We start from the raw sequence: 57,671 nt of genomic DNA on the forward strand, positions 1-57,671 counted from the left end.
GAATCCACCCTAAGCGGCGCTTATGCGCCGTTTACTTTTTCTGTCACACCTTATTTACATCCCCATAGATTATTTGCGTCAGCTCACAAATACGCTTTTTCCCTGGTAAAAAATGATTTCCTGCGTGACTAAAACCCTTGTGCTCAATTGACAGTTTATTTTCTGCGGAGTAGTCTCTCGTTTCATGGGACCGCTACCACGGAAAGGCAACATGAAACAGAAAATTACGGATTACCTGGACGAAATCTACGGTGGAACATTTACCGCGACTCATTTACAGAAACTTGTAACGCGTCTTGAGAGTGCGAAAAGATTAATTACACAGCGACGTAAAAAACACTGGGATGAAAGTGATGTCGTGTTAATTACCTATGCCGATCAATTTCACAGTAATGATTTAAAACCACTACCCACATTTAATCAGTTTTACCATCACTGGCTGCAAAGCATTTTTTCACATGTCCATTTGTTGCCATTTTACCCATGGTCATCTGATGATGGATTTTCGGTAATTGATTATCATCAGGTCGCCAGTGAAGCAGGGGAGTGGCAGGATATTCAGCAACTCGGTGAATGCAGTCATTTAATGTTTGATTTTGTCTGCAACCATATGTCGGCAAAAAGTGAATGGTTTAAAAACTATTTACAACAGCAGCCAGGTTTTGAAGATTTTTTTATTGCCGTTGACCCGCAAACCGATCTTAGCGCCGTCACTCGCCCGCGCGCGTTACCGTTATTAACGCCATTCCAGATGCGCGATCATTCAACGCGCCATTTATGGACCACCTTTAGCGACGATCAAATTGACCTGAATTACCGTAGCCCTGAAGTGTTACTGGCGATGGTGGATGTTTTACTGTGTTACCTTGAGAAAGGTGCTGAGTATGTCCGTCTGGATGCCGTTGGCTTTATGTGGAAAGAGCCGGGAACGAGTTGCATCCACCTGGATAAAACACATCAAATTATCAAACTGTTACGCGCCATTACTGATAGCGTCGCGCCGGGGACGGTCATCATTACTGAGACCAATGTCCCGCATAAAGACAACATTGCTTACTTTGGCAACGGCGATGACGAAGCGCATATGGTGTACCAGTTCTCACTGCCGCCGCTGGTGTTACATGCGGTGCAAAAACAGAACGTCGAGGCGCTGTGCCAGTGGGCGCAAAGTCTGACGTTGCCTTCCAGCAAAACCACCTGGTTTAACTTCCTCGCGTCTCATGATGGTATTGGACTTAACCCACTGCGAGGCTTGTTGCCTGAAAGCGAGATATTAGCGCTAGTCGAGGCGTTACAGCAGGAAGGGGCATTAGTAAACTGGAAAAATAATCCCGATGGTACGCGCAGTCCCTATGAAATAAATGTCACCTATATGGATGCGTTAAGCCGCCGCGAGAGTAGCGATGAAGAACGTTGCGCCAGGTTTATCCTTGCCCATGCGATTTTGTTAATTTTCCCCGGTGTGCCAGCGATATATATTCAAAGTATTCTGGGCTCGCGTAATGATTACGCAGGTGTCGAAAAACTGGGATATAACCGTGCGATTAACCGTAAAAAATACACCAGCGAAGAGATCACGACCGAACTGAACAATAAAGCGACGTTAAGGCACGCGGTATATCATGAATTGTCGCGACTAATTAAAATTCGTCGCAGTCATAACGAGTTTCATCCAGATAATGATTTTACCATCGATACGGTTAATTCATCCGTAATGCGTATTCAAAGAAGCAACGCGGATGGTAATTGTCTGACAGGATTGTTTAATGTCAGTGAAAATATTCAGCATATAAATATTACTGACCTGCACGGTCGGGATCTGATTAGTGAAGTTGATATAGTGGGTAATGAAATAACGCTGCGCCCCTGGCAGGTTATGTGGATTAAATAAAAAGGAACATCTCATGATTAAATCAAAAATCGTGCTGTTATCAGCACTGGTTTCCTGCGCCCTGATTTCAGGTTGTAAAGAAGAAAATAAAACGAATGTTTCCATCGAGTTTATGCATTCTTCGGTGGAACAGGAACGCCAGGCGGTAATTAGTCAGTTAATTGCGCGTTTTGAAAAAGAAAACCCAGGCATCACTGTTAAACAAGTGCCGGTGGAAGAAGATGCCTATAACACCAAAGTCATCACCCTTTCCCGTAGCGGCTCGCTGCCGGAAGTGATCGAAACCAGCCATGACTACGCGAAAGTGATGGACAAAGAACAGCTTATCGATCGCAAAGCGGTTGCTACGGTCATCAGTAATGTCGGTGAAGGCGCGTTTTATGACGGCGTTCTGCGGATTGTGCGCACCGAAGATGGTAGCGCCTGGACCGGTGTTCCTGTCAGCGCATGGATTGGCGGTATCTGGTATCGCAAAGATGTGCTGGCAAAAGCCGGGCTGGATGAGCCGAAAAACTGGCAACAGTTGCTGGATGTCGCACAGAAACTGAACGATCCGGCGAATAAAAAATACGGTATTGCACTGCCGACGGCAGAAAGCGTACTGACGGAACAATCGTTCTCCCAGTTTGCGTTATCCAATCAGGCCAACGTTTTTAACGCCGAAGGCAAAATCACCCTTGATACGCCGGAGATGATGCAGGCGCTGACCTATTACCGCGACCTTGCTGCCAACACCATGCCGGGTTCTAACGACATTATGGAAGTGAAAGACGCCTTTATGAACGGCACCGCGCCGATGGCGATTTACTCCACCTACATCCTTCCGGCTGTGATTAAAGAAGGCGACCCGAAAAATGTCGGTTTCGTGGTGCCAACCGAGAAAAACTCGGCGGTCTACGGCATGTTGACATCGCTGACCATTACCGCCGGGCAAAAAAGCGAAGAGACGGAAGCGGCGGAAAAATTTGTCACCTTTATGGAGCAGGCGGACAACATTGCCGACTGGGTGATGATGTCGCCAGGCGCGGCGCTGCCGGTGAACAAAGCGGTTGTGACGACTGCCACCTGGAAAGATAACGACGTGATTAAGGCGCTGGGAGACTTGCCGAATCAGTTGATTAGCGAACTGCCAAACATTCAGGTCTTTGGTGCGGTAGGGGACAAAAACTTTACCCGCATGGGCGATGTCACGGGGTCTGGTGTGGTGAGTTCAATGGTGCATAACGTCACCGTGGGGAAAGCCGATCTCTCAACCACGCTGCAAGCGAGCCAGAAAAAGCTGGATGAACTGATCGAACAGCACTAATCCCAGGACAGGAATCCGCAATGAACAGGCTTTTTTCAGGTCGTTCCGATATGCCCTTTGCGCTGCTGCTTCTCGCGCCCAGCTTATTACTGCTGGGCGGTCTGGTGGCGTGGCCAATGGTGTCGAATATCGAAATCAGTTTTTTACGTCTGCCGCTTAATCCCAACATCGAGTCAACGTTTGTTGGGGTGAGCAACTATGTGCGTATTCTCTCCGATCCCGGCTTCTGGCACTCGCTGTGGATGACGGTCTGGTATACCGCGCTGGTGGTGGCAGGTAGCACCGTGCTCGGCCTGGCGGTGGCGATGTTTTTCAACCGCGAGTTTCGCCTGCGCAAAACCGCGCGTTCGTTGGTGATCCTCTCCTACGTAACGCCGTCCATTTCGCTGGTGTTCGCCTGGAAATACATGTTCAACAACGGCTACGGCATTGTGAACTACCTCGGCGTCGATCTTCTGCATCTCTATGAGCAGGCGCCGCTGTGGTTCGATAACCCGGGCAGTAGTTTTGTACTGGTGGTGCTGTTCGCCATCTGGCGCTACTTCCCGTATGCCTTTATTTCGTTTCTGGCGATTTTGCAGACCATCGACAAATCGCTGTACGAAGCGGCAGAGATGGATGGCGCGAATGCCTGGCAGCGGTTTCGCATCGTCACGCTGCCCGCGATTATGCCGGTCCTGGCGACGGTGGTGACTCTGCGTACCATCTGGATGTTCTACATGTTCGCTGACGTTTATTTGCTGACGACCAAGGTCGATATTCTCGGCGTCTATCTCTACAAAACCGCCTTTGCCTTTAATGACTTAGGGAAAGCGGCGGCGATCTCAGTGGTGCTCTTCATCATTATTTTCGCTGTCATTCTGCTGACCAGAAAACGGGTGAACCTCAATGGCAACAAATAAACGCACACTCAGTCGCATCGGTTTTTACTGCGGGCTGGCGCTGTTTCTCATCATCACGCTGTTTCCGTTTTTTGTGATGTTGATGACCTCGTTCAAAAGCGCGAAAGAGGCGATCTCGCTGCATCCTACGCTGCTGCCACAGCAGTGGACGCTGGAGCATTACGTCGACATTTTTAATCCGGTGATTTTCCCGTTTGTCGATTATTTCCGTAACAGCCTGGTGGTGTCGGTAGTTTCATCCGTGATAGCAGTATTTCTCGGCATTCTCGGGGCTTACGCGCTTTCCCGCCTGCGCTTTAAAGGGCGAATGACCATCAACGCCAGCTTTTACACGGTGTACATGTTCTCCGGCATTTTGCTGGTGGTGCCGCTGTTCAAAATCATCACTGCGCTTGGCATTTACGACACCGAGATGGCGCTGATCATCACCATGGTGACGCAAACCCTGCCTACCGCCGTGTTTATGCTGAAAAGCTACTTCGACACCATCCCCGATGAAATCGAAGAAGCGGCGATGATGGATGGCCTCAACCGGCTGCAAATTATCTTCCGCATCACGGTACCGCTGGCGATGTCCGGGCTGATATCCGTGTTCGTCTACTGCTTTATGGTGGCGTGGAACGACTATCTGTTTGCCTCGATTTTCCTCTCCAGCGCCAGCAATTTCACTTTACCGGTAGGCCTGAACGCGCTGTTCAGTACCCCTGATTACATCTGGGGCCGAATGATGGCAGCCTCGCTGGTGACCGCATTGCCGGTGGTGATTATGTATGCACTTTCGGAACGTTTTATTAAGAGTGGTTTGACCGCCGGTGGCGTGAAGGGCTAAAGCGGCCAGTTTCTTGACAAGGAGTTTTACATGAAAAAGTTAGTAGCCACAGCACCGCGCGTTGCCGCGTTGGTGGAGTATGAAGACAGGGCGATTTCAGCCAATGAAGTGAAGATCCGCGTGCGGTTCGGCGCGCCGAAACACGGGACGGAAGTGGTCGATTTCCGCGCCGCCAGCCCGTTTATCGATGAAGACTTTAATGGCGAATGGCAGATGTTCACCCCCCGTCCGGCAGATGCGCCGCGCGGCATTGAGTTTGGCAAGTTCCAGCTTGGCAACATGGTGGTTGGCGACATTATCGAGTGCGGCAGCGACGTTACCGACTACGCGGTGGGTGACAGCGTATGCGGCTACGGCCCGCTTTCCGAAACGGTCATCATTAACGCGGTGAATAACTACAAACTGCGCAAGATGCCGCAAGGTAGCTCGTGGAAAAACGCCGTCTGTTACGACCCGGCGCAGTTTGCCATGAGCGGCGTGCGCGATGCCAACGTGCGCGTGGGCGATTTTGTGGTGGTAGTAGGGCTTGGCGCGATTGGTCAAATTGCCATTCAACTGGCAAAACGCGCTGGCGCGTCGGTGGTGATTGGTGTCGATCCTATCGCTCATCGCTGTGATATTGCCCGTCGCCACGGGGCGGATTTCTGCCTTAACCCCATTGGCACGGATGTAGGCAAAGAGATTAAAACGCTGACCGGCAAGCAGGGTGCCGATGTGATTATCGAAACCAGCGGCTACGCCGACGCGCTGCAATCGGCACTGCGCGGCCTGGCTTATGGCGGCACCATCTCGTATGTCGCATTTGCCAAACCATTTGCCGAAGGTTTTAACCTCGGACGCGAAGCGCATTTCAACAACGCCAAAATTGTCTTCTCTCGTGCGTGCAGTGAACCGAACCCGGATTATCCGCGCTGGAGCCGAAAGCGTATTGAAGAAACCTGCTGGGAACTGCTGATGAACGGTTATCTCAATTGTGAAGATTTAATAGACCCGGTGGTGACCTTTGCTAACAGCCCGGAAAGCTACATGCAGTATGTCGACCAGCATCCGGAACAAAGCATCAAAATGGGCGTAACTTTTTAATTCTAAGGACGGAAAAATGAAAATCGGCACACAGAATCAGGCCTTCTTTCCGGAAAATATTCTGGAGAAATTTCGTTATATCAAAGAGATGGGTTTTGATGGTTTTGAAATTGACGGCAAACTGCTGGTCAACAATCTCGAAGAAGTCAAATCAGCGATCAAAGAAACCGGTTTACCGGTGACCACTGCCTGCGGCGGTTATGACGGCTGGATTGGGGACTTTATCGAAGAACGTCGTCTTAATGGTTTAAAGCAGATCGAGCGCATTCTTGAGGCGCTGGCGGAAGTGGGCGGCAAAGGTATTGTCGTTCCAGCAGCGTGGGGCATGTTTACCTTTCGCTTACCGCCGATGACCTCGCCGCGCAGCCTGGATGGCGATCGTCAAATGGTGAGCGATTCCCTGCGTTTCCTGGAGAAGGTAGCCGCGCGTACCGGAACGGTGGTGTATCTCGAACCGCTAAACCGCTATCAGGACCACATGATCAACACGCTCGCCGATGCTCGTCGTTACATCGTCGAAAACAACCTTAAACATGTGCAGATTATCGGCGATTTCTATCACATGAACATCGAAGAGGATAACCTGGCGCAGGCGCTGCATGACAACCGTGACCTGCTTGGTCATGTGCATATTGCCGATAACCATCGCTATCAGCCGGGCAGCGGCACCCTCGATTTCCACGCGCTGTTTGAACAGCTGCGCGCCGATAACTATCAGGGCTATGTGGTGTATGAAGGGCGCATTCGGGCAGAAGATCCTGCTCAGGCGTACCGTGATTCTTTGGCCTGGTTGCGCACCTGCTAAGAGGTCTTTGTGAAAAGTGCAATGACAAGCTCTCCGCTGCGGGTCGCGATAATAGGCGCGGGCCAGGTGGCGGATAAGGTTCATGCTTCGTACTACTGCACCCGCAACGATCTGGAACTGGTGGCTGTCTGTGACAGCCGCCTTTCCCAGGCGCAGGCGTTGGCAGAGAAATACGGGAACGCATCCGTGTGGGACGATCCGCAGGCCATGCTGCTGGCGGTAAAACCTGACGTGGTAAGCGTCTGTTCACCTAACCGTTTTCATTACGAGCATACCCTGATGGCGCTGGAGGCAGGCTGCCATGTGATGTGCGAGAAACCACCCGCCATGACGCCAGAACAGGCGCGGGAGATGTGTGATACCGCGCGTAAACAGGGTAAGGTGCTGGCCTACGACTTTCACCATCGTTTTGCCCTTGATACGCAACAACTGCGTGAACAGGTGACCAACGGCGTTCTGGGTGAGATTTACGTCACGACCGCCCGAGCCCTGCGTCGCTGCGGTGTTCCCGGTTGGGGTGTGTTTACCAATAAAGAACTTCAGGGTGGCGGCCCGCTGATCGACATCGGCATTCATATGCTGGATGCCGCGATGTATGTGCTGGGCTTTCCGGCGGTGAAAAGCGTGAATGCGCACAGCTTTCAAAAGATCGGCCCTCAAAAGAGCTGTGGTCAATTTGGCGAGTGGGACCCTGCAACCTACAGCGTCGAAGATTCACTGTTTGGCACCATTGAATTTCTTAACGGCGGCATTCTTTGGCTCGAGACATCATTTGCACTCAACATCCGCGAACAGTCGATTATGAACGTCAGCTTTTGCGGCGATAAAGCGGGAGCCACGCTGTTTCCGGCGCATATCTATACCGATAACAACGGTGAATTAATGACGCTGATGCAACGGGAACTGGCCGACGACAACCGTCATTTGCGCAGCATGGAAGCCTTTATCAATCACGTACAGGGCAAGCCAGTGATGATTGCCGACGCCGAACAAGGGTACATCATCCAGCAACTGGTGGCGGCGCTGTATCAATCCGCAGAAACAGGGACGCGTGTGGAATTATGACCAGGCCAGTAACATTAACGGAACCCCATTTCAGCCAGCATACCCTGAATAAATATGCCTCATTAATGGCGCAGGGAAACGGCTATCTTGGGCTTCGTGCCAGCCATGAAGAAGATTACACGCGGCAGACGCGCGGCATGTATCTGGCAGGGCTTTATCATCGAGCCGGGAAAGGTGAAATCAACGAACTGGTGAATCTGCCAGACGTGGTGGGAATGGAAATTACCCTAAACGGGGAGATTTTTTCGTTATCCCGCGAAGCGTGGCAGCGTGAGCTTGACTTTGCCAGTGGAGAATTACGCCGCAGTGTTATCTGGCGCACCAGCGACGGCGCAGGGTTCACCATTGAAAGCCGTCGTTTTGTTTCGACAGATCAACTGCCGCTGATCGCGCTGGAAATCAGTATTACCCCGCTGGACGCCGAGGCATCAGTGCTGATCTCAACAGGCATTGACGCCACGCAAACTAACCATGGTCGCCAGCATCTTGATGAAACCCAGGTGCGCGTGTTTGGCCAGCACCTGATGCAGGGGATCTACACCACCCAGGATGGGCGCAGTGATGTGGCCATCAGCTGTCACTGTCAGGCGAGTGGTGACGTTCAGCAGTGCTATACCGCAAAAGAGCGCCGTTTGCTGCAACATACCAGCGCGCAACTTCGCACAGGTGAAACACTGACCCTGCAAAAGCGGGTGTGGATTGACTGGCGGGACGACCGACAAGCCGCTTTAGACGAGTGGGGCAGTGCGTCGCTTCGCCAGCTCGAAAGGTGCACGCAACAGAGTTATGACCAACTTCTTGCAGCATCCACAGAAAACTGGCAGCAATGGTGGCAGAAACGTCGTATCACGGTAAACAGTAGCGATGCGCACGATCAGCGGGCGTTAGACTATGCGCTTTATCATTTGCGTATTATGACGCCCGCCCATGACGAGCGTAGCAGCATTGCGGCGAAAGCCTTAACCGGCGAAGGCTACAAAGGCCACGTTTTCTGGGATACGGAAGTGTTCCTGCTGCCGTTCCATCTGTTTAGCGAACCGACGATTGCCCGAAGTTTACTGCGCTATCGCTGGCACAACTTGCCTGGCGCGCAGGAGAAAGCGCGACGCAATGGCTGGCAGGGCGCGCTGTTTCCGTGGGAGAGCGCACGTAGCGGCGAAGAAGAAACGCCGGAATTTGCCGCCATTAACATTCGTACCGGACTGCGGCAAAAAGTGGCCTCAGCGCAGGCGGAACATCATCTGGTCGCCGATATCGCCTGGGCGGTTATTCAATACTGGCAGGTAACGGGGGATGAAAGCTTCATTGCTCACGAAGGCATGGCGCTACTGCTGGAGACCGCAAAGTTCTGGATTAGCCGCGCGGTAAGGGTTAACGATCGTCTGGAAATTCATGATGTTATTGGGCCAGACGAATATACCGAACACGTTAACAATAACGCATACACAAGTTATATGGCCTGCTACAACGTCCAACAGGCACTGAATATTGCTCGCCAGTTTGGCTGTAGCGACGATGCGTTTATTCATCGTGCCGACATGTTCCTCAAAGAGCTGTGGATGCCAGAAATTCAGCCCGACGGCGTTTTGCCGCAGGATGATTCGTTTATGGCGAAACCGGCGATAGATCTGGCGAAATACAAAGCGGCGGCAGGCAAACAAACCATTCTGCTGGATTATTCACGCGCAGAAGTGAACGAGATGCAGATCCTCAAGCAGGCCGATGTGGTGATGCTCAATTACATGCTACCAGAACAATTTTCAGCGGCCTCTTGTCTCGCCAATCTGCAATTTTATGAACCGCGCACCATTCACGACTCGTCATTGAGTAAAGCGATCCACGGCATTGTTGCCGCGCGTTGTGGCTTGCTTGCGCAGAGTTACCCGTTCTGGCGCGAGGGGAGTGAAATCGATCTTGGTGCTGATCCGCATAGCTGCGATGACGGTATCCATGCCGCCGCAACTGGCGCTATCTGGCTGGGGGCGATTCAGGGTTTTGCCGGAGTCAGCGTGCGCGACGGCGAATTACATCTGAACCCAGCGTTACCTGAGCAGTGGCAACAGTTATCTTTCCCTTTGTTCTGGCAGGGCTGCGAATTACAGGTCACTCTCGACGCGCAGCGTATTGCGATTCGAACTTCTGCGCCCGTTTCACTGCGGTTGAACGGTCAGCTTATTTCCGTGACTGAAGAATCTGTTTTCTGTTTGGGTGATTTTATTTTGCCCTTCAATGGGACCGCTACCACGCATCAGGAGGATGAATGAAACTACAAGGGGTAATTTTCGATCTGGATGGCGTGATCACCGACACCGCACATCTGCACTTCCAGGCATGGCAGCAGATTGCCGCCGAAATCGGCATCAGCATCGATGCGCAATTTAACGAGACGTTAAAAGGGATCAGCCGCGATGAGTCCCTGCGACGCATTCTGCAACACGGGGGCAAAGAGGGCGACTTTAACGTGCAAGAGCGGGCGCAACTGGCGTATCGCAAAAATCTGCTCTACGTCCACTCACTGCGCGAACTGACGGTTAACGCTGTTCTGCCGGGAATTCGGCCTTTGCTGGCAGATCTTCGGGCGCAAGGCATCCCGGTAGGGCTGGCCTCCGTCTCTCTGAATGCCCCAACAATTTTAGCGGCGCTGGAGCTGCGCGAGTTTTTCACCTTCTGCGCGGACGCTTCCCAACTTAAACACTCGAAACCGGACCCGGAAATCTTTCTCGCCGCCTGTGCCGGGCTGGGCGTGCCGCCGCAGGCATGTATCGGCATTGAAGATGCGCAGGCGGGCATTGACGCCATTAACGCCAGCGGTATGCGCTCGGTGGGGATCGGCGCGGGCTTAACTGGGGCGCAATTACTGTTGCCCTCAACGGAGTCCCTGACCTGGCCGCGGTTATCGGCCTTCTGGCAAAACGTATAGCAAAGGAATCAACATGGCACAGCTTTCGTTACAACATATTCAAAAGATCTACGATAACCAGGTGCATGTGGTGAAGGACTTCAACCTGGAGATTGCCGATAAAGAGTTCATCGTGTTTGTCGGTCCGTCGGGCTGCGGTAAATCGACCACCCTGCGTATGATTGCCGGGCTTGAGGAGATCAGCGGCGGCGATCTGTTGATCGACGGTAAACGAATGAATGACGTTCCGGCCAAAGCGCGCAATATCGCGATGGTGTTCCAGAACTACGCGCTGTATCCGCATATGACGGTCTACGACAACATGGCGTTTGGCCTGAAGATGCAAAAAATCGCCAAAGAGGTGATTGATGAGCGGGTTAACTGGGCGGCGCAAATCCTTGGCCTGCGTGAGTACCTGAAACGCAAGCCGGGTGCGCTTTCCGGCGGGCAACGCCAGCGTGTGGCGCTCGGACGGGCGATTGTGCGCGAAGCGGGCGTGTTTTTGATGGATGAACCGCTCTCTAACCTGGATGCCAAGCTGCGCGTACAAATGCGCGCGGAAATCAGCAAGCTGCATCAGAAACTGAACACCACCATGATCTACGTGACCCACGATCAGACCGAAGCGATGACCATGGCGACGCGGATTGTCATTATGAAGGATGGGATTGTTCAGCAGGTCGGTGCGCCGAAAACGGTCTATAACCAACCGGCGAATATGTTTGTTGCCGGATTTATTGGGTCACCAGCAATGAATTTTATTCGCGGCACGATCGATGGTGATAAATTCGTTACGGAAACGCTTAAATTAACCATTCCCGAAGATAAATTAGCGGTTCTAAAAACGCAGGAAAGTTTGCATAAGCCCATCGTGATGGGAATACGCCCGGAGGATATTCATCCGGATGCGCAAGAGGAAAATAACATTTCTGCCAAAATTAGCGTGGCGGAATTAACCGGTGCGGAATTTATGCTCTACACCACGGTTGGGGGGCACGAGCTGGTGGTCCGTGCCGGTGCGTTAAATGATTATCATGCAGGAGAAAACGTCACTATTCATTTCGATATGACCAAATGTCATTTCTTTGATGCAGAAACGGAAATAGCAATTCGCTAAATACAGGGGGAAGGCATTCCCCCAGGATAATACAAGGAACAATAATGAAAAAGTTATTACCCTGTACCGCACTGGTGATGTGTGCGGGAATGGCCTGCGCACAGGCTGAGGAAAAAAACGACTGGCACTTTAATATCGGCGCGATGTACGAAATAGAAAACGTCGAGGGTTATGGCGAAGATATGGACGGGCTGGCGGAGCCTTCCGTCTATTTTAATGCTGCCAACGGGCCGTGGAGAATATCGCTGGCTTATTACCAGGAAGGGCCGGTAGATTATAGCGCGGGTAAACGTGGAACCTGGTTTGATCGCCCGGAACTGGAAGTGCATTATCAGTTTCTCGAAAGCGATGATTTCAGTTTCGGCCTGACCGGTGGTTTCCGTAACTATGGTTATCACTATGTTGATGAACCGGGCAAAGACACGGCAAATATGCAGCGCTGGAAAATCGCGCCAGACTGGGATGTGAAACTGACTGACGATTTACGTTTCAACGGTTGGCTGTCGATGTATAAATTTGCCAACGATCTGAATACAACCGGTTATGCTGATACCCGTGTCGAAACGGAAACGGGTCTGCAATATACCTTCAACGAAACGGTTGCCTTGCGAGTGAACTATTATCTCGAGCGCGGCTTTAATATGGACGACAGCCGCAATAACGGTGAATTCTCCACGCAAGAAATTCGCGCCTATTTACCGCTGACGCTCGGCAATCACTCGGTAACACCGTATACGCGCATTGGGTTGGATCGCTGGAGTAACTGGGACTGGCAGGATGATATCGAACGTGAAGGCCATGATTTTAACCGTCTTGGTTTGTTTTACGGTTATGATTTCCAGAATGGTCTTTCCGTTTCGCTGGAATACGCGTTTGAGTGGCAGGATCACGATGAAGGCGACAGCGATAAATTCCATTATGCAGGTGTCGGTGTGAATTACGCGTTCTGATAATGTGCTAAATTTCCGGATGCAGCGCGAGTACTTTATCCGGTTTATAAATGTAGGCCGGATAAGATGCGCCAGCATCGCATCCGGCATTCAGGCAACGTAGCTGGCATTTATTTCAACGACATATGCGTGGCAACGGTAATATTTTGTGGTGACGGTTTTCCGGCAATTAAGCGGAATAATAACTCACAGCTTTGTTGACCTAACTCCTGCGTCGGGATATCGATACCACCCGGTGCAGGCGTTAAAATAAATGACAGCGTTTCATTGCTATAACCCACTACCGCTAACTGCTGCGGAATAGCAATGTTTTTCTCTGCCGCCGCACGATAAATGCTCATTAATTTCAGGCTGTCTGTGGCAAACACCGCCTCAGGCAACGGTGACTGACTTAATAATTGCCGTGCTGCTTTTAATGCTGTTTCATGGGTGTAACCGCCATCAACAATCCATTCATCGCGCACTGCAATATTATGCTCAGACAGACTTTGCTTATAACCATTAACGCGGTCAACCGAAACATGGACATCAAGCGGAGCATGTAGGCAGGCAATATTTTTATGTCCACTTTCAATTAATGCATCGGTCAGCGCAATACTGTCGCCAAAATTATCGGTATCGACAGAATAAACATGGGCATATTCACCTTCAACTTTGCCAATTACTACCACCGGAATATCGTATTTATCGAGTTGGGCGAAAAAAGACTCATCTGCTGGCGAACTTAGCATAATAATGCCTTTAATCATTTTCTGCTTAATTTTGCTTTCACATTTTTGTAAGTCTTCAGCTGGGTTGTGCGACGTCTGCAATATCACGTCGAAACCCTCATCTTCCGCTTTGGCGGTAATGGCATGCAAAACTTCGGAGAAAAACGGGTTACCCGCCGTAGTTTTGGTCGAGCGGGTAGAAATCACCATAATGGCATCAAAGCCCGAAGAGGTCAGCGCGCGGGCCAGTTTATTTGGCTGATACTGTAATTCTTCAATGGCCCGTAACACTTTTTCGCGCGCTTCCGGGGAGATATTGGTTTGCTTATTCAGCACGCGTGATACGGTGGATTTTGATACGCCGGCAACCCTGGCAATATCATAAATAGTAGGGGACATAGGTCAGGAACTCCGTCCGAACGTGAATGCTGCACATCTTATGGAGTTCGCCTCAAGATGACAACACGGGCAGTTGATAATCAAGGGCATGGCCCCCACATTCATATCCTTACGAATGATTTTTTTCTGGTCCACAGGACAGCAATGAAGCGACTTAAAAATGAACTTAATGCGCTGGTGAATCGGGGTGTCGACAGACATCTGCGCCTCGCTGTAACCGGACTTAGCCGCAGCGGCAAAACCGCGTTTATCACTGCGATGGTCAATCAGTTGCTCAATATTCATGCCGGAGCACGCTTGCCGCTATTAAGTGCGGTGCGTGAAGAGCGCCTGCTGGGCGTAAAACGCATTCCCCAGCGTGACTTTGGCATTCCGCGCTTCACCTACGATGAAGGGCTGGCGCAGTTATATGGCGATCCTCCCGCCTGGCCGACCCCAACACGCGGCGTCAGTGAGATTCGCCTGGCGCTACGCTATAAATCGAACGATTCGCTGTTGCGTCACTTCAAAGACACTTCCACGTTGTATCTGGAGATAGTGGATTATCCCGGCGAATGGTTACTCGACTTGCCGATGTTGGCGCAGGACTATTTAAGCTGGTCGCGCCAGATGACGGGCTTACTCAATGGTCAGCGCGGCGAATGGTCGGCAAAATGGCGAATGATGTGTGAAGGGCTGGATCCGTTAGCACCTGCCGACGAAAACCGTCTTGCAGACATTGCTGCCGCATGGACCGATTATCTCCACCACTGCAAACAGCAGGGGCTGCACTTTATTCAGCCTGGACGTTTTGTCTTGCCGGGCGATATGGCAGGTGCGCCCGCGCTGCAATTCTTCCCGTGGCCAGATGTCGATGCCTGGGGCGAATCAAAACTTGCACAGGCCGATAAGCACACCAATGCCGGAATGCTGCGCGAACGGTTTAATTATTACTGCGAGAAAGTGGTGAAGGGGTTCTATAAAAATCATTTTCTGCGCTTTGATCGGCAGATTGTGCTGGTGGACTGCCTGCAACCGCTCAACAGTGGGCCACAGGCATTTAATGATATGCGTCTGGCGCTGACGCAGCTGATGCAAAGCTTCCACTACGGGCAGCGTACCTTGTTCCGGCGCTTGTTTTCGCCGGTTATCGATAAGCTATTGTTTGCTGCCACTAAAGCGGATCATGTGACCATCGATCAGCACGCCAATATGGTTTCATTACTGCAACAACTGATTCAGGATGCCTGGCAAAATGCGGCGTTCGAAGGGATCAGCATGGACTGCCTGGGGCTGGCGTCAGTTCAGGCGACCACCAGCGGCATTATTGATGTTAACGGTGAGAAAATCCCGGCGCTGCGCGGTAATCGACTCAGCGATGGCGCACCGCTCACTGTGTATCCTGGCGAAGTCCCCGCACGTTTGCCTGGTCAGGCGTTCTGGGATAAACAAGGCTTCCAGTTTGAGGCGTTTCGCCCGCAGGTAATGGATGTCGACAAACCGTTGCCGCATATTCGTCTTGATGCTGCGCTGGAATTTTTAATAGGAGATAAATTGCGATGACCGAACCGTTAAAACCACGTATTGATTTCGACGGTCCGCTGGAGGTCGATCAGAATCCAAAATTCAGGGCGCAGCAGACCTTTGACGAAAATCAGGCGCAAAATTTTGCCCCGGCCACACTCGACGAAGTGCCGGAAGAAGAGGGGCAAGTTGAAGCGGTGATGGATGCAGCGTTACGTCCGAAACGCAGTCTGTGGCGCAAAATGGTGATGGGGGGGCTAGCTCTGTTTGGCGCAAGCGTTGTCGGGCAGGGCGTGCAGTGGACGATGAATGCCTGGCAAACTCAGGATTGGGTAGCGCTGGGTGGATGTGCCGCTGGGGCATTGATTATCGGCGCTGGCGTAGGTTCTGTGGTAACAGAGTGGCGGCGCTTATGGCGCTTGCGACAGCGCGCCCATGAACGCGACGAAGCGCGCGATTTGTTGCACAGTCACGGCACGGGTAAAGGCCGTGCATTCTGCGAAAAACTGGCGCAGCAGGCGGGCATCGACCAGTCGCATCCGGCACTGCAACGCTGGTATGCCTCAATCCATGAAACGCAGAACGATCGTGAAGTGGTCAGCCTGTATGCTCATCTGGTCCAGCCGGTTTTAGATGCCCAGGCGCGGCGCGAAATCAGTCGCTCAGCGGCGGAATCAACGTTAATGATCGCCGTTAGCCCGCTGGCGCTGGTGGATATGGCATTTATCGCCTGGCGCAATCTGCGTTTGATCAATCGCATCGCCACGCTGTATGGCATTGAACTGGGATATTACAGCCGTTTGCGCCTGTTTAAGCTGGTATTGCTGAATATCGCTTTCGCCGGAGCCAGCGAACTGGTGCGCGAAGTGGGGATGGACTGGATGTCGCAAGATCTCGCTGCGCGTTTGTCTACCCGGGCAGCTCAGGGGATTGGTGCTGGACTTCTGACGGCACGACTGGGGATTAAAGCTATGGAGCTTTGCCGCCCGCTGCCGTGGATTGACGATGACAAACCTCGCCTCGGGGATTTCCGTCGTCAGCTTATCGGTCAGGTGAAAGAGACGCTGCAAAAAGGCAAAACGCCCAGCGAAAAATAATGCAATATCGGGTGCTGACCGGATATCTTTACGCCGAAGTGCCCGTTTTTCCGTCTTTGTGTCAATGATTGTTGACAGAAACCTTCCTGCTATCCAAATAGTGTCATATCATCATATTAATTGTTCTTTTTTCAGGTGAAGGTTCCCATGCGTCTGGAAGTCTTTTGTGAAGACCGACTCGGTCTGACCCGCGAATTACTCGATCTACTCGTGCTAAGAGGCATTGATTTACGCGGTATTGAGATTGACCCCATTGGGCGAATCTACCTCAATTTTGCCGAACTGGAATTTGAAAGTTTCAGCAGTCTGATGGCCGAAATACGCCGTATTGCAGGTGTTACCGATGTGCGCACTGTTCCGTGGATGCCTTCCGAACGTGAGCATCTGGCGTTGAGCGCGTTACTGGAGGCGTTGCCTGAGCCTGTGCTTTCTGTTGATATGAAAAGCAAAGTGGATATGGCGAACCCGGCGAGCTGTCAGCTTTTTGGGCAAAAATTGGATCGCCTGCGCAACCATACCGCCGCGCAATTAATTAACGGCTTTAATTTTTTACGCTGGCTGGAAAGCGAACCGCAAGACTCGCATAACGAGCATGTCGTTATTAATGGGCAGAATTTCCTGATGGAGATTACGCCTGTTTATCTTCAGGATGAAAATGATCAACACGTTCTGACCGGTGCGGTGGTGATGTTGCGCTCGACGATTCGTATGGGCCGTCAGTTGCAGAATGTCGCTGCACAGGACGTCAGTGCCTTCAGTCAAATTGTCGCCGTCAGCCCGAAAATGAAGCATGTTGTCGAACAGGCGCAGAAACTGGCGATGCTAAGCGCGCCGTTGCTGATTACGGGTGACACCGGTACAGGTAAAGATCTCTTTGCCTACGCCTGCCATCAGGCAAGCCCACGAGCGGGCAAACCTTACCTGGCGCTGAACTGCGCGTCTATACCGGAAGATGCGGTCGAGAGTGAACTGTTTGGTCATGCTCCGGAAGGTAAAAAAGGGTTCTTTGAGCAGGCGAACGGTGGTTCGGTGCTGTTAGATGAGATAGGCGAGATGTCGCCAAGGATGCAGGCGAAATTACTGCGTTTCCTTAATGATGGTACTTTCCGTCGAGTTGGTGAAGATCATGAAGTGCATGTTGATGTAAGGGTTATTTGCGCTACGCAGAAGAATTTGGTCGAACTGGTGCAAAAAGGCGTGTTCCGTGAAGATCTCTATTATCGTCTGAACGTGTTGACGCTCAATCTGCCGCCGCTACGTGACTGTCCGCAGGACATCATGCCGTTAACCGAGCTGTTCGTCGCCCGCTTTGCCGACGAGCAGGGCGTGCCGCGTCCGAAACTGGCCGCTGACCTGAATACTGTACTTACGCGTTATGCATGGCCGGGAAATGTGCGGCAGTTAAAGAACGCTATCTATCGCGCACTGACACAACTGGACGGCTATGAGCTGCGTCCTCAGGATATTTTGTTGCCGGATTATGACGCCGCAACGGTAGCCGTGGGCGAAGATGCGATGGAAGGTTCGCTGGACGAAATTACCAGCCGTTTTGAACGCTCGGTATTAACTCAGCTTTATCGCAATTATCCCAGCACGCGCAAACTGGCAAAACGTCTCGGCGTTTCGCATACCGCGATTGCCAATAAGTTGCGGGAATATGGCTTAAACCAGAAGAAAAGCGAAGAGTGATTGTGCTGGCTGCGCCGTTCAGGCGCAGCGGCAACGTTCATTTGATGCCAAACTTTTTATGCCAGGCTTCCACATGGCGCGCCGTTTGACGCAGCGGCGCATTCACTAAATAGTTCTGAATCCAGGGTGTTTCCATCCAGTAGCGGACTTTTTCCGGCGCGTGCGTGAGGCAGTGCATCACGGCGGCATGATGAAATGAATTTGCTGAATTATCATAACCATCATAGGCACCTTCACCGATCCCACGCACTAATACGCCATGTTCCAGCATGGTCGCCAGAACGGGAATTTGTTCTGGAATATGCACAAAGAAATTTAAAAGTTGACCGCCTTTTGCCAAAGCATAGTGTTCCAGCCCCTGAAGGTACCAGTTAACCTGCGGCATATAGTTTGAGTAGATGTGCAGGTTGTAACGCAGGAGAGCCGTTGCTAGCGCATGTGAAAATCGCGGCTGATTTTTACCAAACTCAGCGATGGTAAGGACGCTGTCCAGCGATAACCTCGAACTGAAAGCCAGTGCCATTATTTCCGGTAGTTCCGGTTGTCCAAAGTGCGCGGCGGCGGCGCTACGGCAATCAGCGCGGTCAAACGTGGCGAGCATGGCGTAAATAGGGTCAGCAACGTCATGCGACTCGTGGGCCAGTTGTTTGAAAATGTCGCCAGCATGTCCGCATTTCATAGCTATCCAGCAGAGATTAACAAATTCACCCGCCATATTGTCATTTACGAAATAGGCATCCGGATACTGATGTAATTCAAAGGACAACCCGGCAACCCATATGAAACGCATCGGAAAGACAAACGGTTCCGCAATCAGTTGTATAAACTCTGCGGCATCAAAGCATTTTCCTTCCTGGCGCTCAAACAAATAACGGGCAATATCTGGGTGAGAAAGTGAACCCCGACGAAGCCATTGGGCGGCAAATTCATGCCACTGATAACTATTATTATGATGCCGGTGGGCGATATTATTTAGCTCAGATGTCTGAAAGGCCGCTTTCGCTGCAATATATTCCACACTATCCAGCTGACGATATTCATAAACCGCTTCGCCGGGCGAGATTAATTTTCGACTAATCGCGCAGCGCTTTCGGGACTTACCGCCAAGAACCTTTTCATAAAGTGACATGAAGGGACCAGAATGCACAACATCATGTCCGACGGTGAGATATTTATCCTGCAACGCCTGAAACTCTGCGCTGTACAAGAGATTATTCAGCAAGGTACTAAGTTCAGGCTTTATTCGGCGCTTTGCGCCAGTTGAAACGAAAAGATCATGGAAATGACCATCATTGTTGCGGATTAATTGTTTTACCCAGGTTAGCGCTTCACTTAGCTGATCAGTAGACGAAAATAAACCAATCGCATAGAGATAAAAGTCTGAGTAGGTATGGATATGATTTAATGGTTCTTTTTTACTGCGTACAAAAGAGAACGCATCGGAAAACTGTGCATTGTGGATCAAATGGCGCAAATGGCGGGTATATTGCTTCCAGGTATTACAGGTTCGCTCATCCAGAACGCCCGCATTAATTAACCACGCTTGTTTTGCCAGCAACCAGGTTTCATCATAATAAGCAGGCCCTAACGGGTGGTAATCCGCGATAAACGCTTTCAGCGCATAAGGGGTAAAATTGGGGGCGACAGGGTTATCTTCCGTTACATCGCTGGCATGGAAAAGCGATTCAAGAACAGCGGATGCTTTATTCCAGTCTTCCATTGCGCAAGCGGCGTTAAATAACACCATTCTTAATGCCGGGTAACGCGATAATGCTGTAAAAACAGGCGTACTGCCTCTCCATGAACTATATCCATTTGGATTAAAGAAATGGTAATCAGTAATGGCTGCTTCGAGCCAGGTTTCTGCACCACTAGCCTCGCCGCAGTGAACCATCGCCGCTGCGCCAAGAAAAATACCGGCTGCAGCTGTCGGCGGTAAACATGAACAACCTTGTTCAATAGGATCTGGCGCTAGCTCTAAAAGCCATTCTGCATGGTTCGTTAGTGCCTCGGCAATGGCAGGAATGTCCGTTGAACAGCAATTGTGTTTAAGCCAGACCGTAATTTGTTTATCATCCATAATAGTCATCACTCCGCTGGGCCAATAATGGCAAAGAGCAATCTTAATGCACAACGGTTAGGGGGAATAGTGGCAGGAACTCTGGAAAATAATGGGACTGGTAGATCAAAAACTGCCGTTCACCGGTGGTGATTCAGTGAACGGCACAGTTGTTTAGCGCAGTACAGCCAGAGCTGCTTCGTAATCCGGCTCGGTGGTGATTTCATCAACCAGCTGGCTGAAAATCACATTGTCATTTTCATCGATAACCACAACGGCACGCGCTGCCAGACCTTTCAGTGGGCCATCAGCAATTGCCACACCGTAGGCTTGCAGGAATTCAGCGTTACGGAAAGTGGAGAGGGTGATAACGTTGTTCAGACCTTCTGCGCCGCAGAAACGAGACTGGGCGAACGGCAGATCGGCAGAGATACACAGCACAACGGTGTTGTCGATCTCGGTTGCCAGTTGGTTAAACTTACGTACTGATGCGGCGCAAACACCGGTATCAATACTCGGGAAAATGTTCAGCACTTTGCGTTTACCCGCAAACTGACCGAGGGTGACGTCAGACAGATCTTTTGCCACGAGAGTAAAAGTCTGCGCTTTGCTACCCGCCTGCGGGATGGAATTGGCGACTGTAACCGGGTTGCCCTGGAAATGAACGGTTTGTGACATGATTATCTTTCCTGTTTACATATAGTTAACGTCACACCTAGTTTATGCTAACTGTCAATAACACAGCAAACGCTATTTGCGCTTAATCCGCAGACCACCGCGACAACAAGGAGTAAAGATGAGAACCGTTAAGGTATTTGAGGAAGCCTGGCCCTTACATACCCCGTTTGTGATTGCTCGGGGAAGTCGTAGTGAAGCGCGCGTGGTGGTGGTTGAACTGGAAGAAGAAGGTATTAAAGGCACCGGTGAATGCACGCCGTATCCGCGTTATGGAGAAAGTGATGCCTCGGTAATGGCGCAAATTATGAGCGTCGTGCCGCAATTAGAGAAAGGGCTTACACGGGAGGAGTTGCAAAAAATTCTCCCTGCCGGCGCAGCACGTAATGCGCTGGATTGTGCATTGTGGGATCTGGCGGCGCGAAAACAGCAGCAATCGCTGGCTGATTTGATCGGCATAACGCTTCCCGAGACAGTCACCACTGCCCAGACGGTAGTCATCGGTACGCCTGATCAGATGGCCAATAGTGCATCAACACTCTGGCAGGCAGGCGCGAAATTACTGAAAGTGAAGCTGGATAACCATCTTATCAGTGAGCGGATGGTAGCAATTCGCACGGCTGTACCCGATGCGACGCTAATCGTTGATGCAAATGAATCCTGGCGTGCAGAAGGGTTGGCGGCGCGTTGCCAGCTATTGGCGGATTTAGGCGTTGCGATGCTTGAACAACCGCTTCCTGCGCAGGACGATGCGGCGTTGGAGAATTTTATTCATCCGTTACCGATTTGTGCAGATGAAAGTTGTCATACTCGTAGCAATCTGAAGGCGCTGATAGGGCGCTATGAGATGGTTAACATTAAGCTCGATAAAACGGGTGGCCTGACGGAAGCGCTGGCGCTGGCGACTGAAGCACGTGCACAAGGTTTCAGTCTGATGCTGGGCTGCATGTTGTGTACCTCTCGTGCCATTAACGCCGCTTTACCGCTGGTGCCGCAGGTCAGTTTTGCTGATCTTGACGGACCGACCTGGCTGGCGGTAGATGTGGAACCGGCGCTTCAATTCACGACGGGCGCATTGCATCTTTAGGATGCCAGCGCAGCAAGTTAGCCATCGCAAAGAGGTATTTTTCGCTGGCTTCGTCGGAGGAGATGGGCGGAAACTCTGCGGTGATGCAATGCAGGTTGAGATCCGCACACCAACTGCCGAAAGAGCCAGGCGTTTCATAACCGACGCTGGTGACCAGTGGCAATTCAAACGCCTGGGCCAGCCATTCACCTAATTCGCTGTGTCTGGGGTCTTCAATACAGGCCAGTGGATCGTGGAATGAGACCACCCAGGCAGGTTGAATGCGATGTATAAGCTGGCACAGCGCCTGAGTTTCAGGTTCGGAGCCAGGTTTGTCACCTGTCAGTAAAACGACATCACGTTCTTCAGCGGCGCTGTTCCAGCGATAAACCGTTTCACCTTCCTTCCAGTTTGCTGCCGGAAAGTTTCTATTTAAATCCACGCCATTAGCATTGGCCCGTAACCCTAACTGGCAGCCGTCAGGATTCACACACAGCACCACATGATGGCGGCGCAAAGACGGTGTCAATGTCCGCAGAGCACAGGAGAGGGTCACGACCGAAGAGTTTTCATCACCGTGGGTGCCAGCCAGAATCAAACCACTTTCGTGACTGGCGGCTGGGGCCGGAAACCAGATCAAAGGCGCGCCCAATAATGAACGTCCGTAATGTTCTGTACCGGGCGGAAATGCGCCGCGTTCGGCGCGTGGGCGAGTTACGGTCATGATCGTCTCTGGTTCAGGAAGTATTACAGGCAGTGTTGTGCAAATTTTGCGGATTATCAAATCCTTTTCTTCAACGCTATGTTATCGATCTTGTATCACTTTTTTGCCGGAAGTTGTTTGCATTTCTTTAAGGCGAAACAAATAATTACGCATGATTATTAACGCAGGTTTGAGGGTAACTTATGAAGCACTCTGTTTCAGTCACGTGTTGTGCGCTGTTGGTCAGCAGCATTTCTCTTTCGTATGCTGCAGAAGTTCCGAGCGGCACAGTACTGGCAGAGAAGCAGGAGCTGGTGCGCCATATTAAAGATGAGCCTGCGTCGCTGGATCCCGCTAAAGCCGTGGGTCTGCCAGAGATTCAGGTCATTCGCGATCTTTTTGAAGGACTGGTGAATCAGAACGAGAAAGGGGAGATTGTCCCCGGCGTTGCGACTCAGTGGAAAAGTAATGACAACCGTATCTGGACTTTCACCCTGCGCGATAACGCAAAATGGGCGGATGGCACACCGGTAACGGCACAGGATTTTGTCTACAGCTGGCAACGTCTGGTTGACCCAAAAACGTTGTCGCCGTTTGCCTGGTTTGCCGCGCTGGCGGGAATCAACAACGCACAGGCGATTATTGATGGTAAAGCTACGCCTGATCAGCTAGGCGTCACCGCGGTTGATGCCCGTACTTTGAAAATCCAGCTTGATAAACCGTTGCCGTGGTTTGTGAATTTAACAGCCAATTTTGCCTTCTTCCCGGTGCAAAAAGCTAACGTAGAAAGCGGGAAAGAGTGGACGAAACCCGGAAATCTGGTCGGCAATGGCGCTTATGTTCTTAAAGAGCGTGTAGTCAATGAAAAACTGGTCGTGGTGCCAAATACTCATTATTGGGATAACGCCAAAACGGTGTTGCAAAAAGTGACCTTCCTGCCAATTAATCAGGAATCCGCAGCCACTAAGCGTTATCTCGCGGGGGATATTGATATCACCGAATCCTTCCCCAAAAATATGTATCAGAAGCTGTTGAAGGATATTCCGGGGCAGGTTTATACACCGCCGCAGCTCGGGACCTATTATTATGCGTTTAACACGCAAAAAGGGCCGACGGCAGATCAGCGCGTTCGTCTGGCATTAAGTATGACGATAGATCGCCGCCTGATGACCGAAAAAGTGTTGGGGACGGGCGAAAAACCAGCGTGGCATTTTACGCCAGATGTTACTGCCGGATTCACGCCGGAGCCTTCGCCGTTTGAACAAATGAGTCAGGAAGAACTGAATGCGCAGGCAAAAACTTTGTTGAGCGCAGCCGGTTATGGTCCGCAAAAACCGCTGAAGCTGACGCTTTTGTATAATACTTCAGAAAACCATCAAAAAATTGCGATTGCTGTGGCATCGATGTGGAAAAAGAACCTTGGTGTAGATGTCAAACTGCAAAATCAGGAATGGAAAACCTATATCGATAGTCGTAATACAGGTAATTTTGATGTTATCCGCGCCTCGTGGGTGGGGGATTATAATGAACCCTCCACCTTCCTGACATTATTAACGTCAACGCATTCAGGGAACATTTCACGTTTTAACAACCCGGCCTACGACAAAGTTTTGGCCCAGGCATCGACGGAAAATACCGTTAAAGCGCGTAATGCCGATTACAACGCGGCAGAAAAAATCCTCATGGAGCAAGCACCGATTGCACCAATTTATCAATATACCAATGGACGATTAATCAAGCCGTGGCTGAAAGGTTATCCCATTAATAACCCGGAAGATGTGGCGTATAGCCGGACTATGTATATTGTGAAACATTGATGTGAACTGGCGTTACCCTTGTGGGTAACGCCAGTGATGTCTGAATTAACGACCCTGGTCTGGTGGTGTAATGTTATCCATATACAGCGTCTGGCTTGGGAACGCGAAATCCGCGCCGTGTGACTGTACAATATCGATAATCTTCAAATAAACATCCTGCTGGGCGGCAAGCCATTCAGCCCATACTGTGGTTTTGGTAAAGCAATAAACCATAATATTCAATGACGAGTCAGCAAACTGGTTGAAATAAACCAGTAAGGTTTGTCGCTGGTCGATGGCTGGGTGATTTTTAAGCATCTCACGTACGGCTTCGACAATGGCTCCCACTTTTGCCGCATCCTCATAACGTAAACCGATTGTCGTGGTAATACGTCGGTTGGTCATTCGCCCCGGGTTTTCTACGCTGATAGACGAAAACAGCGAGTTCGGGACGTATAACGGACGATTATCAAAGGTCGTAATTTTGGTAATTCGCCAGCCAATTTCCGCTACTGTACCTTCGATATTTCTGTCCGGTGAACGGATCCAGTCGCCAATACTAAAAGGACGGTCGAAATAGAGCATAATCCCGGAAAAGAAGTTACTCAAAATATCTTTACCGGCCATACCGACAGCCAGACCACCAATACCACCAAAGGTCAACAAGCCAGAAAGGCTCATACCGAAATGTTCGCCATAAAGCAAAACAAGTACCACAATAATGGTGATTTTGATGATACGCGACATAATCCGCGCACTGGTGATATCGCGACCTTTTTTAATCTGCTGTTTTTCAAACTGATTAATCAGCAGAAATAACTTAATCGTCAGAATAACCGCAATCAGGGACGTACAGATAAAATCGATAACGCCTGGAGTGATAAATTGGAGTTTGTAGTTTTCTATAACATAATTAATGATGCTACCAACAGCACTGATAATTATGGTGTAGATTAAAAATTGCACCGCATGGAATAAAAATCCTTTTCTTTTACGATTTCCGCGGCGAAACCAAAAGCTCATCAGAATCAATGCTGCGCAGCTACCGAAAATAATGACCAGATTAAGCGCATTATTTGTAAACAGTTCAGCGATCATTGTTTTATCAGGCTCCTCCAGATAATTGTCGTCATGCCGGAAACCCCTGGCGGGGCTATTTTACCGCGACAATTCATTCAGATCATCAATAGTCAGGGAAGGAAGTAGCAACATTAGCTAACTAATCAATGCGTTGATTGTAAATCCAGCTAAGAGGTGAGGTTTTCAGAGCAGACAACGGTGAAATGTCATGGTATTGTTACTGTTAGGTAACAAGAAATTTGTCTGCACAAGGATTACATCATGATTATGGCGAAACTGAAGTCAGCGAAAGGGAAGAAATTTCTCTTTGGTTTGTTGGCGGTTTTCATTATTGCGGCGTCGGTTGTGACTCGCGCGACCATCGGCGGCGTGATAGAACAGTACAATATTCCGCTGTCTGAGTGGACGACATCAATGTATGTGATTCAGTCATCAATGATTTTTGTTTATAGCCTGGTCTTTACTGTGTTGCTGGCAATCCCGTTGGGAATTTATTTCCTTGGCGGCGAAGAGCAGTAAGTAAAAAATAGGCCCGTTAACTCGGGCCTTGTCAGTTATTGAAGAGTCGTTAATCGTCTTCTTCGTCATCCAGTTCAACGGGGGTCTGATACTGGTCAGGTTTAATGACCAGCAGGTCGCAGCGAAGATGATCAATCACCTGTTCCGCCGTGTTGCCGAGGAATGCTGCTGAAATACCGGTGCGTCCGACCGTTCCCAGAACCACAATCCCCGCCTGTAAGTGCTCCGCCAAATCAGGAATCACCTCTTCTGGTAGACCTTTTTCAACGTGTGTCATGTTTTCATTAATACCGAATTTCTGCCGCAGGGCTTTCATAGCCAGCAAATGTTGCCCACGAATGGCATCGTTATAAACGCTCGGATCAAATTCCGGCAGTTCAATCGCGATATTAATTGGCGTTACCGGATAAGCGCCAACCAGATGAACTTCGGTATGATTAACTTGTTCCGCCAGTTCGATCGTCTCTTTAACCAGTTTTTCATTGAGCGCATTATGGTACGGCTCTTCACTGGCGAGATTCACCGCCACCAGCGCCTTACCCCCTTCCGGCCACGGCTGGTCTTTCACCATCCACACCGGGCTTGGGCATTTGCGTAACAGATGCCAGTCCGTTGGCGTAAAAATCACCGCTTCCAGACGGTCATGTTGGTGCGCCATTTTTAGCACCAAATCGTGTCCGCCGCTGATCACTTCCTGAATGATGGCTTCGAATGGACGGTTATGCCAGACCACTTTAATTTCAATGGGAACGCCAGCATTGAGATAATATTTTGCCTGCTCGTGGATCCAGGCTGTTCGCTGGCTGATGACGCCCTGACGCATAGCGGTACGTTCGTCCGGGGAGAGCAGGGTGGTCATTTCGTATGAGAAGTCATAGATCGGCAAAAAGGCTTTAATTTTGCCACCAATCCGTTGATGTAAATAAACAGCTCGCCGCAATGCTGGTTGGTCGTCCTGGTTAGGATCGATAACAACGAGCATGTTCTGATACATAGCCATACAGGGTCTCCTTACAACAACTGTCAACGCAGTTTGTAATTAAAAGATTAACCCATATCTGGTGAATGAAACAGTGATGAACCTTCTGCCAGATCAATAAATCAGAAAAATTTAATGATATGACAGAAGGATAGTGAGTGATGCGGAAAAATCAGGCAACGTTACGCGTGTGACCAGCAAGCTGGGCCAGCGCATCGTTATTTTCGATGGTGATGTATTTACCTTTGACTGCCAGCATACCGCTTTTCTGGAAGCGACCCAGCAGACGGCTGATGGTTTCTACCGTCAGGCCCAGATAGTTACCGATATCGCCACGAGTCATCGTCAGGCGGAATTCACGAGGGGAGAAGCCGCGTTGGGCAAAACGACGGGACAGGTTGTAGATGAATGCAGCCAGACGCTCCTCGGCATTTTTCTTCGACAACAGCAGGATCATGTCCTGATCGCCTTTGATTTCACCGCTCATCAGACGCATCATCTGCTGACGCAGATTCGGCATTTTACCGGACAAATCGTCCAGCGTTTCGAACGGGATTTCACATACCATCGAGGTTTCCAGCGCCTGCGCGAAGCTTGGGTGATGACCACTGCCGATGGCATCAAATCCCACCAGGTCGCCTGCTAAATGGAAACCAGTGATTTGCTCGTCGCCTTGCTCAGTGATGGTATAACTTTTAATCGTACCGGAGCGGATGGCATAAAGCGATTTAAGTTCATCACCAGCCTTAAACAGCGTCTGGCCTTTCTGAATAGGCTTCTTTCGCTCAATGATATTATCAAGCTGATCAAGCTCATGTTCGTTGAGTGTGAACGGGATGCAAAGCTGGCTGATGCTGCAATCCTGGCAATGGATAGCACAACCGCCAGACTGAATGCGCCGTATAATTCGCTTTTCCGGGATCATAGGTCTGCTCAAGCCGTAATTGATATTTGTCAATTTTAACATCTTTTTAGGGAGCAAGTAAGTCTAAGCAAACCTTAACAGCAGAGAATTCCGATATTAGATGTAAATATATGTCTATCTATTTGAAAACCCTTAAGTTGTTAAGGGTAACTTTACATAAAAGTGTGAACAAGCTGGCACAAATTGTATAAGGTTTACAGCAAAAGATAACCTTCGTGGCGTAATAACCACTCTTTTCGCTGAACTCCGCCTGCATATCCGGTCATGGTACCGTTTCTGCCAATGACCCGATGACAAGGCACAACAATGCTGATGGGATTCGATCCATTTGCCGCACCTACGGCACGCGCCGCGCCGGGGCGGCCCAATTGTTTAGCCAGTTGGCCGTAATGCATTACCTGCCCGCAGGGGATTGTGCGTAATGTTTTCCAGACTTCGCGCTGAAATGGCGTCCCCCCCGTGGCAGTGGGAAGCGTATCAATAATGCTAAGATTACCGGCAAAATATTCACGAAGCTTGTCGCTTAAACCACCTGGGTTTGTGGCAGAAATGCGTTCATAGCCTTCTTTGCGGTAATGGATGTCCAGCAGCTGCACCATGCGTTCGCTGTACTCTTCCCATTCAACCGCCCGCAAGTGAAATTGCTCATCGCAAATCACCCACAGTGGACCTAGTGGCGTGGCAATTTTTTCTTCAAGTAATCTCAGCATCCGTTCTCTCTTAAGACAAACGAGGGTAAATCCCCGGACCTATCGGCAGACCGACAAGATACCACGCCAGCAACATCAGCAGCCATACCACCAAAAAGATAAGTGGATAGGGCAAAACTAACGAATAGTAAGTACCCAGTTTCGCGTCTGGTTTGTAGCGTTGCAGGAATCCAAGAAACAGTGGAACAAAAGGAGATACCGGTGCTAAAGGCAATACGGATGAGTCGGCAATACGAAAGAGGATTTGCGCAAATGCCGGGTGAAAGCCAAGTAGCATAAACATTGGTACAAAAATGGGGGCCAGAATCGACCAGATTGCGGAACCGCTGGCGATAAACATGCATAAGAAAGAGGAAAGCAACGCCAGACCGACAAACGCCGGGATGCCGCTAAGCCCTGAACTTTCGAGTATATCGGTCAGCCCCACAGCGATGAATTTCCCCATGTTGCTCCAGTTAAACATGGCGACAAACTGGGCCAGGGGAAAAACCATCACGATAAATCCCGCCATCTCTTTCATCGGTTCAATCATTAAATGCGGTAAATCCGCCTGACGTCGAATTGTGCGGGTAGCGATGCCATAAGCCAGCGAAACCACAAAGAAAAAGAGAATGATCAGTGGCACGATACCTTTAATAAAGGGGGATGGCATCACGGTGTGATTAATCGGATCGCGCAATATCCCATTTTCCGGGATCACCATCAGCGCAATTGCGGCAATAAAAAGTAGCGATACGACACCTGATATGCGTAAACCAAAACGCTGACTTTCGGTCAATGTCTGCAGTTTCTCATCGCTGTTTCCCTGCCATTGACCTAACCGTGGCTCAATGATTTTGTCGGTTATCAGGCCGCCAACAAACGTCAGTACGACTACGGAGCTGGCCATAAAATACCAGTTATCAATTACACTGACGTGCATTTGCGGATTGAACGCAGCCGCAGCCTCCGTGCTGATCCCCGACAGCAACACGTCGGTTGTGACAATCAGTAAATTAGCCGTAAAGCCGCAACCGACGCCTGCAATGGCGGCCAGTAAACCTGCCACTGGATGCCTGCCCACCGCCAGAAAAATCAATGCGCCCATCGGTGGCATGATAACTAACGCCGCATCGGATGATATATGGCTAAAAAAAGCAATAAACAACACCATATAACTGGCATAGCGGGCATTAACATGCGATGCCATTTTAACCATTAGCGCTGGCAGTAAGCCGACGCGTTCCGCCAGACCAGCACCTAAAACCAGCGCCAGGATCGCGCCTAGTGGGGCAAAACCGCTAAAGTTTTTAATCACATTGGGTAAAAACCAGTGTAATCCTTCCACACTGAGCAGGTTTTTCACGACCACTGGTGTACCATCGGTCGGGTTTTTCGCACTGACGCCAAAGGCCGACAAAATTGCCGTCGTCACCATGAGTACGATAATCAAATAGATAAAGAGCAAAAAAGGATGGGGAACCTTGTTACCAATTCTTTCGACCCAGCCATAGAGCTTCCCGGATTGGGAGGACGACGGTATGGATGACATACTCATGGGCATTCCTCGATTGTTGTGTTTGCGTTGTTGTTGTTATTTTAAAGGTGACGGTGTCACGTTTTTCGGAATAGGGCAGTGATACGGTTGCGTGTCCGTAACTTGCTGATGCTCTTGTTGGCATTCTTGCAATAGCCCTGAATCAATGAAGAGATTAAGTGTGGTTGCTGCTATAGTTTTCGCCGCCAGCAGCATTCCTTTATGAGCAATAGACGTTCGCCCCTGGCTAACCAGTTGCCACGTATGTAGCGGTGTACCGACGGCGAAACAGGGGCTGAAACACTGGGCAACAGGCAGTTTCCAACTGACGTCGCCGACATCAGTTGATGCCGCAAGCACGTTATCGGTGGCGGCATATGGAGCGACTTCATTCGCCAGTACCGTTTCACGATGACGTAGTGCAAAAGCCTTGCCGTTTTCGCCACCGGTTGCGGCGATATTATTCAGACTGTTTTGCCGATCGTTGGGGGTGAGCGTAGCCTGAATTTGTTTCGCAAAAGCCAGTTCTTCGCAGTTCCATTCCGGAGTACCAAAATGGGATAGGGCCTGGTACATGGCATTTTCTAAGGTGCGATTCGGGAGATAACTGGAACAGGCTTTGTCAAAGCGGCATTCAACCGTGGTTTCGGTCATCAATGCCGCACCTTCGGCGATTTTGGCGACCCGATCATAAATATGCTGCACATCGGTCATTTCGGGGGCGCGGATAAGATAAAGCACTTCTGCCTGCGCCTGGACCACGTTGGGCGAGATCCCGCCGCTATCTGTGATGGCATAGTGTACGCGCGCTTTTTCAATAATATGTTCGTTGAGGAAGTTGGTGCCAGTGGTCATCAACGTTACGGCATCAAGGGCGCTGCGTCCCAAATGAGGGGAATTTGCAGCATGTGCTGCGATCCCTTTAAAGCGCCATGATGCTTGAATATTTGCCAGCGTGCGGGTATTGAACATACCGGCAAAGGCTTCCGGGTGCCAGGTGAGTGCCGCATCCACATCATCAAATAACCCCTCGCGGACCATGAACGTTTTTCCCGAGCCGCCTTCTTCGCCAGGACAACCATAAAAGCGCACCGTGCCGCCTTGCCCATATTGTTCCAGCCATTTCTTGACGGCTATTGCTGCGGCAAAAGCGGCGGTTCCCAGCAAATTGTGTCCGCAACCGTGACCATTTTCACCGGGCGTCGTGGATGTAGGCTGCGCGCAACCTGCTTGCTGACTTAAACCTGCCAGGGCGTCATATTCCCCCAGCAAGGCGATAACCGGTTTGTCTTGACCAAACGAAGCAATAAAGGCATTTGGGATATTGCCTACGTTGCGAGTCACGGTGAAGCCTGCAGATTCCAGCGCCGAAGCCAGATGTTCCGCTGACCAGAACTCTTCAAAACGTGTTTCTGGATGATCCCAGATTTGATCAGCAATATCGGTATAACGTTGGCGATCGGCTTCAATCGCATCGTCGATAAAATGATAGATTTCCTGCATCAGATACCTCGCGTCCAGGGAAAATTAAGCGCGGTGCGCGCCAGCGTTTCGACGGCAATAGCGAGAACCTGCTCGTCAAAATCGAATTTTTCGTTGTGATGACCTGCCGCCAGCTGTGTGCCAAATACCATGTAGGAGGCTTGCCCTTGATGTCGCTGCACGCGGGCCATCATTAATGTGGCATCTTCGGAACCCGCAGGCGCTTCAACACGTTCAATGGCCTGATTGACCCCCGCGACCTGAGCCGCCTGGCTTTGTAACCATGCGACCCATTGCGGCGAAGGAGAACTGGCGGTAGCTGCACCCATCAGCCGAGTTTCAACGCCGACACCATACATGGCTGCTGCGCCCTGAATCGCTTGTTGTGCACGGTCAAAAACATATTGATTGATGACGTCGCTGACCCCTCGAGTTTCAACTTTCAGCAACGCCGAGGCAGGAACCACATTACGACCGCTTCCTGCCTGCATAACGCCCACGTTTACTCTGGAAGCGCCTTCGCTGTGCGGGGCGATTGCATGCAGTGCAAGAGTTGCTTGTGCTGCCGCCAGTAAGGCATTGTGACCATCTTCTGGTTTTGCGCCTGCGTGAGCGGCGGTCCCGGTGAAGTACGCGTCAAATTTGGTTGTTGCCATAAAATTATCACTGCCGCACACTACTGTGCCCGCAGGTACACCAGTGCCAATGTGCACAGCAGTAAAATAATCAACATCATCCACTACACCTGCATCGACCATCGCCCGCGCGCCACGCGTACCTTCCTCTGCAGGCTGAAAAATCAGTTTGATGACGCCGTGAAGTCCGGACTCGAACTGTTTAAGGGTGTGCGCCAGCCCAAGCCCAATAGCGGTATGTCCATCATGACCACAGGCATGCATCATTCCGGCGTTACATGACGCAAAACCGTCGCGGTAGGGGCGATGGCTGACATCCCGTTCTTCACTGAGATCCAGCGCGTCCATATCGACACGGAAAGCCATCACCGGACCGGGGCGACCGGTATCCAGGGTGGCGACGATGCCAGTGAAACCGCCTTCAAAAGCCGCAATCCATTGTTCTAGCGCCCCCTGTTGACGAGCGCGCTCGAATTCGCGTTGTAGAGTGAATTCATCAGGTAATCCCATCCGGCTACTTTCATTAACGACTTCGCGGCCCAGCGCCAGTGAATAACCGAGCTGGTGCAATTCTTCCGCAACAAGGGTGGCAGTGCGGAATTCCACCCAGCCAGACTCTGCATAGTGGTGAAAATCACGTCGCCAGTGCGATAATTTTGGGGCAAGCGAATTAATAAATTGATTCAAAGACTCCATAACCTTTCCCGTCATCAGTAAAAAGTGTGACCCGGTTCACGTAGCGATAGTTTTTACTTATCACTAACTGATTTTTCACAGTTTTAACCGTTCATAAATTACCCTGACATAATCATCTGCATTAAAGTAGATGCCAGTTTCTTTGGTCTGATAAATAACGGTTATCGGTGGCGTCATGGCTTTTCAGGTAAAAATTCATCAAATTCGGGCTTTTGTTGAAGTGGCTCGTCAGGGCAGCATTCGCGGAGCGAGCCGCATGTTGAATATGTCGCAACCGGCACTGAGTAAATCTATTCAGGAGCTGGAAGAAGGGTTAGCGGCGCAACTCTTTTTTCGCCGTAGTAAAGGCGTGACGTTAACTGATGCCGGCGAAAGTTTTTATCAGCACGCCAGTCTTATTCTTGAAGAGCTGCGCGCAGCGCAAGAGGATATTCGCCAACGACAAGGGCAACTGGCAGGGCAAATTAATATCGGCATGGGGGCCAGTATTTCCCGCAGTCTGATGCCAGCTGTCATATCTCGTTTTCATCAGCAGCATCCGCAGGTAAAAGTACGCATTATGGAAGGGCAACTGGTGTCGATGATTAATGAATTGCGCCAGGGAGAACTGGATTTCACCATCAATACCTATTATCAGGGACCCTACGACCACGAATTTACTTTTGAGAAATTACTGGAAAAGCAATTCGCGATCTTTTGCCGCCCGGGACATCCCGCCATTGGTGCCCGTTCGATCAAACAGTTACTGGACTACAGCTGGACAATGCCGACGCCACACGGCAGCTACTACAAACAGTTGAGTGAATTGCTTGACGATCAGGCGCAAACGCCACAGGTCGGCGTAGTCTGCGAGACGTTTTCAGCCTGTATCAGTCTGGTGGCAAAAAGCGATTTTCTCAGCATACTACCTGAAGAAATGGGCTGCGATCCCTTGCACGGACAGGGGCTGGTGATGTTGCCGGTTAGCGAAATTTTACCGAAAGCGGCCTATTATTTGATTCAGCGGCGTGATAGTCGCCAGACACCACTGACCGCGTCATTAATCACGCAATTTCGGCGAGAATGCGGCTATCTGCAAAGTTAAAACTGCATAAAAAAATAGAGTCTGTCGACATCCGCCAGACTCTACAGTACACACAGCAGTGCATCCGCGTCTTAAATCCGGCATGGTCTCCTCTGCGCCGGTGACTGTGTTATAACGGTTTTAACCTTTAGTTGCCAATTTTCTTCAGTGACAGATTTCACGAAAATATAAGTTACATTATTAATATCGTGAATGAATAATCATGCATAAGCATTTTGCTTAAAATATCGGCAACATTTGGAACTTATTACTGGAATTTTGGGTAATACGTTGTTGGACCGACCCGGTCTGGTTATCATATCGCGCTCTTAATTGCGGGAGGATGTAACATGAACCTTGACGACAAATCGCTGTTTCTTGACGCCATGGAAGATGTCCAGCCGCTGAAACGTGCTACAGATGTCCACTGGCATCCAACGCGTAACCAACGTGCGCCGCAGCGTATCGACACGCTGCAACTTGATAATTTCCTCACCACCGGATTTCTCGACATCATCCCGCTAAGCCAGCCGCTGGAGTTTCGGCGGGAAGGGTTGCAACATGGGGTGCTGGATAAGCTGCGCAGTGGTAAATATCCGCAACAGGCGAGCCTGAATCTTTTGCGCCAGCCGGTGGAAGAGTGCCGCAAAATGGTGTTCAGTTTCATTCAACAAGCCCTGGCGGATGGTTTGCGTAATGTGCTGATTATTCATGGTAAAGGGCGGGAAGATAAATCGCATGCCAATATTGTCCGCAGCTATGTGGCGCGCTGGTTGACCGAATTTGATGATGTCCAGGCATATTGTACCGCGCTACCGCATCATGGCGGCAGCGGGGCGTGTTACGTCGCACTACGTAAAACGGCGCAGGCAAAGCAAGAAAACTGGGAGCGCCACGCTAAGCGCAGTCGTTGATCTCGAGACGCATCCGCGGCTTATGCCGCCAGCACGCGGTTGCGTCCATCATTTTTCGCCCGATACAAAGCATCATCAACGCGTTTAAACAGTTCATCGATGCTTTCATTTCCTTCGTGATGCGCCACACCAATGCTGACGGTAAAGCGTGGTAAGCCCGAAATACTCACTTTTGTCACGCTTACGCGGATAGTTTCAGCCAGCGAAAGCGCGGTATCCAGTGGGGTTCTTGGTAGCAATAAGACAAACTCTTCGCCTCCCCAACGAAACACCAAATCGCCTTTGCGAGCGCAACTTTCGAGAGTGCGGGCGAGGGCGCATAACACCTCATCACCTTTAGAATGCCCATAGAGATCGTTAATGTGTTTAAAACGATCGGTGTCGATGAGCAATAAGCTGTAATCCTGAGTGATGGCGAGGTGCTGCATTTGGCCTGGCTCGGTAATGTGATAAAACTGGCGCCGATTCAGTAATCCGGTCATCGCGTCATGGTGGGCAGCATGTTCCAGCTGCTCCTCCAGCCGTTTTTGCTCCGTAATATCATGCACAATACATAACATGAGCTTGTCGCCATAAATTTCAATCGGCCCAGCATAGGTCTGCACATGACGAGTCGAACCATCCGCCAGTTTATGAACAAAATTCAAAGGCTTATGACCACCGGGTAAATGCGAGATTTCATGCATGATAGGCATGACGCGACGCCCGAGCATATTAATTTCCCAGGTATGTTTCTGGCACATCGTTTCATGGTTATAACCATAGAAATTGAGCGCGGCGAGGTTAGCATCGACGATTTGGCCATCTCGTGAGGGGTCAATCAACAACATTGGTGCAGAGTTAGTCAGAAAAAAGCGCGCATAAAAACCTTGTTTTTTGCGCTGATAATTTGCCGAGCGACTGGCTTTTAAACCCAGCGTTGCCGGTGCTTCGATACCTTCGAAAATAATCACCGGTTCTGCTTCTGTCAGCTCTCGCAAAACAAGCCGACAGCTTAATGCTGTTTCCTCTTCTTTACGTTGAACGGTGAGGATTTCGATAATATCGTGTTGGTTTTGCAGATCGGAGAGGTATTTCGGCAGTTCTTTTTGTGAGGAGACGGAATAGGGACCGGTTCGTAGCTGACTAAACGTGAGGTCTTGCATCAACAGTCGCGCCGCGCTGTTGGCATAAATTAACTGTTCCTCAAAGGGCGAAACGATCCAGACAGGACTGGTGAGTAAGTCCAGGGTATTGAAGTTGTGCGTAATCATTGAGATCCCGTTATTTTTATCAATTTTTGTTGCTATCCGATCGCAATAAAGCCACGTCATATGATCAGATAATTCTGATAATGATAGACGCTATTTAACACTTCACACGGTTTGTATATGGAAAAGCATTTTGCTTTTTGTATTCAATTTAGACAGAATTTTATTAATCATTTCAGGGTAATGGGGTGATGAGATGTTGCGTAACAGGGCCAGAAGGCTAGACTACAAAATAATGCGTTGATGATGGAGGCACTGTGGAAGCGATTAAGGGATCGGACGTTAATGTCCCGGATGCAGTATTTGCCTGGATGCTGGATGGTAGAGGCGGCGTTAAACCGCTGGAAAATACAGATGTGATTGATGAAGCGCATCCCTGCTGGCTCCACCTTAATTATGTACACCATGATAGCGCCCAATGGCTGGCGACAACACCGCTGCTTCCCAATAACGTACGTGATGCGCTGGCGGGCGAGAGCACACGGCCCCGAGTCAGCCGTCTCGGTGAAGGTACGCTGATTACATTGCGCTGTATAAACGGCAGCACCGATGAACGCCCCGACCAACTGGTCGCCATGCGTGTATATATGGACGGGCGGTTAATTGTTTCGACCCGACAACGCAAAGTGCTGGCCCTGGACGATGTGGTGAGCGATCTGGAAGAGGGTACAGGTCCGACCGATTGCGGTGGCTGGCTGGTGGATGTGTGCGATGCGTTGACCGATCATTCCAGCGAATTTATTGAGCAGCTGCACGATAAAATTATCGACCTTGAAGATAATCTCCTCGATCAACAAATTCCACCGCGTGGATTTCTGGCGCTGCTGCGCAAACAATTAATTGTTATGCGTCGCTATATGGCACCGCAACGTGATGTTTATGCTCGTCTTGCCAGTGAGCGTCTGCCGTGGATGAATGATGATCAACGCCGCCGAATGCAGGATATTGCCGATCGCCTTGGGCGCGGCCTGGACGAAATTGACGCCTGTATAGCACGGACTGGCGTGATGGCGGATGAAATCGCTCAGGTGATGCAGGAAAATTTAGCCCGTCGCACCTATACAATGTCATTAATGGCAATGGTCTTTTTACCCAGTACGTTTCTGACCGGGTTATTTGGTGTCAACCTTGGTGGGATCCCAGGTGGCGGGTGGCAATTCGGATTTTCAATTTTTTGTATTCTGTTAGTCGTTCTTATTGGTGGTGTTGCTTTATGGTTGCATCGTAGTAAATGGTTGTAACAACAGCAATTTTCCCTACTATCTGTATACAAAAACGCCGCAAAGTTTGAGCGAAGTCAATAAACTCTCTACCCATTCAGGGCAATATCTCTCTTGCAGGTGAATGCAACGTCAAGCGATGGGCGTTGCGCTCCATATTGTCTTACTTCCTTTTTTGAATTACTGCATAGCACAATTGATTCGTACGACGCCGACTTTGATGAGTCGGCTTTTTTTTGCCTGTTATATATCAGCGTCTACCCTTTAAGAGTCCACCCAATGACCGGAGGGAAATATGACGACACTCATTTATTTGCAAATTCCTGTCCCTGAACCGATTCCTGGCGATCCTGTTCCAGTGCCCGATCCAATCCCTCGCCCGCAACCCATGCCTGACCCACCACCCGATGAAGAACCGATTAAATTGTCGCATCGTGAGCGTAGATCTGCGAGGATACGCGCTTGCTAATTTTTGCGTCGATGACCACGAGAACAGATTGTGACCGCTTTTTCTACCCTGAATGTTTTGCCTCCCGCCCAACTCACGAACCTTAATGAGTTGGGTTATTTAACTATGACGCCGGTGCAGGCCGCCGCGCTTCCGGCGATCCTTGCCGGAAAAGATGTTCGCGTGCAGGCGAAAACCGGCAGCGGCAAAACGGCGGCTTTTGGCCTCGGGCTGCTACAGAAAATTGATGCGTCGCTATTTCAGACCCAGGCTTTAGTGCTGTGCCCTACGCGTGAACTGGCGGATCAGGTGGCAGGTGAATTGCGTCGGCTGGCGCGTTTTCTGCCAAATACCAAAATTTTGACTTTGTGCGGTGGTCAACCGTTCGGTATGCAGCGTGATTCGTTGCAACATGCGCCGCATATTATCGTGGCAACCCCGGGTCGTTTGCTGGACCATCTGCAAAAAGGCACGGTATCACTGGATGCGTTGAATATGCTGGTGATGGATGAAGCCGATCGCATGCTGGATATGGGATTTAGCGATGCCATTGATGATGTTATCCGTTTTGCGCCAGCATCTCGACAGACGCTTCTGTTTTCGGCAACCTGGCCGGAAGCCATCACCGCAATCAGCGGACGAGTGCAACGCGATCCATTGGCGATTGAAATTGACTCAACAGATGCTCTGCCTCCCATTGAACAACAATTTTATGAGACATCCAGCAAAGGCAAAATTCCGCTGTTGCAACGGTTATTAAGTTTGCATCAGCCATCCTCTTGCGTGGTGTTTTGCAATACCAAAAAAGATTGTCAGGCTGTCTGCGACGCGCTGAATGACATAGGGCAAAGTGCATTGTCGTTACATGGCGATCTGGAGCAACGTGACCGCGATCAGACCCTGGTACGTTTTGCTAACGGTAGCGCTCGTGTGCTGGTTGCGACGGATGTTGCTGCGCGTGGTCTTGATATTAAATCGCTTGAGCTGGTAGTGAACTTTGAACTGGCGTGGGACCCTGAAGTTCATGTACATCGCATCGGGCGTACAGCGCGTGCAGGAAATAGCGGTCTGGCGATCAGTTTCTGTGCCCCGGAAGAAGCACAGCGGGCCAATATCATTTCTGACATGTTGCAGATAAAACTTAATTGGCAAACGCCGCCAGTTAATAGTTCCATTGTGCCGCTGGAAGCAGAAATGGCAACGTTATGTATCGATGGCGGGAAAAAAGCCAAAATGCGCCCGGGTGATGTATTAGGTGCGCTGACAGGAGATATCGGGCTTGATGGCGCAGATATTGGCAAAATCGCCGTGCATCCGGCGCATGTCTATGTTGCGGTGCGTCAGGCTGTTGCTCATAAAGCATGGAAACAGTTACAGGGCGGGAAGATTAAAGGAAAAACGTGCCGGGTGCGGTTATTAAAATAATGAAATGTTGAATCGCAGGGTGCAAGAGTAAACATCTTCTTCGGGATTGCCGGATGCGACGCTGGCCGCGTCTTATCCGGCCTCCATAAGAGTAGCCCGATAAGCTTGCGCATCGGGCGCTATCCGGGTTATTTCACTTCAACCACATTCAGTCGTAACTCATCCAACTGATTTTCATCTTCTTCAGGCTGCCAACCCGCCGGTTGTAGAGGGATCTCTTCGCGATCAAACGCCAGATCACCCCCGTTAACCACTTCAGAACCGTGGGTAATGCCTTTGAAATCGAACAGGTTGGTATCGCACAGATGCGACGGCACCACATTCTGCATCGCGCTGAACATCGTCTCGATACGCCCCGGATAACGTTTATCCCAGTCACGCAACATGTCAGCAATCACCTGACGTTGCAGGTTAGGTTGTGAACCGCACAGGTTGCACGGAATAATCGGGAACGCTTTTGCATCGGCAAAGCGCTGAATATCTTTCTCGCGGCAGTAGGCCAGCGGACGAATCACAATATGTTTGCCATCATCGCTCATCAGTTTCGGAGGCATACCTTTCATCTTGCCGCCGTAGAACATATTTAAGAACAACGTTTGCAGGATATCGTCACGATGGTGACCCAGCGCGATCTTCGTCGCTCCCAGTTCCGTTGCGGTACGGTAAAGAATTCCGCGACGAAGACGAGAACACAGTGAGCAAGTGGTTTTGCCCTCCGGAATCTTCTCTTTCACGATACCGTAAGTGTTCTCTTCCACAATCTTGTACTCAATGCCCAGCTTTTCAAGATACTCGGGCAGAACGTGTTCCGGGAAGCCCGGTTGCTTTTGATCGAGGTTAACAGCCACCAGCGAAAAATTGATTGGCGCGCTTTGCTGCAAATTGCGCAGAATCTCCAGCATGGTATAGCTGTCTTTACCCCCGGAGAGGCAAACCATGATGCGATCGCCTTCTTCAATCATATTGAAGTCAGCAATGGCTTCGCCCACGTTACGACGCAGACGTTTTTGTAATTTGTTCAGATTGTATTGTTCTTTCTTACTAATTTCTTGATTTTGCGACATTTAAAAGCGACTCAATTCGTTATATGGCATCAGAAGAGTATGCGTCATGCCGGAACGCCCAGCATAAGAAATCTGATATAAAAACTGTGGCGTGTATGGTACGGATTAGAGGGGAAAATGTCAGCACATTTGCGAAATGAATCAAAAAGCCCGCAGCAATGTGCGGGCGTTAGTGTCAGCGCACAACCAGCACGGAGCACTCTGCGTGACGCACTACAGCTGCGGCGTTAGAACCGAGCAGATAAGTGGTGATATCCGGTCGATGGGAAGCAATGATGATCATATGAGCGGGGATCTTCTTCGCCAATTCCAGAATGCGGTCTTTGGGCGAGCCTTCCTCAACATGGACATGCACTCTGTCGGTTGGCAGTTTAAATTTTTTAATGATCTCTTCCAGTTGCGATTTGGCTTCCGCTTTCAGGTCATCCATTGCCGGTAATTCTGCGGAATACGCTAAACCCAGAGAGGCATAGTAGGGCAGTGAAGGTATTACCGTCAGGAAATGAACCTCTGCATCATCAATCTTTGCCTCTGCCTCAACGTGGCTAATCACGCGTTGAGTTAATTCTGAATCGGAAATATCGATAGGGACAAGAATCGTTCTGTTCATAAAACCTCCTGTTTTAGTATCCGCATAAAGTGTAACGCCAGATGACACTTTTTGTGTAATGACGGAGTTCACATTTTTAATTTAGATCAAAGGAGGAAGAATAAGCAGAAAAAGCCCGCCATAACAGCGGGCAGGAGGATTTAGAACTGATAAACCAGACCTAAAGCGACAATATCATCGGTAGAGATGCCGTTGGCAGCGTAGAAGCTGTCATCTTCATCCAACAGGTTGATTTTATAGTCAACGTAAGTGGACATATTTTTATTGAAATAGTAAGTCGCGCCAACATCGGCGTATTTTACCAGATCTTTATCATCAACACCTGCCGGGTTGTCTGCACCACCGGCAGCGTGCAGGTCACGGCCTTTAGACATCAGGAAAGAGACTGCCGGACGCAGACCAAAATCAAACTGGTACTGTGCAGTGACTTCAAAGTTCTGGGTTTTGTTTGCAACAGCATAATCGCTGTCGCCAAACGGGGTCATATTACGCGTTTCTGAATACATGGTTGCCAGGTAAATATTGTTAGCATCGTATTTTAGCCCAGCAGTCCACGCGTCTGCTTTATCACCACCCGCCGCAGTATGGTTAACCTGGTCATTGGTGCGGTCAGAAGAGGTGTATGGCGCACCAGCGCTAAAGCCCATGCCTAAATCATATGTTGTGGAAAGACCCCAGCCGTCACCGTTTTCATGGCGAACATCACGTCCGTTGTTGGTGCCTTCCTGACCATTACTGGCTCCTTCGTTGTTACCTTGATACTGCACCGCGAAGTTCAGACCATTTACCAGACCGAAGAAATCAGTGTTACGATAAGTCGCGACGCCATTGGCACGACCAGTCATAAAGTTGTCTGCATTGGTATAAGAGTCACCGCCAAATTCAGGCAGCATATCGGTCCAGCCTTCGATGTCGTACATTACGCCATAATTACGTCCGTAATCGAAAGAACCGTAATCTGCAAATTTCAGTCCGGCAAATGCCAGACGGGTCCATGACTGGTTTTTTGAAGATTCAGTGTTGTTTGCCTGAATATTGTATTCCCATTGACCGTAGCCAGTAAGTTGATCGTTAATTTGGGTTTCGCCTTTAAAACCCAGACGCGCATAGCTCTGGTCGCCATCTTTCGCTGAATTATCAGAAAAATAATGCAGGCCATCAACTTTGCCATACAGATCTAATTTGTTGCCGTCTTTATTATAAACTTCGGCTGCATGTGCAGCACCTGCTGCAAGCAGGGACGGAATTAAGAGTGCCAGTGCTTTGCTTTTCATTGAATAAATCCTTTAGTTATTTTATTTGCCTTTTACCCCGGCTTCGGGGAGTAAAAACATCCTAAAGGAGAAGTTCCGTTAGCCGATAAATATCATTTGTTACGCCTTAAGTTAAATCTTAATCAAATAATTCTTATGAAATGATAATAAGTATGGTGAATGTATTGAAGGTAATACATACAAAATAAAAATTATACTTTTAATTTGCTATACGTTATTCTGCGCGGGTTATATGCCTTTATTGTCACAGATTTTATTTTCTGTTGGGCCATTGCATTGCCACTGATTTTCCAACATATAAAAAGACAAGCCCGAACAGTCGTCCGGGCTTTTTTTTAGAATTGGATAATCCTTATCCAGAGCATTTAATCGGTGTTGCTTTTTTCCGCTTTTCCGGCCATTTGTGCCAGGAAGTCATAGCGTTTTTGCAAATCAGCTGCGGCATCTTTCCATAACTGTTCTGCCACTTCTGGCTGCTGCGAATTCAGACGACGGAAACGCTGCTCGTGAAGTAACGTTTCTTCCAGTGCTTCTGACGGCGGGCGTGAATCCAGCGCCAGCGGCAGTTTGCCTTCATCGGCACGACGCGGATCAAAGCGATATAGCGGCCAGAAGCCGGTAGCAGTGAGTTGGCGCATCTGGTCGTGACTGAGTGCCAGATCGTAACCATGCTCTTCACACGGGCTATAAGCGATGATCAGCGATGGCCCCGGATACGCTTCCGCTTCCTGAATCGCTTTCACCGTCTGGTTGAGCTGCGCGCCGAGAGAAATCTGCGCCACATAAACATGACCGTACATCATCATACTGACGCCAAGATCTTTACGCGCTTTACGTTTGCCGTGCTCGCCAAACTTAGTCACCGCGCCAAGCGGCGTGGCTTTTGACGCCTGACCACCGGTATTGGAATAGCATTGCGTATCCAGCACCAGAATGTTGACGTTTTCCGTCAGACTCAATACATGATCCAGACCGCCAAAGCCAATATCGTAAGCCCAGCCATCGCCACCAATCAGCCAGATTGATTTTTCCACCAGTGCATCTGCATCACGCAGCAGTTCATGTGCTTCAGCAACATCGTTGAGTTGCTGGCGTAAAGCTGCAACCTGTTCACGACGAACCTCTGGCGTGGCGTCTGATTTCAACGCAGTTAGTAATTTAGCCGGGATTTTATCGGCAAATTGATCCAGCAGACGCAGCACGCGGACACGGTGTTGATCGACCGTCAGGCGGAAACCAAGGCCAAATTCGGCGTTATCTTCAAACAGCGAGTTCGCCCATGCCGGTCCACGACCGTTGGCATCGGTGGTATATGGTGTGGAGGGCAGGTTACCACCATAAATTGAAGAACAACCCGTAGCGTTAGCGATCAACATCCGATCGCCATAGAGCTGAGTCAGCAATTTAATATACGGCGTCTCGCCACAACCAGAGCAAGCACCTGAATATTCAAACAGCGGTGTAATCAGTTGCGATGTACGAATATCAATACGTTCCAGTTTGCTGCGATCGATTTCTGGTAAATTTAGGAAGAAGTCGTAATTGATTTTCTCTTCTTCTACATGTTCCAGACGTGACATCATATTGATAGCTTTGATCTCTGGATCCTGACGGTCTTTCGCCGGGCAAACTTCGACGCACAGGTTACAGCCGGTGCAATCTTCCGGAGCTACCTGCAAGACATATTTCTGCCCGCGCATATCACGCGATTTTACATCCAGCGAATGCAGGCTGGCAGGGGCATTTTCCATTGCTTCAGGCGGCACCACTTTGGCGCGAATAGCTGAGTGTGGGCAAGCGGCGACGCAGTGGTTACATTGAGTACAGAGTTCCTCTTTCCAGATGGGGATCTCTTCGGCAATATTGCGTTTTTCCCAGCGTGTGGTACCCATCGGCCAGGTGCCGTCTGGCGGCAGCGCCGAAACGGGGAGAGCATCGCCAAGTCCGGCGAGCATCGCAGCGGTAACGGTTTTCACGAAATCAGGAGCAGCATCGGAAACCACAGGCGGTCGATTGGCGCTGTGCGGATTAACCGGCTGTAGCGGAACTTCTTCTACGGATTCACGCGCCAGTGCCAGAGCCTGCCAGTTGCGTTCCACCAGATCCTGGCCTTTGCTGCTGTAGCTTTTGGCAATCGCGCCCTGCAATTCGGCCAGGGCGCTGTCGCCAGGCAGAATTTGCGTCAGATGGAAAAAAGCCATCTGCATGACGGTATTAATTCGGGCCGCCAGGCCACATTCACGGGCGATTTTCGCCGCGTTAATCACATAGAAGCGCGCTTTTTTCTGGTTTAACACGGCCTGAACTTCCTGCGGCAAGCGCGACCATACTTCATCTGCGCTGTACGGCGTGTTGAGCAGGAAAATGCCGCCAGGTTTTAAACGTTCAGCCATCTGATATTTATCGATAAACTGCAACTGGTGGCAGCCAACAAAATCAGCCTGGGAAATGAGATAAGCGGAACGAATCGGCTGTTCGCTCACGCGAAGGTGAGAAACCGTCAGGCCGCCCGCCTTTTTGGAGTCGTAAACAAAATAGCCCTGTGCGTACCACGGCGTGGAATTACCGATAATCTTGATATTGTTTTTGGTCGCGGAAACGCTGCCATCACTACCAAGACCATAAAACAAGGCTTCCAGTTTCGCCGAGTTTGGCAGGGTGTTTTCCGGCAACGGCAGTGACAGATTGGTCACATCATCGTAAATACCAACCGTAAAGCGCGCTTTCGGTTTAGCTGCAGTGAGTTCGGCAAATACTGCCAGAACACAGTCCGGGCCAAATTCTTTGGATGAAAGACCATAGCGCCCGCCGATGACACGGGGCAGGGTTTCGCGCTCGCCATTATTAAAGGCTTCAGCCAGTGTGGTCATCACATCCAGATAGAGCGGTTCTGCCTGGGCACCCGGTTCTTTGGTTCTGTCCACTACCGCCACGCTGCGTACGGATCCCGGCAGAGCTTGTAGCAAGTGTTTGGCGGAGAAGGGGCGGTACAGACGAACTTTTAGCACGCCCACTTTTTCGCCTCGGGTCAGCAATTCATCAACCACTTCTTCACAGGTGCCGATGGCAGAGCCCATCAGGATAATCACCCGTTCCGCTTGTGGATGCCCGTAATACTCAAAGGGCTGATAATGGCGACCTGTCGCGGCAGCGAAATCATTCATCGCCTGTTCAACATGGTCATAGACTGCGTTGTACCATGGGTTGGTGGCTTCGCGAGACTGGAAATAAGTGTCAGGATTGGCGGACGTACCGCGGATCACCGGATGTTCCGGGTTGAGTGCACGGGCGCGATGAGCATCAATTTCTGCCTGCGGCATCAGTTCAAGAATAGTGTCATCGGCCAGCGGGACAATTTTATTGATCTCGTGGGACGTGCGGAAACCATCAAAGAAATGAATAAATGGCACGCGACTTTTCAGCGTCGCAATGTGCGAAATGAGAGCAAAGTCTTGCGCCTCCTGGACGTTTGCTGCACACAACATCGCGCAACCCGTCTGGCGCACTGCCATGACGTCGGAATGATCGCCAAAAATAGAGAGTGCATGTGTGGCAACGGTACGAGCCGCAACATGCAGGACAAACGGCGTCAGTTCGCCTGCCAGTTTGTACAGCGTTGGGATCATCAGCAGCAAACCCTGCGATGACGTAAACGATGTTGAGAGGGCGCCAGTTTGCAAAGCACCATGCACGGTAGCGATAGCACCCGCTTCCGACTGCATTTCAACCACGCGTGGTGTGTCTCCCCAAACGTTTTTCAAGCCGTTTCCGGCCCATGCATCAGCCTGTTCTGCCATCGTGGAACTGGGGGTAATAGGGTAGATGGCGATAACTTCACTGGTGCGAAACGCCACCGAAGCAACCGCGCCATTACCGTCAATAGTAATCATATGACACCCTTACATTGCGCAAATGAGGGGCGCACGAAATTGCTGCGCGCCCAGTAGTTATCTTTCAATTTTAGCAAATGGCTTTCTTCTGCATTTTCGCTTTTGTGTCCCCCACATCAGCGTAATGAATGTTTTGATCAAACAGAGGGCAAAAAAATAGCCATAAAAAAGTAAAAATGCGGGGCAACGCGCAGGACAGCTCTCGACGCCGCCCTCTGTGCTGCCTATTATTTATGGCGGTGTCGTTTGGCTTGAAGATCAGAGGAAGAAAAGATGCGAGCAGCGTTTTGGGTAGGGTGTGCCGCTTTATTATTGTCGGCGTGTAGTAGTGAACCTGTTCAGCAGGCGACTGCGGCGCACGTAGCGCCAGGTTTAAAAGCGTCGATGTCCAGTAGTGGAGAAGCAAATTGTGCAATGATCGGCGGTTCGCTTTCTGTTGCCCGTCAACTGGATGGTACGGCGATTGGGATGTGTGCATTACCCAACGGCAAACGCTGTAGCGAACAGTCACTTGCCGCCGGGAGCTGTGGCAGCTATTAATTCATTAAATCCGCCAGCTTATAAGTTAATGTCTGTTTCGCGGTCGCCAGCGTTAACTGGTTCGCGGTCAGATCCACTTGTGCACCTTCTTTCAGCATTTCGCTAATGGTGTTATCGAGTTCATTAAGCTGCGGGTTAGCGCACATCATACGGGTCATTGCCAGCCCTTTGGCTGTCAGTTCACCATTAGACAGTTTGCCTTCACCGCTAAAGCGGTTACACATGCTGCCGGAAATCATCATCTTTTCACCAAAGCTGATTTCTGGCGGGTTTTTATCGCTGGTCACGGGCTTACCGTTTACGCTTTCCAGCACAAAGCGATGATGCTGTAGCTGTTCTGGGGTTACAGCAATTTTGTCATTACTTACACATCCCGCCATCAGCAGGCTTAGCGCAACAAGCGCGGCTACTTTCTTCATTGTGGTTCTCAATTACGGTTTCTGACTGAGGAATATTTTAAGAATAGAGGATGAAATATCTTTGGGGATTATCTGAATAAGCTCCCCTGGCGTACAGGGGAGCGGCAAGATTAAACCAGTTCGTTCGGGCAGGTTTCGCCTTTTTCCAGATTGCTTAAGTTTTGCAGCGTAGTCTGAGAAATACTGGTCAGAGCTTCTGCTGTCAGGAATGCCTGGTGCCCGGTAAACAGCACGTTGTGGCAGGCAGACAGACGACGGAATACGTCATCCTGGATTACGTCGTTGGATTTATCTTCAAAGAACAGATCGCGTTCGTTTTCATACACGTCCATACCCAACGAACCAATTTTCTGATTTTTCAGCGCTTCAATTGCCGCCTGAGAATCAATCAATGCACCGCGACTGGTATTGACGATCATCACGCCATTTTTCATCTGATCGAAGGCGGCTTCGTTCAACAGATGGTAGTTTTCCGGTGTCAGCGGGCAGTGCAGAGAGATAACGTCTGATTCAGACAACAGGGTTGGCAGATCGACATACTCCACACCGAGTTCCAGCGCCGCCGCACTTGGATACGGATCGAACGCCAGCAGACGCATACCAAAACCTTTGAGAATGCGCAGCATCGCCACACCGATTTTACCAGTACCGATAACGCCTGCCGTTTTGCCATACATGGTAAAGCCGGTCAGACCTTCCAGAGAGAAGTTGGCGTCACGCGTACGCTGATATGCGCGATGGATACGGCGGTTCAGCGTCATCATCATACCGATGGCGTGTTCAGCAACAGCTTCTGGATCATAGGCTGGAACACGGACTACTTTCAGCCCCAGTTCTTTTGCTGCGTCAAGGTCGACGTTATTGAAACCGGCACAGCGCAGGGCGATATATTTAACGCCGTGCTTTTTCAGTTCTTCCAGCACCGGGCGGCTGCCGTCATCGTTTACGAAAATGCATACCGCTTCGCAGCCATTGGCGGTTTTGGCGGTTTTTTCCGTCAGCAGAAAGTCAAAAAATTCCAGCTCAAAGCCAAAGGACTCGTTCACCTGTTGCAGGTACTTCTTGTCGTACTGTTTTGTGCTATAAACGGCGAGTTTCATAAGACTTTCTCCAGTGATGTTGAATCACATTTAAGCTACTAAAAATATTTTACAAAATTTCAAATATAATTGAAAGCTATGGCGATATTGAAAAATTCATCAACAACTATGCTTAGTGTAGGCGCAACCTTCAACTGAACGGTTAAACATGCCACAATACCCGTATTGAATGCTTAATTTTTCGCTAAATCAGGATATTAACTACCCATGCTGGGTAAATATAAAGCCGTTCTCGCGCTGTTATTACTGATTATTCTTGTGCCGTTGACGCTGCTGATGACGCTCGGCTTGTGGGTTCCCACGCTGGCGGGCATCTGGCTACCGCTCGGGACACGTATTGCATTAGATGAAAGCCCACGCATTACGCGTAAAGGTTTAATCATTCCCGATCTCCGTTATCTGGTGGGCGATTGTCAGCTTGCACATATCACAAACGCCAGCCTTTCTCATCCCAGCCGCTGGTTATTGAACGTCGGCACGGTAGAACTTGACTCTGCTTGTCTGGCGAAATTGCCGCAGACGGAGCAATCGCCAGCCGCTCCAAAAACCCTCGCGCAGTGGCAGGCCATGTTGCCTAACACCTGGATCAATATCGATAAACTGATTTTTTCTCCCTGGCAGGAATGGCAGGGAAAACTCTCTCTCGCATTAAACTCCGATATCCAGCAACTGCGTTATCAGGGCGAAAAAGTTAAATTTCAAGGCCAGCTGAAAGGGCAACAACTTACAGTCAGCGAACTGGATGTCGTCGCGTTTGAAAATCAGCCGCCAGTTAAACTGGTGGGGGAATTTACTATGCCGCTAGTGCCGGATGGACTTCCTGTAAGTGGTCATGCTACTGCGACGTTAAACTTGCCGCAGGAGCCTTCACTGGTGGATGCCGAGCTGGACTGGCAGGAAAATAGCGGGCAATTGATTGTGCTGGCACGGGATAACGGCGATCCGTTGCTCGATCTGCCGTGGCAAATTACTCGCCAACAATTGACCGTAAGCGATGGTCGCTGGAGCTGGCCGTATGCAGGTTTTCCTTTGAGTGGACGACTGGGTGTCAAAGTCGACAACTGGCAGGCAGGGCTTGAGAACGCTCTGGTCAGCGGACGACTGAGTGTGCTGACCCAGGGGCAAGCGGGTAAGGGCAACGCGGTGCTAAATTTTGGCCCAGGAAAATTAAGTATGGATAACAGCCAGCTGCCTTTGCAACTGACCGGTGAAGCGAAACAGGCGGACCTCATTTTATATGCCCGTTTACCTGCGCAGCTAAGCGGAAGTCTGACTGACCCAACGCTGGCCTTTGAGCCAGGCGCGTTATTACGTTCGAAGGGAAGAGTCATCGATTCGCTGGACATCGATGAAATCCGCTGGCCTTTAGCGGGTGTAAAAGTCACCCAACGTGGTGTTGACGGGCGTTTGCAGGCCATTTTGCAGGCGCATGAAAATGAACTGGGCGATTTCGTACTGCATATGGATGGGCTGGCGAATGATTTTCTCCCTGACGCTGGCCGCTGGCAGTGGCGCTACTGGGGAAAAGGGAGTTTTACACCGATGAATGCCACCTGGGATGTCGCAGGAAAAGGTGAGTGGCATGACAGCACGATTACGCTGACCGATCTCTCAACCGGTTTCGACCAGTTACAATACGGTACGATGACGGTAGAAAAGCCGCGATTAATTCTCGACAAGCCCGTCGTCTGGGTACGTGACGCACAGCATCCCTCCTTTAGCGGCGCGCTGTCACTGGACGCCGGGCAAACGCTGTTCACGGGTGGCAGTGTGTTACCGCCATCAACCTTAAAATTTAGCGTCGATGGACGCGATCCGACGTATTTCCTCTTTAAAGGCGATTTACATGCTGGTGAGATTGGCCCGGTTCGGGTAAATGGTCGCTGGGACGGTATTCGTCTGCGCGGTAACGCCTGGTGGCCTAAACAATCACTGACCGTATTCCAGCCGCTGGTGCCACCCGACTGGAAGATGAACTTACGCGATGGCGAACTGTATGCCCAGGTCGCATTTTCTGCTGCGCCTGAACAAGGATTCCGCGCGGGAGGGCACGGTGTGTTGAAAGGCGGTAGTGCCTGGATGCCAGATAATCAGGTTAACGGTGTCGATTTTGTCCTGCCTTTCCGTTTTGCCGATGGAGCCTGGCATCTGGGGACTCGCGGCCCCGTTACGTTGCGAATTGCCGAAGTGATTAATCTTGTGACAGCGAAAAATATTACGGCTGATTTGCAAGGGCGTTATCCGTGGAGTGAAGACGAACCATTGTTGTTGACCGATGTTAGCGTCGATGTGTTAGGCGGTAACGTGCTGATGAAACAATTACGCATGCCGCAACATGACCCGGCGCTGTTGCGGCTGAATAATCTCTCATCCAGCGAACTGGTTAGCGCCGTCAATCCGAAACAATTCGCCATGTCCGGGGCATTTAGTGGGGCATTGCCTTTATGGCTGAACAATGAAAAATGGATAGTTAAAGACGGCTGGCTGGCAAATAGCGGACCAATGACCTTGCGGCTGGATAAAGACACCGCAGATGCGGTGGTGAAAGACAATATGACCGCGGGTTCTGCGATTAACTGGTTGCGCTATATGGAAATTAGCCGTTCATCGACAAAAATTAATTTAGATAATCTCGGTGTGTTAACCATGCAGGCCAATATTACAGGTACCAGTCGCGTCGACGGTAAAAGTGGTACGGTAAACCTTAATTACCATCATGAAGAGAATATTTTTACCCTGTGGCGCAGTTTACGCTTTGGCGATAATCTCCAGGCATGGTTGGAGCAGAACGCGCGTCTGCCGGAAAATGGCTGTCCGCAAGGAAAAAGGTGTGAGGAAAAACAATGAAAATTTTACTGGCTGCGTTGACGTCATCTTTTATGCTGGTTGGCTGTACGCCTCGCATTGAAGTCGCTGCACCTAAGGAACCGATCACTATCAATATGAACGTTAAAATTGAGCATGAGATCATCATCAAGGCAGACAAAGATGTCGAAGAGCTGCTTGAAACTCGTAGCGATCTTTTCTGAGGCGATGATGAAGAAAACATTACTTCTTTGTGCGTTTCTTGTTGGGCTGGTAAGCAGCAATGTAATGGCATTGACTCTGGATGAAGCCAGAACTCAGGGGCGGGTAGGTGAAACATTTTATGGTTATTTGGTTGCGTTGAAAACGGATGCTGAAACAGAGAAATTAGTAACCGAGATTAATGCCGCACGTAAAGTGAGTTATCAACAACTGGCAAAGCAAAATAATGTATCGGTAGATGATATCGCGAAGCTTGCCGGACAAAAGCTTGTAGCTCGGGCCAAACCGGGGGAATATGTGCAGGGAATTAACGGAAAATGGTTGCAAAAATAAGCACTATGCAACAGCGATATTTCAATGATTTAATTTAAAGGCTGTATAGATATTTTATGGGTGTCCTATTTTTCCAACGCCATCATGAATATCATCATCAACCTCAATATTAAGGATTTTTATAGTCAACCCAAATATGGACGGCATCGCTCTTTTAAGTGAAGTTACGAGGTTTATGGGATTGCTTGTAACACCACATTGTTTTTAGCATCTTGCAAGCCTCATCTTCTGTCAACGCCTGGTAATCCTATCAGGGGCAGTCAACAACAAACCGCAGTAGATAACCTCCAGATTTTCAGTGGGTTGATTAAATGGAACATGGTTTAAATGTTAATATTTTCACGATGAATGAATTTACGGAGTGATCAGTAATATGAATCAGCTACCCAATTTGACGCTGACATTGCTTTTTGTCTGATTATTGTTAGAGGATGTGTATTAATGCAACAAATAGCCTAAGTAATCGAATAATTTGTTTTTTATGTGTCTGCATTGAGGTTTCGAAATACTAATTAAGTTGAATGTTCTGGGATTGCTAAATAAAATTTCAAGAGCAGACATTAAATCATGACACAGCCTGTGGCTATTTCTTATCTGTTACTCATATTTTATTATTTGAAATGTCATTCATTGAAAAGGATTTCTCATGCAAAAGAAAACGTTATTATCAGCGTGTATCGCTATAGCGTTAAGTGGCCAAAGCTGGGGGGTGGAAATAACAGAAGGCGAGAGTGCAGACAGTATGCGCAGAAGCTCTCAAATGACATGTCAGTCAGAAGGGCACGCCCGACCGTCAACGAAGTTGAAAACAGTGCCAGAAAAATGTGCTGTTGTTACAAATAATGGTTTCAGCTCGTTACTGGCATTAGGTGCCACGGCGGTACTGGCAACACTCGCAGTGATTGAATTGTCTCATGACAATGATCATTCTGCTCACTCTTCTTTTTCCCAGCCCATACCGCCAGATGATAATGGCTCTCTACCGCCACCCCTTCCCAGTGATGAAGATTCAGATATACCTGTAAAGCCAGATAACGCCGATGATGTTACCCCCCCAGATAAAGGCGGTGATGTTACTCCACCCGACAATAGCGATGATGATGTTGACCCCCCGAGAACAGAACCCGTTGTCTTTGAAAACAATGTGACATGGGACAAGGACGCGCAAACCTTGAAGATTCGCGGGGCGACGTTCACTTATACCCAAAATGAAGATGGTAGCTACACGCTGACGGCAAAAGATGGCCGAAAAACCATTGTGACTGAGTGGGAAAACCATGAAGAGACTCATACCGCCATCTTTAGTGGAGTGAGTACCACTGGTGATACGGAATGGCGCTATGATGACGAAGGTAAACTCCACGTCACACAGTTAGCCAGCGTCGTGTCTGATGGAACAACGGGCAGAATAATTACCGTTAATGATGCAATTATCACTGACCAGGGCGGCAACACGGCCCTGAATGGCGGTACAGTGATGATGATTAATGGTGACAACATTGCGCTGACAAACGAGGGTAAAACAGAGGCTGTCGGTGAAGATTCGGTGGTCGGTATCCTGACCGGCGATAATATAACCATTAATAATAACGGTCAGACGGTGGTCGATGCTGGCACGGCGGTTATCGTTAATGGCGATCGTACAATCTTAAATAACACTGGCGACTCCACCGTCAATAATGGTGGAACAGGGGCCCTTATTATCGGTAATGATGTCAGGACCGATAATAAAGGACATATGACGGTTGATGGGCAAAATTCAACGGGCAGCAAAATCGTTGGTAATAATGCGACGGTTATACAGGAAGGGGATTTATACGTTAGCAATGCTGCTCGGGGTATTGATGTTGAGGGTAATGGCGCGATCGTCAGCAACAAAGGCAATATAACGGTCGTGGATGAAAATTCGCTGGGTGTTTCTCTCAGTGGTGATGCGTCGACGTTCATTAACAGGGGGGATATTTCCGTCAGTAATGGTAGTTCAGAGGCCAATGCGACAGGGATTCTGATTGAGGGTAATCATTCTACTCTTATCAATGTGGGGGATATCACTGCCAGAAATGCCAGTACCGGGATTCGCGTTGTTGGAGATGGGGGCGAAATTTCTCTGGCTGGCCGTATGGATGTTGGGGATTATTCAACCGGTCTGGATGTGTCTGGAAATAATAACACCATGACGCTGGCAACGAATGAGCTTAATGTGACTGGCAGTGTTGCTACAGGGGTAAATGTGGCCGGTGATGGCAATGAAGTTGAAATTACCGGTAATATTATGGTGGATAAAGATCAGACGACTGATAATGCAGCAGAACACTTTTTCGATTCTTCCGTAGGTATTCGTGTTTCGGGTAACAATAATGACCTGACGCTGGATGGTCAGTTAACATTGAAGGTTGATAGCGAACTTGCGCATCACACCTATAGTACTGTCAATGGTAGCCAAGAAAACATCAGTGGGTTGGTGATTTCAGGGGATGAAAATAGCGTTACCTTACGGGGTGGTATTCAACTTTTCGGTGAAGCATCGGCTATGACGGATGGTTCAGTCCCAGCCGCAAGTCGTACGGGCTATGGTGATATTCCGCTCATTAAGGTTGATGGTCATTCGTCGGTTTATCTGGGAGGAGACTCCTCAGTCAGCGGTCAATTTCCGCTGGGCTATGCAAATATTATTCAGGTAAGCAATAATGCTTTTCTTGAAATCACGGAGGATGCGACCTTCAGTATGAAGGATATTGACGTTTACGCGCATTATGGCAATAACCCATCAGAAATACTTAGCGTCAGTTCAGGGTCACAAGTTATCAATAACGGGTTTGTTGAGCTCTGGAATATGGGGTTTACCAATATATCGGGTACGGGTTCCGTTGCAACGAATAACGGTAATGTTTTACTTGAGCAATATGATTACTCATCCGCAATTGATGTATCGCCGGAATCCGGTAATAAAGCCTTCTTTAGCTCCGAAGGTGGGACGGCGGTGAATAACGGTACCATTACGGCTAAAGTGATGGAACAGTATAGCGTTTTGAATATGTTCAATGCTTTGTCATTGAGCGATCCCACGGTTTTTAATAGTGGCGTTGTTAGTATGACGGGCATGACTGCTCAGGATAATGGTTCAGCGCTAAATGGTGCGAATGGCGTTATTGATATGTATGGCCGGGGTAATGTCGGTATGCTGGCGATTAATCATTCGACTGTAACAAATGCAGGCCAGATTACCCTGGATACGATCTGGGTAGATGAAAACGATACCACCACCTTACGCAACGATATCGGCAGCAGCAATGCAAAAAATTATGGTGTCGGCATGGCGGTAGGAACGGACAGTTATGGTGGCGCAAGGCAAAATGCTACCGCGCTTAACCAGCAGTCAGGTACTATCACTATCTATAATGCAGGTGCTGGGATGGCAGCATACGGTACCGATAATACGGTGGTTAATCAGGGTACCATCAACCTCGAGAAGAATGAGAACTTTGATGGCAGCCTGGGGGCGAATAAACTCGTTGGTATGGCAGTTTATAGTGGCGGTACCGCAGTTAATGACCAGACGGGCATCATCAATATCAATGCTGAAAACGGGCAGGCATTCTATAACGATGGCAGCGGGACTATCGTTAATTACGGAACCATCTGTACTTTTGGTATATGCCAGGACAGTAACGCCTATAACCCGACTGATGGGTTCGTTTCATTAAGCTGGAGAAACGGCGATATCATTACGGCCGAGGGGGAGACGCTTAACCTGTCTTCATCCGGTGGTTCTACTGATATGATAGCGACCGCTGAAACCCTGGTAACCAACGCGGGTACCGTAACCGGAGGGCCTGTCACCGTGGCTGACTTTGGTCATCTGGTCAATGAAACCACGGGCAGTATAAACGAGGTTGATATTGCAACGGGTGGGGAATACACCAACCAGGGCACGACAAAAACCGTTTCTGTGGATGGCGGCGTGTTTACTAACGAAGGTGTAGTGACCGGGCAAGTAGGTACAACCGTTGCGGGTTCTGTTATCAACAACTCCGGCACTATCAACACTGTTGAACAATGGGCCAGTACGTTTTATAACGCCGGGACGGTAACAGCATGGAAGGGAGCCTCTGCTTCTGCCGTGATGAATAACGAAGCGGGTGGAACGGTCAATAAAGTGAATTTTTCTGCCGCAGCCACATTCAATAACGCAGGAACGGTTCATAGTGGTTCGGTTGATAAAAACGCGACCTTCAATAACCTGGACGGTGGTGTTGTCGATCTTCTTGATAACGGACTTTGGGCTGGGCATTTCAACAACTGGGGTACAGTGAATGGGGATGCTGATATCGCTACCGGCGGTAATGGGCATACATTGTATAACGGTACGACAGGTGTGATTAACGGCCAGGTTACGACGTCAAATAATAACGCCGGTAGCCGGGCAATTAACGATGGCACTATCAATATTGATAAAAATAATACCATCGCCATGAATGCGCACGGCAGCGCAAAAATGGTTAACAATGGCACCATCAATGTCGGCAGCGAAGGCACGACACAAACAGGCATGATTGGGATGCAATTAGCATCGGACGCCAAAGCGGATGGTGTGGTTGAAAACAACGGTACGATTAATATCTACGCCAATAACTCCTTCGCCTTCAGCAAGCTCGGGAGCAATGGTCATATTGTTAACAACGGCACTGTTTATATTGACGACAACGTGAATGGTTCCGGATTGATTAAACAATCTGGCACGCCGATAGAGGGCAGTGGCGAAGGGGGAGACGGTACGGAAGTACACTATGTCGACTTTACCGCGCCGGAAGAACCCACCATTACGCCATACGACGGCAGCCATTCTTCTTCCGTTAGCCGCAACGATGGCATGAACAACCTCAATGGTTACGTGGTGGGGACGAACGCCGACGGTAGCGCCGGTAAGCTGATGGTCAATAACGCCAGTATGAATGGCGTGGAGATCAACACCGCTTTTGCGGCGGGAACGGTGGACAAAACCGTCAGCTTTGATGATGTGGTGCAAGGCAGCAACCTGACCGATGCGCAAGCGATCACTTCGACATCTGTTGTCTGGCAGGCGACAGGCAGTACCGACGCCAGCGGCAACGTTGACGTGACCATGAGCAAAAAAGCCTACACCGATGTGGCGACGGATGCCTCAGTGAATGACGTGGCAAAAGCGCTGGATGCGGGTTACACCAACAATGAGCTGTATACCAGTCTGAACGTCGGCACCACTGCAGAGCTGAACAGCGCACTTAAGCAAATTAGCGGTAGCCAGGCGACCACGGTATTCCGCGAAGCGCGTGTGTTAAGCAATCGCTTTAGTATGCTGGCAGACGCCGCACCGAAGATGGGCAACGGTCTGGCATTTAACGTGGTGGCGAAAGGCGATCCGCGTGCAGAGCTGGGGAATAATACCGAGTACGACATGCTGGCGCTGCGCAAAACCCTCGACCTGAGCGAAAACCAGACCATGAGCCTGGAGTACGGTATCGCCCGTCTGGACGGCGACGGTGCGCAGAAAGCGGGTGATAACGGTGTTACAGGCGGCTACAGCCAGTTCTTTGGCCTGAAGCATCAGATGTCCTTTGACAACGGTATGAGCTGGAATAACGCGCTGCGTTACGATATCCACCAACTGGACAGCAGCCGTTCGGTGGCTTACGGCGACATCAGTAAGACGGCAGACACGAATGTGAAACAGCAGTACCTGGAGTTCCGCAGCGAAGGGGCGAAAACCTTTGAACCGCGCGAAGGGCTGAAAATCACGCCATATGCGAGTGTGAAACTGCGTCACACGCTGGAAGGCGGTTATCAGGAGCGTAATGCCGGAGACTTTAACCTGAGTATGAACAGCGGCAGCGAAACGGCGGTGGACAGCATCGTTGGGCTGAAGCTGGACTACGCAGGCAAAGACGGCTGGAGTGCGAACGCCACGCTGGAAGGTGGGCCAAACCTGAGCTACACGAAGAGCCAGCGCACGGCAAGCCTGGCAGGCGCAG

46 protein-coding genes (1 of these 46 only partly in view) are annotated in these 57,671 nt (G+C 49.9%); 28 read left to right on the forward strand and 18 right to left on the reverse strand.

Annotated features, from left to right (window positions below; all coding sequences use genetic code 11):
• The first annotated feature begins 211 nt into the window (after positions 1 to 211).
• From ycjM to ompG, 11 genes are read left to right on the forward strand one after another with little or no spacing between them, the layout of a single operon-like run.
• A complete protein-coding gene (gene ycjM / locus BEB42_RS11800; protein ID WP_105267384.1) occupies positions 212 to 1,891 on the forward strand; it encodes a glucosylglycerate phosphorylase in 1,680 nt (559 codons plus the stop codon).
• 13 nt (positions 1,892 to 1,904) lie between these two features.
• Positions 1,905 to 3,197, forward strand: coding sequence for an ABC transporter substrate-binding protein (locus BEB42_RS11805; RefSeq protein ID WP_000597475.1), 1,293 nt, complete (start codon positions 1,905 to 1,907; stop codon positions 3,195 to 3,197).
• A gap of 20 nt (positions 3,198 to 3,217) precedes the next feature.
• Positions 3,218 to 4,099, forward strand: a complete 882-nt coding sequence (locus BEB42_RS11810; protein WP_001080790.1) for a carbohydrate ABC transporter permease — start codon at positions 3,218 to 3,220, stop codon at positions 4,097 to 4,099.
• A complete protein-coding gene (locus BEB42_RS11815) occupies positions 4,086 to 4,928 on the forward strand; it encodes a carbohydrate ABC transporter permease (protein ID WP_032302944.1) in 843 nt (280 codons plus the stop codon). Before BEB42_RS11810 ends, BEB42_RS11815 begins: the two co-directional genes overlap by 14 nt.
• A 30-nt stretch (positions 4,929 to 4,958) precedes the next feature.
• The gene (locus BEB42_RS11820) at positions 4,959 to 6,011 is read left to right on the forward strand and encodes a zinc-dependent alcohol dehydrogenase (protein ID WP_039020821.1); all 1,053 of its coding nucleotides are present in this window, start codon (positions 4,959 to 4,961) and stop codon (positions 6,009 to 6,011) included.
• A gap of 16 nt (positions 6,012 to 6,027) precedes the next feature.
• A complete protein-coding gene (locus tag BEB42_RS11825; RefSeq protein ID WP_105267385.1) occupies positions 6,028 to 6,816 on the forward strand; it encodes a sugar phosphate isomerase/epimerase family protein in 789 nt (262 codons plus the stop codon).
• Positions 6,817 to 6,825: 9 nt separating this feature from the next.
• Positions 6,826 to 7,881: a Gfo/Idh/MocA family protein gene (locus BEB42_RS11830; RefSeq protein WP_105267386.1), complete on the forward strand. Its 1,056-nt coding sequence runs from the start codon at positions 6,826 to 6,828 to the stop codon at positions 7,879 to 7,881.
• Positions 7,878 to 10,145: a kojibiose phosphorylase gene (ycjT, locus tag BEB42_RS11835; RefSeq protein ID WP_105267387.1), complete on the forward strand. Its 2,268-nt coding sequence runs from the start codon at positions 7,878 to 7,880 to the stop codon at positions 10,143 to 10,145. The genes BEB42_RS11830 and ycjT overlap by 4 nt, the downstream gene beginning before the upstream one ends.
• Positions 10,142 to 10,801, forward strand: a complete 660-nt coding sequence (gene pgmB / locus BEB42_RS11840) for a beta-phosphoglucomutase (RefSeq protein WP_039020825.1) — start codon at positions 10,142 to 10,144, stop codon at positions 10,799 to 10,801. The genes ycjT and pgmB overlap by 4 nt, the downstream gene beginning before the upstream one ends.
• 13 nt (positions 10,802 to 10,814) lie before the next feature.
• Positions 10,815 to 11,897 carry an ABC transporter ATP-binding protein gene (locus BEB42_RS11845; RefSeq protein WP_000057969.1) on the forward strand — a complete coding sequence of 361 codons (1,083 nt, stop codon included), beginning with the start codon at positions 10,815 to 10,817 and terminating at the stop codon, positions 11,895 to 11,897.
• 44 nt (positions 11,898 to 11,941) lie between these two features.
• Entirely contained in the window at positions 11,942 to 12,847 is a 906-nt protein-coding gene (gene ompG, locus BEB42_RS11850) for a monomeric porin OmpG (RefSeq protein ID WP_000735245.1), read from the forward strand.
• A 110-nt stretch (positions 12,848 to 12,957) separates the two neighbouring features.
• Here the strand turns inward: ompG and BEB42_RS11855 are convergent, their stop codons facing one another.
• A complete protein-coding gene (locus tag BEB42_RS11855; RefSeq protein WP_105267388.1) occupies positions 12,958 to 13,956 on the reverse strand; it encodes a LacI family DNA-binding transcriptional regulator in 999 nt (332 codons plus the stop codon).
• 144 nt (positions 13,957 to 14,100) lie between these two features.
• Between BEB42_RS11855 and BEB42_RS11860 the strand changes: the two genes are divergently transcribed.
• The 3 genes from BEB42_RS11860 to tyrR all read left to right on the forward strand — a co-directional run bounded on the left by BEB42_RS11860 (position 14,101) and on the right by tyrR (position 18,245).
• Complete coding sequence (locus BEB42_RS11860) at positions 14,101 to 15,498, forward strand: YcjX family protein (RefSeq protein WP_000825801.1); 1,398 nt, start codon at positions 14,101 to 14,103, stop codon at positions 15,496 to 15,498.
• Positions 15,495 to 16,556, forward strand: a complete 1,062-nt coding sequence (locus BEB42_RS11865) for a YcjF family protein (RefSeq protein WP_103756695.1) — start codon at positions 15,495 to 15,497, stop codon at positions 16,554 to 16,556. Before BEB42_RS11860 ends, BEB42_RS11865 begins: the two co-directional genes overlap by 4 nt.
• Positions 16,557 to 16,703: 147 nt before the next feature.
• Positions 16,704 to 18,245 (forward strand): transcriptional regulator TyrR, encoded by a 1,542-nt coding sequence (gene tyrR / locus BEB42_RS11870; protein WP_032184038.1) that lies wholly within the window; start codon positions 16,704 to 16,706, stop codon positions 18,243 to 18,245.
• A gap of 37 nt (positions 18,246 to 18,282) precedes the next feature.
• Here the strand turns inward: tyrR and BEB42_RS11875 are convergent, their stop codons facing one another.
• The gene (locus tag BEB42_RS11875) at positions 18,283 to 20,325 is read right to left on the reverse strand and encodes a hypothetical protein (RefSeq protein ID WP_000342158.1); all 2,043 of its coding nucleotides are present in this window, start codon (positions 20,323 to 20,325) and stop codon (positions 18,283 to 18,285) included.
• 153 nt (positions 20,326 to 20,478) lie between these two features.
• A complete protein-coding gene (tpx, locus tag BEB42_RS11880; protein ID WP_000084388.1) occupies positions 20,479 to 20,982 on the reverse strand; it encodes a thiol peroxidase in 504 nt (167 codons plus the stop codon).
• Positions 20,983 to 21,100: 118 nt separating this feature from the next.
• Here tpx and ycjG point away from each other — a divergent pair, with 118 nt between their 5' ends.
• Positions 21,101 to 22,066 (forward strand): L-Ala-D/L-Glu epimerase, encoded by a 966-nt coding sequence (ycjG, locus tag BEB42_RS11885; RefSeq protein ID WP_105267389.1) that lies wholly within the window; start codon positions 21,101 to 21,103, stop codon positions 22,064 to 22,066.
• On the opposite strand, the gene mpaA is transcribed toward ycjG, so the two are convergent.
• A complete protein-coding gene (gene mpaA / locus BEB42_RS11890) occupies positions 22,041 to 22,769 on the reverse strand; it encodes a murein tripeptide amidase MpaA (RefSeq protein ID WP_001353227.1) in 729 nt (242 codons plus the stop codon). The two genes, ycjG and mpaA, sit on opposite strands and share 26 nt — an antisense overlap.
• A gap of 182 nt (positions 22,770 to 22,951) precedes the next feature.
• Between mpaA and mppA the strand changes: the two genes are divergently transcribed.
• Positions 22,952 to 24,565, forward strand: a complete 1,614-nt coding sequence (gene mppA / locus BEB42_RS11895) for a murein tripeptide ABC transporter substrate-binding protein MppA (protein ID WP_000683032.1) — start codon at positions 22,952 to 22,954, stop codon at positions 24,563 to 24,565.
• Positions 24,566 to 24,610: 45 nt separating this feature from the next.
• On the opposite strand, the gene ynaI is transcribed toward mppA, so the two are convergent.
• Positions 24,611 to 25,642 carry a low conductance mechanosensitive channel YnaI gene (gene ynaI / locus BEB42_RS11900; RefSeq protein WP_000559907.1) on the reverse strand — a complete coding sequence of 344 codons (1,032 nt, stop codon included), beginning with the start codon at positions 25,640 to 25,642 and terminating at the stop codon, positions 24,611 to 24,613.
• A 243-nt stretch (positions 25,643 to 25,885) separates the two neighbouring features.
• Between ynaI and BEB42_RS11905 the strand changes: the two genes are divergently transcribed.
• Positions 25,886 to 26,143 (forward strand): DUF2534 family protein, encoded by a 258-nt coding sequence (locus BEB42_RS11905; RefSeq protein WP_000605090.1) that lies wholly within the window; start codon positions 25,886 to 25,888, stop codon positions 26,141 to 26,143.
• 49 nt (positions 26,144 to 26,192) lie between these two features.
• Here the strand turns inward: BEB42_RS11905 and uspE are convergent, their stop codons facing one another.
• The 6 genes from uspE to abgA form a co-directional block, all read right to left on the reverse strand.
• Positions 26,193 to 27,143, reverse strand: coding sequence for a universal stress protein UspE (gene uspE, locus BEB42_RS11910; protein ID WP_001262123.1), 951 nt, complete (start codon positions 27,141 to 27,143; stop codon positions 26,193 to 26,195).
• Between the two features lie 151 nt (positions 27,144 to 27,294).
• Positions 27,295 to 28,047, reverse strand: a complete 753-nt coding sequence (gene fnr / locus BEB42_RS11915) for a fumarate/nitrate reduction transcriptional regulator Fnr (RefSeq protein ID WP_000611911.1) — start codon at positions 28,045 to 28,047, stop codon at positions 27,295 to 27,297.
• Positions 28,048 to 28,241: 194 nt separating this feature from the next.
• Positions 28,242 to 28,757, reverse strand: a complete 516-nt coding sequence (ogt, locus tag BEB42_RS11920) for a methylated-DNA--[protein]-cysteine S-methyltransferase (protein WP_000944997.1) — start codon at positions 28,755 to 28,757, stop codon at positions 28,242 to 28,244.
• Positions 28,758 to 28,767: 10 nt separating this feature from the next.
• Complete coding sequence (gene abgT / locus BEB42_RS11925) at positions 28,768 to 30,294, reverse strand: p-aminobenzoyl-glutamate transporter (protein WP_000062957.1); 1,527 nt, start codon at positions 30,292 to 30,294, stop codon at positions 28,768 to 28,770.
• Between the two features lie 36 nt (positions 30,295 to 30,330).
• On the reverse strand, positions 30,331 to 31,776 hold the full coding sequence (gene abgB, locus BEB42_RS11935; protein ID WP_105267390.1) for a p-aminobenzoyl-glutamate hydrolase subunit AbgB: 1,446 nt from the start codon (positions 31,774 to 31,776) through the stop codon (positions 30,331 to 30,333).
• Positions 31,776 to 33,086, reverse strand: a complete 1,311-nt coding sequence (gene abgA / locus BEB42_RS11940; protein WP_000444921.1) for a p-aminobenzoyl-glutamate hydrolase subunit AbgA — start codon at positions 33,084 to 33,086, stop codon at positions 31,776 to 31,778. The genes abgB and abgA overlap by 1 nt, the downstream gene beginning before the upstream one ends.
• A 175-nt stretch (positions 33,087 to 33,261) precedes the next feature.
• Here abgA and BEB42_RS11945 point away from each other — a divergent pair, with 175 nt between their 5' ends.
• Together BEB42_RS11945 and smrA are read left to right on the forward strand one after the other, a co-directional pair.
• The gene (locus BEB42_RS11945) at positions 33,262 to 34,170 is read left to right on the forward strand and encodes a LysR family transcriptional regulator (RefSeq protein ID WP_000885454.1); all 909 of its coding nucleotides are present in this window, start codon (positions 33,262 to 33,264) and stop codon (positions 34,168 to 34,170) included.
• A 329-nt stretch (positions 34,171 to 34,499) separates the two neighbouring features.
• Positions 34,500 to 35,063, forward strand: coding sequence for a DNA endonuclease SmrA (gene smrA / locus BEB42_RS11955; protein ID WP_001046832.1), 564 nt, complete (start codon positions 34,500 to 34,502; stop codon positions 35,061 to 35,063).
• Positions 35,064 to 35,083: 20 nt separating this feature from the next.
• Here the strand turns inward: smrA and dgcM are convergent, their stop codons facing one another.
• A complete protein-coding gene (gene dgcM / locus BEB42_RS11960; protein WP_001353225.1) occupies positions 35,084 to 36,316 on the reverse strand; it encodes a diguanylate cyclase DgcM in 1,233 nt (410 codons plus the stop codon).
• Between the two features lie 193 nt (positions 36,317 to 36,509).
• On the opposite strand from dgcM, the gene ydaN reads away from it, so the two are divergent.
• The 4 genes from ydaN (at position 36,510) to dbpA (ending at position 39,406) form a co-directional block, all read left to right on the forward strand.
• Positions 36,510 to 36,557: a protein YnaN gene (gene ydaN, locus BEB42_RS26690; protein ID WP_211180494.1), complete on the forward strand. Its 48-nt coding sequence runs from the start codon at positions 36,510 to 36,512 to the stop codon at positions 36,555 to 36,557.
• A gap of 13 nt (positions 36,558 to 36,570) precedes the next feature.
• On the forward strand, positions 36,571 to 37,554 hold the full coding sequence (gene zntB / locus BEB42_RS11965; protein ID WP_000387385.1) for a zinc transporter ZntB: 984 nt from the start codon (positions 36,571 to 36,573) through the stop codon (positions 37,552 to 37,554).
• A gap of 274 nt (positions 37,555 to 37,828) precedes the next feature.
• Positions 37,829 to 38,002 carry a proline-rich small protein YnaL gene (ynaL, locus tag BEB42_RS27020; protein ID WP_001296046.1) on the forward strand — a complete coding sequence of 58 codons (174 nt, stop codon included), beginning with the start codon at positions 37,829 to 37,831 and terminating at the stop codon, positions 38,000 to 38,002.
• A 30-nt stretch (positions 38,003 to 38,032) separates the two neighbouring features.
• The gene (gene dbpA, locus BEB42_RS11975) at positions 38,033 to 39,406 is read left to right on the forward strand and encodes an ATP-dependent RNA helicase DbpA (protein WP_000123713.1); all 1,374 of its coding nucleotides are present in this window, start codon (positions 38,033 to 38,035) and stop codon (positions 39,404 to 39,406) included.
• A 128-nt stretch (positions 39,407 to 39,534) separates the two neighbouring features.
• On the opposite strand, the gene ttcA is transcribed toward dbpA, so the two are convergent.
• The 4 genes from ttcA to nifJ form a co-directional block, all read right to left on the reverse strand.
• Entirely contained in the window at positions 39,535 to 40,470 is a 936-nt protein-coding gene (ttcA, locus tag BEB42_RS11980) for a tRNA 2-thiocytidine(32) synthetase TtcA (protein ID WP_000081415.1), read from the reverse strand.
• A 175-nt stretch (positions 40,471 to 40,645) separates the two neighbouring features.
• Entirely contained in the window at positions 40,646 to 41,080 is a 435-nt protein-coding gene (gene uspF / locus BEB42_RS11985) for a universal stress protein UspF (RefSeq protein WP_001295593.1), read from the reverse strand.
• A 140-nt stretch (positions 41,081 to 41,220) separates the two neighbouring features.
• On the reverse strand, positions 41,221 to 42,354 hold the full coding sequence (ompN, locus tag BEB42_RS11990) for a porin OmpN (protein WP_105267391.1): 1,134 nt from the start codon (positions 42,352 to 42,354) through the stop codon (positions 41,221 to 41,223).
• Positions 42,355 to 42,719: 365 nt separating this feature from the next.
• Positions 42,720 to 46,244, reverse strand: coding sequence for a pyruvate:ferredoxin (flavodoxin) oxidoreductase (nifJ, locus tag BEB42_RS11995; RefSeq protein WP_000628212.1), 3,525 nt, complete (start codon positions 46,242 to 46,244; stop codon positions 42,720 to 42,722).
• Between the two features lie 273 nt (positions 46,245 to 46,517).
• Here nifJ and BEB42_RS12000 point away from each other — a divergent pair, with 273 nt between their 5' ends.
• On the forward strand, positions 46,518 to 46,784 hold the full coding sequence (locus BEB42_RS12000) for a putative hemolysin (protein ID WP_001295715.1): 267 nt from the start codon (positions 46,518 to 46,520) through the stop codon (positions 46,782 to 46,784).
• On the opposite strand, the gene hslJ is transcribed toward BEB42_RS12000, so the two are convergent.
• Complete coding sequence (gene hslJ / locus BEB42_RS12005; protein WP_001309480.1) at positions 46,781 to 47,203, reverse strand: heat shock protein HslJ; 423 nt, start codon at positions 47,201 to 47,203, stop codon at positions 46,781 to 46,783. The two genes, BEB42_RS12000 and hslJ, sit on opposite strands and share 4 nt — an antisense overlap.
• Before the next feature lie 110 nt (positions 47,204 to 47,313).
• Complete coding sequence (ldhA, locus tag BEB42_RS12010) at positions 47,314 to 48,303, reverse strand: D-lactate dehydrogenase (RefSeq protein WP_000762237.1); 990 nt, start codon at positions 48,301 to 48,303, stop codon at positions 47,314 to 47,316.
• Between the two features lie 207 nt (positions 48,304 to 48,510).
• Between ldhA and BEB42_RS12015 the strand changes: the two genes are divergently transcribed.
• The 4 genes from BEB42_RS12015 to BEB42_RS12030 form a co-directional block, all read left to right on the forward strand.
• On the forward strand, positions 48,511 to 51,150 hold the full coding sequence (locus BEB42_RS12015; protein WP_074500980.1) for a YdbH family protein: 2,640 nt from the start codon (positions 48,511 to 48,513) through the stop codon (positions 51,148 to 51,150).
• The gene (locus BEB42_RS12020; RefSeq protein WP_000698145.1) at positions 51,147 to 51,332 is read left to right on the forward strand and encodes a YnbE family lipoprotein; all 186 of its coding nucleotides are present in this window, start codon (positions 51,147 to 51,149) and stop codon (positions 51,330 to 51,332) included. Before BEB42_RS12015 ends, BEB42_RS12020 begins: the two co-directional genes overlap by 4 nt.
• Before the next feature lie 4 nt (positions 51,333 to 51,336).
• Positions 51,337 to 51,663, forward strand: coding sequence for a YdbL family protein (locus BEB42_RS12025; RefSeq protein WP_074497514.1), 327 nt, complete (start codon positions 51,337 to 51,339; stop codon positions 51,661 to 51,663).
• Between the two features lie 646 nt (positions 51,664 to 52,309).
• Positions 52,310 to 57,671 carry the 5' portion of a BigA/YdbA N-terminal beta-barrel domain-containing protein gene (locus BEB42_RS12030; RefSeq protein ID WP_105267392.1) on the forward strand. 176 nt of this gene lie beyond the right edge of the window, so 5,362 of the gene's 5,538 nt are visible here — the first part of the coding sequence; the start codon lies at positions 52,310 to 52,312; its stop codon lies beyond the right edge, outside the window.

Source organism: Escherichia sp. MOD1-EC5990, assembly GCF_002965285.1.
Classification (GTDB): domain Bacteria; phylum Pseudomonadota; class Gammaproteobacteria; order Enterobacterales; family Enterobacteriaceae; genus Escherichia; species Escherichia coli_F.

Coding starts and splice junctions, on each gene's coding strand:
- ycjM (WP_105267384.1), top strand. CDS start 212: ATGAAACAGAAAATTACGGATTACCTGGACGAAATCTACGGTGGAACA.
- BEB42_RS11805 (WP_000597475.1), top strand. CDS start 1,905: ATGATTAAATCAAAAATCGTGCTGTTATCAGCACTGGTTTCCTGCGCC.
- BEB42_RS11810 (WP_001080790.1), top strand. CDS start 3,218: ATGAACAGGCTTTTTTCAGGTCGTTCCGATATGCCCTTTGCGCTGCTG.
- BEB42_RS11815 (WP_032302944.1), top strand. CDS start 4,086: ATGGCAACAAATAAACGCACACTCAGTCGCATCGGTTTTTACTGCGGG.
- BEB42_RS11820 (WP_039020821.1), top strand. CDS start 4,959: ATGAAAAAGTTAGTAGCCACAGCACCGCGCGTTGCCGCGTTGGTGGAG.
- BEB42_RS11825 (WP_105267385.1), top strand. CDS start 6,028: ATGAAAATCGGCACACAGAATCAGGCCTTCTTTCCGGAAAATATTCTG.
- ycjT (WP_105267387.1), top strand. CDS start 7,878: ATGACCAGGCCAGTAACATTAACGGAACCCCATTTCAGCCAGCATACC.
- pgmB (WP_039020825.1), top strand. CDS start 10,142: ATGAAACTACAAGGGGTAATTTTCGATCTGGATGGCGTGATCACCGAC.
- BEB42_RS11845 (WP_000057969.1), top strand. CDS start 10,815: ATGGCACAGCTTTCGTTACAACATATTCAAAAGATCTACGATAACCAG.
- ompG (WP_000735245.1), top strand. CDS start 11,942: ATGAAAAAGTTATTACCCTGTACCGCACTGGTGATGTGTGCGGGAATG.
- BEB42_RS11855 (WP_105267388.1), bottom strand. CDS start 13,956: ATGTCCCCTACTATTTATGATATTGCCAGGGTTGCCGGCGTATCAAAA.
- BEB42_RS11860 (WP_000825801.1), top strand. CDS start 14,101: ATGAAGCGACTTAAAAATGAACTTAATGCGCTGGTGAATCGGGGTGTC.
- BEB42_RS11865 (WP_103756695.1), top strand. CDS start 15,495: ATGACCGAACCGTTAAAACCACGTATTGATTTCGACGGTCCGCTGGAG.
- tyrR (WP_032184038.1), top strand. CDS start 16,704: ATGCGTCTGGAAGTCTTTTGTGAAGACCGACTCGGTCTGACCCGCGAA.
- BEB42_RS11875 (WP_000342158.1), bottom strand. CDS start 20,325: ATGGATGATAAACAAATTACGGTCTGGCTTAAACACAATTGCTGTTCA.
- tpx (WP_000084388.1), bottom strand. CDS start 20,982: ATGTCACAAACCGTTCATTTCCAGGGCAACCCGGTTACAGTCGCCAAT.
- ycjG (WP_105267389.1), top strand. CDS start 21,101: ATGAGAACCGTTAAGGTATTTGAGGAAGCCTGGCCCTTACATACCCCG.
- mpaA (WP_001353227.1), bottom strand. CDS start 22,769: ATGACCGTAACTCGCCCACGCGCCGAACGCGGCGCATTTCCGCCCGGT.
- mppA (WP_000683032.1), top strand. CDS start 22,952: ATGAAGCACTCTGTTTCAGTCACGTGTTGTGCGCTGTTGGTCAGCAGC.
- ynaI (WP_000559907.1), bottom strand. CDS start 25,642: ATGATCGCTGAACTGTTTACAAATAATGCGCTTAATCTGGTCATTATT.
- BEB42_RS11905 (WP_000605090.1), top strand. CDS start 25,886: ATGATTATGGCGAAACTGAAGTCAGCGAAAGGGAAGAAATTTCTCTTT.
- uspE (WP_001262123.1), bottom strand. CDS start 27,143: ATGGCTATGTATCAGAACATGCTCGTTGTTATCGATCCTAACCAGGAC.
- fnr (WP_000611911.1), bottom strand. CDS start 28,047: ATGATCCCGGAAAAGCGAATTATACGGCGCATTCAGTCTGGCGGTTGT.
- ogt (WP_000944997.1), bottom strand. CDS start 28,757: ATGCTGAGATTACTTGAAGAAAAAATTGCCACGCCACTAGGTCCACTG.
- abgT (WP_000062957.1), bottom strand. CDS start 30,294: ATGAGTATGTCATCCATACCGTCGTCCTCCCAATCCGGGAAGCTCTAT.
- abgB (WP_105267390.1), bottom strand. CDS start 31,776: ATGCAGGAAATCTATCATTTTATCGACGATGCGATTGAAGCCGATCGC.
- abgA (WP_000444921.1), bottom strand. CDS start 33,086: ATGGAGTCTTTGAATCAATTTATTAATTCGCTTGCCCCAAAATTATCG.
- BEB42_RS11945 (WP_000885454.1), top strand. CDS start 33,262: ATGGCTTTTCAGGTAAAAATTCATCAAATTCGGGCTTTTGTTGAAGTG.
- smrA (WP_001046832.1), top strand. CDS start 34,500: ATGAACCTTGACGACAAATCGCTGTTTCTTGACGCCATGGAAGATGTC.
- dgcM (WP_001353225.1), bottom strand. CDS start 36,316: ATGATTACGCACAACTTCAATACCCTGGACTTACTCACCAGTCCTGTC.
- ynaL (WP_001296046.1), top strand. CDS start 37,829: ATGACGACACTCATTTATTTGCAAATTCCTGTCCCTGAACCGATTCCT.
- ttcA (WP_000081415.1), bottom strand. CDS start 40,470: ATGTCGCAAAATCAAGAAATTAGTAAGAAAGAACAATACAATCTGAAC.
- uspF (WP_001295593.1), bottom strand. CDS start 41,080: ATGAACAGAACGATTCTTGTCCCTATCGATATTTCCGATTCAGAATTA.
- ompN (WP_105267391.1), bottom strand. CDS start 42,354: ATGAAAAGCAAAGCACTGGCACTCTTAATTCCGTCCCTGCTTGCAGCA.
- nifJ (WP_000628212.1), bottom strand. CDS start 46,244: ATGATTACTATTGACGGTAATGGCGCGGTTGCTTCGGTGGCGTTTCGC.
- BEB42_RS12000 (WP_001295715.1), top strand. CDS start 46,518: ATGCGAGCAGCGTTTTGGGTAGGGTGTGCCGCTTTATTATTGTCGGCG.
- hslJ (WP_001309480.1), bottom strand. CDS start 47,203: ATGAAGAAAGTAGCCGCGCTTGTTGCGCTAAGCCTGCTGATGGCGGGA.
- ldhA (WP_000762237.1), bottom strand. CDS start 48,303: ATGAAACTCGCCGTTTATAGCACAAAACAGTACGACAAGAAGTACCTG.
- BEB42_RS12015 (WP_074500980.1), top strand. CDS start 48,511: ATGCTGGGTAAATATAAAGCCGTTCTCGCGCTGTTATTACTGATTATT.
- BEB42_RS12020 (WP_000698145.1), top strand. CDS start 51,147: ATGAAAATTTTACTGGCTGCGTTGACGTCATCTTTTATGCTGGTTGGC.
- BEB42_RS12025 (WP_074497514.1), top strand. CDS start 51,337: ATGATGAAGAAAACATTACTTCTTTGTGCGTTTCTTGTTGGGCTGGTA.